The following is a 54,680-nucleotide window of genomic DNA, read 5'->3' on the forward strand; positions in this document are numbered from 1 at the left end:
CTTTTCTTCCGCCGTCATCTCGCCGAATGTGGTGTCGTAACCTTCCGGCTGAAAGATCGGGTCGTAACCAAAACCATCGGCGCCGCGCGGCGGCCAGGCGATCGTACCCTCGACTTCGCCTCTGAACATTTCGGTGTGGCCATCCGGCCATGCCAGGCACAGTACGCTGACGAAACGCGCGGTACGTTTGTCGGCCGTGGTCGCGCCTTTGTCCTGCAATGCGGTTTCCACCTTCTGCACGGCCCAGGGAAAATCGCGGCTGCCATCCTCGCGCTCGGCCCAGTTGGCGGTATAGACGCCCGGCGCGCCATCCAGCGCGTCGATCACCAGACCGCTATCGTCGGAAAGGGCAGGCATGCCGGATGCCTTGGCAGAGGCCAATGCCTTGATGGCCGCATTTTCTTCAAAGGTCGTGCCCGTCTCATCCGGTTCCGCGAATTTCAGCTCGGCCGCAGATTTCGCCGAAAAACCGAACGGGCCGATCAGGTCGGCGATCTCGCGGATTTTTCCGGCATTGTGGCTGGCAACGACAATGGTGCGGGTCTCGAGCTTGCGCATGGGCGGTCCTTCAAAGATTCCAGAGTTTGGGTTCGGCGCATTCCAGGCTGTTGCCGTCCGGATCGCGCAAATAGATCGATCGCGCGCCGTTCGGCCAGCGAAAGTCGCTTTCGATGGAAACGCCTGCCTTGTTGAGCTTTTCGGCGATCAAGTCAATCGCTTCGGCATCGACACGGAAACAGGCGTGGCCCGCGCCGGTCGTGCCATGGCCCGGAACCGGCAGGGCATCGGGGGAGGGCGGCTTGATGGTTTCGTGGCGATTGAAGATCAGGAGGATGCTGGGGCCGCAGCGAAAGAAGACATGGCGGTCGCCGGCGCGTGAGATTCTTTCGAGGCCGAGGAGACTGCCGTAGAAGGCCTCGGCGGCATCGAGGTCATCGACGTAAAGAGCCGTTTCGAGAATGCCGTCGATCATGACTTTGTCTCATGTTATGAATGACTGTATTGATAGGCGGGGAAGCAATCTATGGCAGTTTGGCTGTCAGTGACCATCGGCCTTGTAACAGGCATGCTTCTGATCGCCGCCAGCATCTGGTGGGCGATTCATCCTGTTGGCTTCGGCGGGAAAAAGTTTCTGCCGGAAGCCCGTGACACCAGTCATGAGCCGAATTACGGGACAAATATCTACGGGTCGGGCAGCGACGATTCCTGATCGCCGCCCGCGCCCTTCACGATCACTGACCCGCAAGCACAGCCTTCTGCATGGCCACCAGCTCGGCAGTGCCGGCCGTCGCCAGATCCAGCAGCGTCAAAAATTCCTCGCGGCTGAACGGTTTGCCTTCCGCGGTACCCTGAACCTCGACAATGCCGCCCGAGCCGGTCATCACGAAATTGGCGTCGGTTTCGGCAGCCGAATCCTCGAGGTAATCGAGGTCGATCACCGCCTGGCCGGCAAAGATGCCGCAGGAAATGGCGGCGACATGGTCTTTGAGAACCTTGTCGACCTTGGCCATGTTGCGGGCTTCCATCCACTTCAGGCAGTCATGCAGGGCAATGAAGCCGCCGGTGATGGCCGCCGTGCGTGTACCGCCATCCGCCTGAATGACGTCGCAGTCGATGGTGATCTGCTTTTCGCCGAGGGCTTCGAGGTCCACGACGGCGCGCAGGGAGCGGCCGATCAGGCGCTGGATTTCCTGCGTGCGACCGCCCTGCTTGCCGGTGGCAGCTTCGCGCCGCATGCGGTCACCGGTGGCGCGTGGCAGCATGCCGTATTCGGCGGTCACCCAGCCCTTGCCGGAATTGCGCAGCCACGGCGGCGTCTTTTCCTCAAGGCTTGCCGTGCACAGCACATGCGTCTCGCCGAATTTCACGAGGCACGACCCTTCCGCGTGCTTGGAAAAATTGCGCTCGAAAGAGATCTTGCGCATCTGGTCGGTTTTTCTGCCTGAAGGCCGCATGCTTTGCTCCATAATTGGTGATCGCGTTTCTAGAGCCCCAAGGGCGCTTTTGCAAAGGAAAAGCCGGAGGCCGCTTCGTCGCTTTTCCCTTTTGCCAAGGGCAGAGCGGCATTATATCTGATGAGAGACGGCACCGAAGGCGTGCGGCAACGATAGGGATAGAGATGGTATTTTCGGCATCGACGGGCAGGGATGGCACGTCCATCCTCGACGACCGTTCGCGCGAAATCTTTCGCCGCATCGTTGAAAGCTATCTGGAAAACGGAGAACCGCTCGGTTCACGCAACCTGTCGCGTCTTCTACCCATGTCGCTGTCACCGGCGTCGGTGCGCAATGTCATGAGCGATCTCGAAGAACTTGGCCTGGTCTATTCACCGCATATCAGCGCCGGCCGCCTGCCCACCCAGACAGGCCTGCGTTTCTTCGTCGATGCCTTCATGCAGGTGGGGGCCCTGTCACCGGAAGAACGCGCCAATATCGATCGCGAAGTGCGGGCGTCGGATCGCGGCCAGCCGATCGAGAGCATGCTGACAGAGGCGAGCCGCATGCTGTCCGGCGTCTCGCGCGGCGCCGGCATCGTCATCACCTCGAAAAGTGATCCGGTTCTCAAACATGTCGAATTCATCCGGCTGGAGCCCACCAAGGCACTCGCCATCCTGGTCGGCGAGCACAATCAGGTGGAAAACCGCGTCATTGAGCTGCCTTCGGGCATCACCTCGTCGCAGCTCACCGAAGCTGCCAATTTCGTCAACGCCCACCTGACCGGCCAGACGCTGCCCAATTTCCGCAGCCAGATCTCGAAGCTCAAGGATGAGGTGAAGGGGGAACTTGATGCCCTTTCACAGGATCTCGTTGCCCGTGGCCTTGCCGTCTGGTCAGGCGACAATGGCGAGGGCAAGCCGGCACAGCTGATCGTGCGTGGCCGCGCCAACCTTCTTCAGGGGCTGGAAGGGGCGGACGACATGGATCGTCTGCGTCTCCTGTTCGATGATCTGGAAAAGAAGGACAGTCTGATCGAGATCCTTGACCTCGCCGAAAGCGGGCCGGGCGTGCGCATCTTCATCGGCTCGGAAAACAAGCTGTTTTCGCTGTCCGGTTCGTCGCTCATCGTTGCGCCCTATCGTGACGGAGACGATCGCATCGTCGGCGCTGTCGGCGTCATCGGCCCGACACGGCTCAACTATTCGCGCATCGTGCCGATGGTGGATTACACCGCCCAGCTTCTCGCCCGCATGTCGCGCAACCCTCTTTGAGGGCCTTGATTGCCCGGATGTCGCTTGATTGCCGCAAAGCCTTGATTTTTTCGCCTCAAACCCTGATATCGGGGCCACTTCACACGAACACCATCCGGAGACCGTCATGACCGACGAAACCAAGAACAACGGCACTGACGCGGCAGCGGACGAAAACGCTGCCGAAGCCGTGGCATCCGCGCTGGAGGATACTGCTGCGACCGAAGCCGACGTCGCCGAGTTTGATCCGATTGCGGAGCTTCAGGCCGAAAATGCCGACCTGCGCGACCGTTTCGTGCGCCTCGCTGCCGATATGGACAACCTGCGCCGCCGCACCGAACGCGAACTGAAGGATGCCAAGGTTTATGGCGTCACCAGCTTTGCCCGCGACATGCTCGGCGTGTCCGACAATCTTCGCCGTGCGCTCGATGCCGTTCCGGCAGAAATGCGTGCAGCAGCGGATGCCGGCCTCACCACGCTTCTCGAAGGCGTGGAAATGACCGAACGCTCCATGCTCTCGACGCTGGAGCGCCACGGCGTGAAAAAGATCGAGCCGGAAGGCGAAAAGTTCGACCCGAACTTCCATCAGGCGATGTTCGAAGTGCCGAACCCGGCCGTTCCCAACAACACCGTCGTACAGGTCGTCCAGGACGGCTACAAAATCGGCGACCGCGTGCTGCGTCCGGCTATGGTCGGCGTTGCCAAGGGTGGCCCGAAGATTGAAGTGGCCGACGAAAAGGCCTGATAGGCCTGACGCCATTCCAGCGGGACAGCATTCCAGCAAAAAGCCCCGGGTATCGACAGATACCCGGGGCTTTTCGTTTGTGAAACCTTGAGATTACCTCAGGCGGCGTTGGAAGCCTGTTCCTCGTTAAGGAAGGCGTAGATCGCCGAGGCGGAATCGGTGGCGCGCAGCTTGGTTACCAGGTCCTGGTCACGCAGCACGCGGGCAATGCGCGAAAGCGCCTTCAGGTGGTCGGCGCCGGCACCTTCAGGTGCCAGAAGCAGGAAGACGAGATCGACCGGTTCGTCATCCAGCGCTTCGAAATCGACAGGCGTGTCGAGACGGGCAAACAGGCCGACGATCTGCGAAATGGCTGTCAGCTTGCCGTGCGGAATGGCAATGCCATGGCCGACGCCGGTCGAGCCGAGGCGTTCGCGCTGCACGATCACGTCAAAAATCTCGCGTTCAGGCACGCCGGTCAGTTTGGCAGCCTTGGCAGCCAGTTCCTGCAGCAGTTGCTTTTTGGAATTCACCTTCAAGCTGGGGATAATTGCATCTTGCTGCAGCAGATCTGCCAAAGCCATTCTTCTCATCCTTTTGCCACCAACCGGGGCGAGGGGAGCGGCGTTAACCGCTCCCGACAAGTCTCTTATCCTTTGATATTGGCGGCGTCGACCCAGCCAATATTGCCGTCGTTGCGGCGGTAAACGATGTTCAATTCCTTGTCCGGGCTGCGGAACAGAAGAACCGGTTCATCGGTCATGTCGAGCGCCATGACAGCCGTTGCCACCGTCATGGTGCGCAGCTGCTTTGAGCTCTCGGCGACGATGGTCGGAGCGTAATCCTCCGCCACTTCCTGGTCGTCGTCAGGAATGGAATCCATGATCGCGTAGGCAACGTCCTCGTGACCATTGCCATTGGTGGCATGATGGTCCTTGAGACGACGCTTGTAGCGGCGCAGACGCTTTTCGATCCGTTCAGCAGCAGCATCGAAGCTCAGCTGCGGATCGTTCGCCTCACCGGCTGCGTGGAACACCACGCCCGAATCGAGGTGGATCTTGCAGTCTGCCGAGAAGCGCGAAGAACCCGCCTTCTCGACGATCACCTGGCTGGAATATCCCCCGTCGAAGTATTTGGTAACCGCATCGCCGATATGGCTTTCGATCTTCTGACGGAACGAGTCGCCAATCTCCATATGCTTTCCAGATACACGCACACTCATGGATTGTTTCCTTCTTGTCGTGACTTGCACGAACCAGTTTACGCCAAGCCGCGGATGCATCCAAGCTCTTCACGCGGTGATGAGGCAAATTGCGTTGTCAGGTCATGTTTGAGGGATCAAGGGTGCGGCGCATATCTCCAAGCCGATGCGGCGGGCTTCTAGACGCAGAGGTCCGGAAAGTCAACGGCAACGAAAATTAGCATATTGCGCAACGTCCTGTGCCTGTGGGTAACTCGGGCTTTTGTGGGGTCCGAAAAGGCCTCAGCCGGCGGCGGAAATCTTTGCCATTGCGCGCTTTTCACGGCGCCTCTGCACCGAGGAGGGGATGTTCATCGCTTCGCGATATTTTGCAACCGTGCGGCGAGCCAGATCCACGCCACCCTTCTTCAGGCTGATAACAATGTCGTCATCCGAGAGCACCGACTCGGGCAATTCCTGCGCGATCATTTGGCGAATCCGATGGCGGACGGCTTCCGCCGAATGATTGTCTCCACCCTCGGCCGAACCGATTGATACGGTGAAGAAATATTTGAGCTCAAACAGGCCGCGCGGCGTCAGCATGTATTTGTTGGAGGTGACGCGGCTCACGGTCGATTCGTGCATCTTGATGGCGTCGGCCACGGTTTTCAGGTTCAGCGGTCGCAGATGACTGACGCCGTGCACGAGAAAAGCGTCCTGCTGGCGGACGATCTCGGTGGCAACCTTCATGATCGTACGGGCGCGCTGATCGAGGCTGCGGGTCAGCCAGCTGGCATTCTGCATGCATTCCGACAGGAATGCCTGATCCTCGCTCTTTTTCGCCACCGTCTTCGAGACAGTCTGGAAATAGGTCTGGTTGACCAGCACTTTCGGCAACGTGTCCGGATTGAGCTCGATCGCCCAGCCGCCATCGGCGCCCGATCGCACCACCACATCGGGCACGATCGCCTCGGAAATGCCGGTTTCGAAGCCGCTGCCGGGCTTTGGGTTGAGCTGGCGAATTTCCGCCAGCATGTCGACAAGATCCTCGTCGTCGACGCCGCACAGCTTGCGAAGTGTCGCGAAATCGCGCTTTGCCAGAAGCTCCAGATGTTCGATCAGCGTCCGCATGGCCGGGTCGAAGCGATCTTTCTGTTTCAGCTGAATGCCCAGGCATTCCGCTAGGGATCGCGCAAAAATACCGGGCGGATCGAGCGTCTGCAGCCGCTGCAGAACCGCTTCCACCTCGGCGCGTCCCGTACCCAGGCGCGTGGCTATCTCGTCCGTATCTGCCTGCAGATAACCGGCATCATCCAGCTGGTCGACAAGGTGCTGGGCAATGAGCCGTTCTGCCAGCGAAGAGACCAGCAGCGGAACCTGCTGGTTGACGTGATCGCGCAGGCTCAGGTGTCCGGCAACAAATTCCTCGAGATTATAGGCTTCGCCGCTGTCGCCGCCGGGCATGGACTTCCACTGGCCCATCAACTCCGGCGCATCGGGGCGGGCCTGCGGCATGTCGTCGGGAAAGACGTTTTCGAAATTGACGTCCAGCTGTTCGGAAAGATGTTTGCCGCCATCGTCGCGGTCGGCGTCATACCAGTCGGGCTGGCTGTCGCCATCGCCGCGGACTTCATCGGAGGAGGGGGCGTCCCGCTCGTCGCCGGAAGCTTCGAGGCCGGCATTGTTGCCTGAACCGTGGGCATCGTTTGGTGAAAAATCGAGCAGCGGGTTCTTTTCCACCTCCTGCGCGATGAACTGGTTCAACTCGAAATGCGTCATCTGAAGCAGTTGGATCGACTGCATCAGCTGTGGCGTCATGACGAGCGACTGGCTCTGTCGCAGAAAAAGGCTGGCGGCTAGGGCCATGATGGACGCGAAACTCCCCTGACGATCTCCCAGTCGTGGGTTTTTTCCCGCGTGGAAGCGCGGGAAATCTCACTTGGCCCAAAAATTGCTTTTTAAATTGGTTTGGTCAAGCGCCGACATGCCGTCGGCGCCATTTTCATGACGTTTGTTCGTCAGAGGCTGAACTTGTCGCCCAGATAAAGGCGGCGCACATCGGCATTGTTGACGATGTCGTCTGCGCGACCGTGGGTCAGAACCTCGCCGGCATGGATGATATAGGCGCGGTCAATGAGGCCCAGCGTCTCACGCACGTTATGGTCCGTAATCAGAACGCCGATGCCGCGTGCCGTCAAGTGGCGCACGAGATTCTGGATGTCCGATACCGAAATTGGATCGACGCCGGCAAACGGTTCGTCAAGCAGCATGAAGGCCGGGTCGGTGGCGAGAGCGCGCGCAATTTCCAGGCGGCGACGTTCACCACCCGAAAGCGCCACGGCCGGTGACTTGCGCAGCCGCTCGATGTGGAATTCTTCCAGCAGCTCATCGAGCTTGCGGGCACGCAGCTTCTTGTCCTTCTGGTGGACTTCCAGAACGGCAAGGATGTTTTCCTCCACCGTCAGTCCACGAAAGATCGACGCTTCCTGTGGCAGGTAGCCGACGCCAAGGCGTGCGCGGCGGTACATCGGCATCCGCGTCACGTCATTGCCGTTGATGGCGATCATGCCGAGATCGACGCCGACCAGGCCGGTGATCATGTAGAAACAGGTGGTCTTGCCGGCACCGTTCGGTCCCAGCAGTCCGACAGCCTCGCCGCGGCGCACGACCAGCGACACGCCATTGACGACGCGTCGCGAGTCATAGGTCTTGGTCAGGCCATGTGCGATGAGCGTGCCTTCGTAACGCGCTTTGTCACGCGGGTCGAAAGGTTCCGGCTGGCCTGGCTTCGGCTGTTTGGCGAAAATTTTCTTCACTGGGCGCGATTACTGCTGTGGCTTCGATTTCGGGTCGAGCAGGATCTGAACGCGCGTGCCGCTGCATGGCGTCAGTTTGGCCTCGCCCGTCTTCATCAGCACGGTCAGCTTGCAGCCGCGGAAAACATTCGGCCCGTCGGACAGAACGACCTGCTTGCCGGTCAACTCGAATGTCTGCGAGGCCATGGTGAATATGCCCTGATCGGCGGTGGCATTCTGCTCGCCAGAGGTCAGGTGAACGGTGTCGTTCAGAAAAATCTTGTCGATCTGGGTGTTGCCCGAGGTCACGGAAGAGCCTTCACCCAGATAAAGCACGGTCATCTTGCCGGCGCGCATCGTCGTCGTACCCTGCACAACGCGCACATTCCCGGTGAAATAAGCCTTCTTTTCGGTGTCCTGAATTTCCAGCTGGTCGCTTTCGATCTGGATCGGCTTGTCGTTGGAAAGCGTCATGCCCTCCATGCGGGTGGACGATTGCGCCAGCGCGGAGCTGGCCATGCAACAGGCAGCCAGCGCAGCCGGGACGGTCATCGAGGTCAGGAAACGGCGAAGGGTCATGGCCGGGCTCTATTTATCTTGGTTGTTGAGCGAGGCGGCTTCGAGATCGACCCGGACCCCGCCTGTGAAGGTAATGGTTTTTCCCTTATCCGTTATCTTCATCGAGTCTGCAACAATAGACGCTTCCGGAGTGGAGATTGTTATTGTGTCGGCTGTCTCGAGTGTTCCCGCCTTCACATCCATATTGGCCGACTGGAACTTTGCCGTCAGGCCATTGCTGAGGTTGACGTCGAACGGCGCGGTCAGCTTCATGCGGTCGGTGGCGCGATCGAACAGACCGCTGGTGGCCACGACGCGAGCGATCACGTCCTTGCTCATCGGCATCGCCGCCTTGACGTTTTCCAGCGAGATCATGTTGGGATCGGCAAGATCCTGCAGCGCCCGCGACGCCGTCATCGAATAGCTGACGCCATCGTCGTTGCGCCCTGCAATCGCCGGGCTTTCCATGACGATCTTGCCGTCCTCGATCTTGGCGCTCTGGATCGTCAGGTTTTCCGGCAGAAACGTGCGGATGAACGACACGCCGATAAAAAGCATTGAAATGATCAGTGCGGCGACCGGCAGTAGCACCTTCAGCTTCTTCACACGCGACGAATGCGTCAGCGCCAGCTTGTAGGCTCTGGTCTGTCGAAGCGCTGCATCATCAGTGGGGCCGGATTGAGCGAGGGTCTGCAGTGGGTATCTCCAGGCAGTCGGTTATGCGTCCGCATTGTCTAATGTGAATGGCCGCGGCGCTTGGCAGCCTGCGTCCTGAGCCTTGAATATGGCGATTAATCATCAACAAACAATAATGGACGACACAAATACGTGTACCCGCAATCGTCTGATCTGCCAAGCACCTGCGGTTGCCCGGCTTTTTTCGGCTGTTACAACACCGCTTCCCTTGATTTTTACCGGCCCGGTTCCTTTTTTCCGTGAAAGGTTCTAGGACCGATAGAGATTGACGAGGAATAAAGACCATCATGGATCAAATGGCCTATGCCGACCGCAGGCGTCTGCGCCGCAAGCTGACCTTCTGGCGCATCGCCGCCTTTGTTCTGGTCGTTGCCATCGGCTTTTCCCTTTATCGTTTTGCAGCCGGCGATCAGCAGGGCACAGTGCGCCCGCATGTGGCGCGTGTCGAAATCTCCGGCATGATCACTGACAATACCGAGCTGCTCGAAAGGCTCGACAGGATCGCCAACAACGATCAGGTCAAGGCCGTGATCGTCTCGATCTCCTCGCCGGGCGGCACCACTTATGGCGGCGAGCGCATCTTCAAGGCCATCCGCGCCATCTCAGAAAAGAAGCCGGTCGTCTCCGATGTGCGCACGCTTGCTGCTTCCGCCGGCTACATGATCGCCTCTGCCGGTGACATGATCATCGCCGGCGAAAGCTCGATCACCGGCTCGATCGGCGTCATCTTCCAGTATCCGCAGGTCGATGAGCTGATGAAGAAGCTCGGCGTCTCGCTGCAGGAAATCAAGTCGTCACCGCTTAAGGCCGAACCTTCGCCATTCCATCCGGCCAGCGAAGAGGCCAAGGCGATGATCCGCTCGATGATCACGGACAGCTATGACTGGTTCGTCGATCTTGTGGCAGAACGTCGCGGCCTGTCGCGTGAGGAAACCTTGAAGCTTGCCGATGGCTCGATCTTCACCGGCCGTCAGGCGCTGAAGCTTAAGCTGGTCGATCAGCTCGGCGGCGAGAAGGAAATCCGTGACTGGCTCGATACCAAGGGTGTTGCAAAAAGCCTGCCGGTGCTGGATTGGAAGAAGAAGGACGATAGCTCGTTTTTCTCGCTGCCGACAGCCGTCGTCTACTTCGCCCGGCTGATGGGCATCGAAACCGGTCTTTCACCGGAAGCGATGCGGCAGTGGGGCGGCGATAAGTTGTTCCTTGACGGTCTTGTTTCCGTTTGGCAGGTTGGTAGTGACAGATAATTCAATGATTTCTGGGGGAAGATCGTGATCAAGTCGGAACTGGTGCAGATCGTCGCGGCCCGCAACCCGCATCTTTATCACCGTGACGTGGAAAATATCGTCAACGCCGTTCTCGACGAGATCACCGACGCGCTTGCCGGTGGCAACCGCGTGGAGCTGCGCGGTTTTGGCGCGTTCTCGGTGAAAAACCGCCCGTCGCGCTCTGGCCGCAACCCGCGCACCGGTGAAACCGTGTTCGTCGAGGAAAAATGGGTGCCCTTCTTCAAGACCGGCAAGGAGCTGCGCGAGCGGCTGAACCCCGATCTTGCCGATGAAGAAGATGCCGACTGAGCCGTTGGCAGTGCATCGCCTCGCTTGAAAAGCGGATTTCAAGAACTAGGTGATGGAGGTGGCCGGTATCACGGTCGCCGGCCCATACCGCAGTTCGACAATTGCAGGAATTATGAGAGGGACCATGACAAAGGTCAGGAAAATCGCCAATCTCGTGATTTTTGTACCGCTCGGCATCCTGCTGATCGTGCTCTGCGTTGCCAATCGCCAGAGCGTCACGCTTGCGCTCAACCCGTTCCAACCGCAGGACAGCGTGCTGTCGGTTTCTGCTCCGCTCTTTGCCGTGCTGTTCCTCTCGGTGATTTTCGGCATGGCGGTCGGCTCGACGGTTACCTGGTGGAACCAGGGCCGTTATCGCAAACAGGCCCGCACGGAAGCGCGCGAAGCGCTGAAATGGCAGCAGAACGGCAAACCGTCGATCTCGCCGGTCGAGGCGAAGCAGCTGCGGATCAAGTAACCTCGCGGAATTTGCCTGTTCGCTTCAGGCTTCCGTCCGTTCTTCACTCACCGCATCATTGAAATCCGAAAAGAACCGCGCCGCCAGCCTTTGCGTCGCAGCGCCGATCAGCTTGGTGCCCATCTGCGCCAGCCGCCCGCCGAGTTCGGCCGCGGCCCTGTAGCGCAGAATGGTTTGCCCGCCGTCTTCAACCAGTTCCACGTCGGCCGCCCCTTGCGCGAAACCCAGAATGCCGCCCTTGCCGGCTGCCGAAAGGCGGTAGCTGGCAGGCGCATTGACGTTCGACAGCGTGATCGTGCCGGAAAAATTGCTGGAAAAAGGCCCGAGCTTGATGCGGATGACAGCCGCCAGTTCGCTGTCCGATTGCCATTCCAGGCTCTGGCAGTGCGGGATGCAGCGCTTCAATATGTCTGCATCATTGAGGCCGGCCCAGACTTTGTCGCGCGGCGCTGCAATGCGTTCCTCGCCGGTCACATCCATGGGCCTGCTCCTTCTTTTCCGCGGTCATGCCGCTTATCCTGTCTTTTGTCATCTATCTGCGAAAGGGAAAGCCCTTTGCCAAGGGGCGCAGCAATGCTATTTGCACGCCAGATAAAGGAAGGCCCGACCGGATCGGCCTGATCGTGCTCGGGAAAATGACCATGAAGAACAAGGAACGGCGACCGGGATCGCGCCCCGCCGGCAAACCGGCAAAGCCGACTGGCAAGGCCGGCGGAAAACCCGCTGCTGCCCGCAGCGAGCGTCACGCATCGCCCAAGGTCGCTGCAAAACCTCAAAAGCCCGCCCGCCCGCCGGAACAGCGCGTTGAAGCAAAGCCGCGCGCCGTCCGCAGCGAGCATGCGCAATTCGGCAATCTGCGTGAAGCAGAAGCGCGACAGGCAGCGGCAGCTGAACAGCGGCCGATGATCGAGCGCAAGGGAGAGCGTCCGCCCGAACGCATCCCGGTCATCCTCGAATCCACCGGTGCCGGCGATTTCCACCTGATCGATACCGGCAACGGGTTGAAGCTCGAGCAATACGGCCCTTACCGTATCGTTCGCCCGGAAGCGCAGGCTTTGTGGAAGCCGGCTCTGCCCGACCATGTCTGGGAAAACGCCGATGCGGTCTTTACCGGCGATACGGATGAGGATGGCATGGGTCGCTGGCGTTTTCCAAAAGAGGCGCTGGGCGAAACCTGGCCACTGTCGCTGCTCGGCATCGATTTTCTCGGCCGTTTCACTTCCTTCCGCCATGTCGGCGTGTTCCCGGAACAGATCGTCCATTGGGCCTGGGTCAAGGAACAACAGGAAAAGGCCGATCGTCCGTTGAAAGTGCTGAACCTGTTTGGTTATACCGGCGTCGCCTCGCTGGTGGCTGCCGGTGCCGGCGCCGAGGTCACCCATGTCGATGCCTCGAAAAAGGCGATCGGCTGGGCGCGCGAAAACCAGTCGTTGGCCCGTCTCGACAAGGCGCCGATCCGCTGGATCTGCGAGGATGCCATGAAGTTCATCCAGCGCGAGGAACGCCGCGGCAGCAAATACGACATCATCCTTACCGACCCGCCGAAGTTCGGGCGCGGGCCGAATGGCGAAGTCTGGCATCTGTTCGAGCACCTGCCGAACATGCTTGATATCTGCCGCGAGCTTTTGTCGCCCAAGGCTGTCGGGCTTGTGTTGACCGCCTATTCTATCCGCGCCAGCTTCTATTCCATCCATGAACTGATGCGCGAAACCATGCGTGGCGCAGGCGGCGTCGTCGAATCTGGCGAACTCGTCATCCGCGAGGCCGGTCTTGACGGCAAGGGTCACGAGCGCGCGCTCTCCACTTCCCTCTTTTCCCGCTGGGTGCCGAAATGACCGAAGAATATCGTTCCGATTTCAGGCGGGAAGGCCCGCGCCGCGTCGGCCAGGTGAAGGAAGTCACCAGCCTCGCCAATCCGATCGTCAAGGACATCAAGGCGCTGTCCGACAAGAAGACCCGCGAAGAGACCGGCACGTTCATGGCCGAAGGCCTGAAGCTGGTCATCGATGCGCTGGAACTCGGTTGGAAAATCCGCACGTTGGTTTATGCCAAGGCCGCCAAGGGCAAGCCACTGGTCGAACAGGTGGCGACAAAGACGGTCGCCAATGGCGGCCTTGTGCTGGAAGTCAGCGAAAAGGTGCTGTCGTCGATCACCCGTCGCGACAATCCGCAAATGGTTGTCGGCATTTTCGAAAGCCGCTGGACCCGCCTGTCGGACATCCGCCCGGAAAACGGCCAGACCTTTGTCGCGCTCGACCGTGTGCGGGATCCCGGTAATCTCGGCACGATCATCCGCACTGCCGATGCCGCCGGTGCTTCGGGCGTCATTCTGGTCGGCGAATGTACCGATCCGTTTTCGCTGGAAACCGTGCGCGCCACCATGGGCTCGATCTTTGCGACGCCTTTGATCCGCACCTCGGTCGACGAATTCCTGTCCTGGCAGAAACATGCCGGTTCGGAGCTGGTCGCCACGCATCTTGCCGGTGCCGTCGATTACCGCACGGTCGATTACTCGAAAAAGCCGGTCACGATCCTGATGGGCAACGAGCAATCCGGCCTGCCGGAAAACCTCGCCAAGGCAGCCACGCGTCTGGTGCGCATTCCGCAGCAGGGCCTCGCAGACAGTCTCAATCTCGCGGTGGCAACGGCGGTCATGCTGTTCGAAGCCCGCCGCCATCTCCTGAAAATCTGAAAAGGACCGGCATGACGACCGAACCCGCCAGCCACGGCCCGACTGCACGACCGGCGCTCCTTTCGCAGCCGCTGCCGATCGCGATTTTTATCGTCATCGCCCTGATCCTCGACCAGATCATCAAGATCGCTGTCGATCATTATCTGCCGCTGGAAGAGGCGGTGCATGTCGTGCCCATGCTGGCGCTGTATCGCACCTATAATACCGGCGTTGCCTTCTCCATGCTGGATCACATGGATGGCTGGTTCATCGTCACCATGCGGCTTGCCATCTGCGCCTTCGTCATCTGGCTGTGGCGCCGCACGCCGGCAGACCGCACCTTTGCCCATGCCGGTTTCGCTTTCATCATTGCCGGCGCGCTTGGCAACCTGTTCGACCGTTTCCTGTATGGCCACGTGATCGATTACATCCTGTTTTACACGTCGACCTGGTCGTTTGCCGTCTTCAATCTCGCCGACAGCTTTATCACCATCGGTGCGGGCTGCGTCATTCTAGACGAAATTCTGGGCTCGATGCGCAAAAAGACCGAAGAGCCAAAAATCTAAAACGTTAACCTTTGCCCGAAAGCATTCGGAAGGAAGCGCATGTTAGTTTTGAAACATGCGCAAGATAGCCGACATGCAAAATCGACTGATCGCTGCCTTCGGTGCCCCGGTACCGTCCGAGGCGGATCGCGGCCGTGACGATGCTTCTGCTCCGATTGCTTTTCCAAAACAGGCGTCTCCGCAACCATCGCCAAGCCCTGCTTGGCTGAACTTCTTCACCCGCCTCGGCAGCCATCGCGAAACGCCGCCGATGTCGGCCGGTGGCGCGGTCGATCCCGCCAATCTGGCCGATGCCCTTGGCGAAGTCGCCGTTACCCGCACGGCGGATGGGCGTATCGTCAGCGCCAATGGTGTTTTCCGCAAGCTGACCGGCTGCCTTGCCCCGGAAGGCCGCACGCTCGAAGGTCTCGGTTTTCGCGCACGTGCTGAATCCAGCCAGCCGATCGATCTCGCCGAGCCGACAATTTCCGGTCGCGATCTCGAAATCACCGGGGCGGCCGAACTGCGCATCTTCTGGTGGCGTGACGTTCCCGTCGCCGATGCTGATGGCAAAATTCTCCTCCACGGTTTCGCCCGCGATGTCACCGAGGAACGGCTGGCACGCGAGGAGCAGGAAGCCGCCCGCCTGAAGGCAGAGGCGCTCAACCTCACCAAATCCCGCCAGCTTGCCACCGTCGTGCACGAGTTGCGCACGCCGCTCAACGGCATTCTCGGAATGGGCCAGCTTCTCGGCCGCACGCATCTGTCGCCGGAACAACAGAACTATATCGGCGGCATCGGCCAGGCAGGGCAGGCGCTTGCGCAGTTGGTCGATGACCTTCTCGATTATTCCACCATGGAAGCCGGTCGCTTCAAGCTCAACACGCGTGCGGAAAACCTGCGCCAACTGATCGAAAGCGTCGTGGAAATGCTGGCCCCGCGTGCCCACGCAAAAAACGTCGAGATCGGCGCCGCGGTCATGTCCGAACTGCCGGACCTGCATGATTTCGATCCGGCGCGCCTGCGTCAGGTCCTGTTCAATGTCATCGGCAATGCGGTGAAATTCACCCAGACCGGCGGCGTGCTCATCCGCGCCTGGCCGGAAACCGATAACGTCGTGATTGCGGTGTCCGACACCGGACCCGGCATGACGGCGGAAGAACAGGCCCGTATTTTTGGCGAGTTCGAACAGGCAGGCAGTGCCGAAGCCCGCAGCGGCGGCACCGGCCTCGGCATGGCGATTTCACACCTTCTCGTACAGGAATTCGGCGGTTCATTGTCTGTCGAGAGTGAGAAGGGCGTCGGCTCCACCTTCACCATCCGTCTGCCACTGGCGCCGACCGAGACTGCAGCAGCCGCCATCGAGGGAATTCGTGCATTGCCATCCGGCCGCGCCGAGGCGCTGCGTCCGTCGCGTGTATTGCTGCTGGCCCCGGAAGGTCCGTCGTCTTCCGCCATTGTCGGAATGATCGAAACGCTTGGTGGCACTTGCGTGCAGGCAGGCAGCAATGCGCAAGCCGAGAAACTGATTGAAACTGCGGGCAGGGGGGCGGATCGCTTCACCGATGTCATCGTCGATCACCGCCTTGCCGGCGGCCCGGCAGGTGGGCTCGTTCACGATGGCCTGCGCCGTATCCTGCTGGTCAACCCGGAAGATCGTGGCAGTCAGCCGCAGGAATTGTATGACGCCTGGCTCATCCGCCCGCTTCGTGAGCGCACCCTGATCGATGTGCTGCGCGGCCGTCTCGGCAACCGTGAACCGTTGGTTCCGGCCGTTCCAGAGCTGCCCGCCGCCACGCAGCAAGTGGCCGAACCATCGCCAGCGTCGAAGTCCGGCCTGTCCATCGTGCTGGCGGAAGACGATGCCGTCAGCGCCATGCTTTATGCGACGATCCTCAAACGGTCCGGCCATACCGTCACGCGCGTTGCCGATTTTCCCTCTCTGCTGGCGGCTGCCTGTGGGGACAATCCGCCCGACCTCGTCATCTCCGACATGCATATGCCGGGCGGCGAAATCGCCCATGCGCTTGCCGCAATCACGGCCTCGGCAAACGGGCGTGGCGAAAGTCTGCCTGTCATAATTTTGACGGGCGAAGGGCGCCTGAGTCAGCATGTGCAGATGCTTTCAGCCGGTGCCGTACAGGTCATGGAAAAGCCCGTCTCGCCCGACAGGCTCAATGAAGTGGTGCGTCAATTCGGAACGGCAGCCATGCGACAGGCATCTTGACGCCGTCAGCCGTTGTGGCAAACACTGTCACGGCAATGTCGCATGGAAATGATTTATGACAGTCAGTGAAGCGCTATTACGGGCGAAAGATCATGACTGTCGAACTGCTTACTCGGGGCGTCACCATCGAAACTAACCAGGTTGTCCCGCCGCAACTTGCGGGCACGGACGTATTCGGCCGGATAGGCACTCTCGAAACCCGCCTTGCCAGATCTTCCCGTGAGATCGACGCTGCGCAGGCTGTCCGTTTTCGTGTTTTCGTTCAGGAAATGGGTGCGCAGCTGCCGGCGGAAGCGATGCGTCGCGAGCGCGATTTCGATGCATTCGATGATATCTGCGACCACCTTCTCGTCATCGACCACGCCATCGAAGGTGATATCGAAGACCAGATCGTCGGCACCTACCGCCTGCTGCGGCAGGAAGTGGCGATGGCGCATGGCGGCTTTTATTCCTCCAGCGAGTTCGATCTCGCACCGCTTCTCGCTCGTCATCCCGGAAAACAGTTCATGGAGCTTGGCCGCTCCTGCGTGCTGCCCGACTACCGCACCAAACGTACTGTCGAACTCCTCTGGCTCGGCAACTGGGCTTATGCGCTGAAACACGGCATGGATGCCATGTTCGGTTGCGCCTCCTTCCCCGGCGTCGATCCGCAGGACCATGCGCTGGCGCTCTCTTTCCTGCACCACAATTCGCAGGTGAAGGACGAGTGGATGGTGTCGGCGTTGCCCGAACTCTACAAGAACATGAACATGGTCCCGGCCGAAGAAATCAACCCGCGTCAGGCTTTGTCGGCCATGCCGCCGCTGGTGAAGGGTTACCTGCGCCTCGGTGCGATGATCGGTGACGGCGCCGTGGTCGATCAGGCCTTCAACACCACGGACGTGTTGATCGTGCTTCCCATCGCCGTAATCTCCGGCCGCTACATCAACCATTTCGGCGCCGATGCTGGGCGGTTCGCGAGCTGATAGCTTGTGCCGGTTAGCCACCAAGGCTCCCCGCGTTATCCCGTCACAGGGTCGCGGGGAATATTGCGGGCGGACGCTGCCCGCATTGCCTGTGCGGCTGTAACGGCAATCTTCGACATGAACATTTTGCTGAAGTGGCCAAGTGGCGATTGTTTCTCGACTGCGAAAGATGCGACGAGATCATCGGTGTTGAACTCGTCCACAATCACCCAGGCCGGCATGCGCAGGTTTGCGGTGCGTGCCTCGGCGGGTGGAATTTCAATCGCCCATCGGTTCAATCGTGGCGGTTGACTGGTGATTGGAAACAACAGCGATTTTTTGCGACCATCCTGGCTGATCACGATCAGCATGACGCAGGTTGGACGGGCTTTGCGACCGCTTTCCTCGCCGCGGTCATATTCGCGAGCCCAGAGGTACGAATAGAGAATGACATCGCCATGGGCGAACCTGCTCATTCTATAAGTTGCCTTTCACCCCCATGCTTTCCAGCGCCGTGATCAACTCCTCACGTTCACGCGGTTCGATATCATCGACGTGGTGGGCTTTTTGGTCGCCGCCTCTCCGCATGTGGTCAAATTGCTCGACTGTCATCAGCACGAATTTGCGCCTGCCCTGCGCAGTGATCTCCACGGGTCCGTAAAAGGTGGCTTCGGCCACCTCATTTGACTTATGGCCCAGCTCGGCGAGTGTGAAACTTGCCATGATAAGCAATCTCCTAATTAGTCTGCGTGCGCTGTATCGACCGGCTTGTCTTGCAGCAGGATCTCATCGATCACCTCCACCGTCACCTTCAGCGAAGGTTTCCCCTCCCGGGTAACGACAAACGGCTGTCCCTTCGCGGCCTCTTCCAAAAGCCGCGCCAGATCTTCCCGAGCTTCCTGAATACTGACGGTCTTCATGAGCGACATTCCGCGAGTGGACCTTGTTCTTTTAAGGTAATCCACTCGCGGTTGCCATTCAAGCTTGGGCTATCGCGTCACATGCCGGCGTTATAGGCGGCGATCGCCGCCGTGTTGACGATGTCGCTATCCTTTGCCCCCATCGGTGCGATCTGCACCGACTTGTCGAGACCGACCAGCAACGGGCCGATCACCGTAGAACCGCCGAGTTCCTGCAGCATGCGTGTGGAAATCGCCGCCGAATGGATGGCTGGCATGACCAGCACGTTGGCCGTTCCGGAAAGACGGCAGAACGGGTATTGCTGCTGCATGCGCTCCAGATTGAGCGCCACATCGGCCCCCATCTCTCCGTCATATTCGAAATCGACCCGCTGGCCGTCGAGGATCTTGACCGCTTCGCGGACCCGCTCGGAGCGCTCGCCGATCGGCTGGCCGAAGGTGGAATAGGCCAGCATCGCCACGCGCGGCTCATGCCCCATGCGCTTGGCCAGACGCGCCGCTTCAATGGCGATCTCTGCCAGATCATCGGCTGTCGGCATGTCGTGCACGGCGGTGTCGGCCACAAAAACGGTGCGTCCGCGTGCCAGGATCATCGATACGCCGATCACCTTGTGGCCCGGCTTGGCATCGATGCAACGGCGCACGTCGGAAAGCGCTGTCGCGTAGTTTCGCGTTGTGCCCGTCACCATCGCGTCGGCATCACCCAGCGCCACCATGCAGGCGGCAAAGTGGTTGCGGTCGTTGTGGATCAGACGCTGCACATCGCGCAGCAGATAACCTTCGCGCTGCAGGCGCTCGTAGAGGTAATCGATATAGACCTCGACGCGGTTGGAAATACGCGCATTGACGATCTCGATACCGGGGCGGTCGAGCTCGATCCCGGCCTTTTCCGCCGTTGCACGGATCACGTCGTCGCGACCCAGCAGGATGGCGGTGCCCAGCCCCTGCGCCATATAGGCGACGGCTGCACGCATGACCTGTTCTTCCTCGGCCTCGGCAAACACCACCCGCTTGGGATATTGCCGCACGCGCTCATAGATGTCCTGCGTGTTGGCGGCGATCGGGTCGATACGTGCCGAAAGCTGGCGAGCATAGGCGGCGAGATCGGTGATGTCGCGACGGGCGACGCCGCTGTCCATTGCAGCCTTGGCAACGGCAACCGGAATGGCCGAGATCAACCGAGGATCGAACGGCACGGGGATAATGTACTGCGGCCCAAAGCGTGGGCGAACGCCCTGATAGGCGGCGGCCACGTCGTCCGGTACATCTTCGCGGGCAAGGTCTGCCAGCGCTTGTGCGGCAGCAATCTTCATCGCATCGTTGATCTGGCTGGCACGCACATCCAGCGCTCCGCGGAAAATGTAGGGGAAGCCCAGCACGTTGTTGACCTGGTTCGGATAGTCCGAGCGGCCGGTCGCCATGATCGCGTCATCACGAATGCGCGCCACTTCTTCCGGGGTGATTTCCGGGTCCGGGTTGGCCATCGCAAAAATGATCGGCTTGTCCGCCATCGAGCGGATCATCTCTTCGGTGAATGCGCCCTGCTGCGACAGGCCGAACACGACATCGGCGCCCTTCATGGCTTCCACCAGCGTGCGGCGGTCAGTTTTTACCGCGTGAGCCGATTTCCACTGGTTCATGCCCTCGGTGCGGCCCTGATAGATCACGCCCTTGGTGTCGCACAAAATGATGTTTTCGGGCGCAAAACCCATCGCCTTGATGAGTTCGATACAGGCGATCGCGGCTGCACCCGCGCCGTTGCAGACCAGTTTGGTGGTCTTCACGTCACGGCCGGTCAATTCCAGCGCGTTGATCAGGCCCGCGGCGGCAATGATTGCCGTGCCATGCTGGTCGTCGTGGAAAACCGGGATATCCATCAGCTCGCGCAGGCGGCTTTCGATGATGAAACATTCCGGTGCCTTGATATCCTCGAGATTGATGCCGCCGAAGGAGGGGCCGAGGTAGCGCACGCAGTTGATGAACTCGTCGACATTTTCCGTATCGACTTCAAGGTCGATGCTGTCGACATCGGCAAAACGCTTGAAGAGAACCGACTTGCCTTCCATGACAGGCTTGGATGCCAGTGCGCCAAGATTTCCGAGGCCCAGAATGGCGGTGCCGTTGGAAATCACGGCCACCATGTTGCCGCGCGTCGTGTAATCGTAGGCGGTGGCAGGGTCGGCGGCGATCGCCTTCACCGGCACGGCAACGCCGGGAGAATAGGCCAGAGACAGGTCGCGCTGCGTCGCCATCGGCTTGGTGGGGGTGATTTCCAGCTTGCCGGGGCGGCCGTTGGCGTGGAAGTCGAGCGCCTCGCGATCGGTCACCGATGTGCGGGTTTTGGCGCCGGGCGCCTTCTTGTCTGCTGCCATTGTGTTTCCGTTCCCTGTGTCTCTGTCAGTATCATGTGGGCAAAGGCCGGATCGCCTCCGCCATTGTTGTCTTTCCGGGGCCATCATCGATAAGGTCGCCTTTTCCCGGACGCAACACAAAACGGACCATCGATTTGCAACGCCTGCCGACCGACACGCTCGACACTGCCCGCCTGATCACCGAGGAAAGCCGCGCTTCGGCCACCCCGATGATGGAACAATTCATCGAGATCAAGGCCAACAACCCCGGCTCGCTGCTGTTCTATCGCATGGGCGATTTTTACGAGCTGTTCTTCGACGATGCCGCCGAAGCCTCGAGGGCGCTGGGCATCACGCTCACCAAGCGCGGCCAGCATATGGGCTACGACATCCCCATGTGCGGTGTGCCCGTCCATGCGGCAGACGATTACCTGCAGAAGCTGATTTCGCTGGGCTATCGCGTTGCCGTCTGCGAACAGATCGAGGATCCCGCCGAAGCCAAGAAACGCGGCTCGAAATCGGTGGTGAAACGCGATGTCGTGCGCCTCGTCACGCCCGGCACGCTGACCGAAGAAAAACTCCTCGTCGCCTCCGAATCCAATTACCTGATGACGCTCGCCCGTATTCGCGGCAATAGCGAAGAGCAGATGGCGATCGCCTGGATCGATATTTCGACGGGCGTTTTCCGCGTTGCCGAAACAGAACAGACACGTCTTCTCGCCGATATCCTGCGCATCGAACCGCGCGAACTCATTCTTGCCGATGCCATTTTTCACGATCCGGAACTGAAACCCGTCTTCGACGTTCTCGGCCGCGTCGCTGTGCCCCAGCCGGCCGTGCTGTTCGACAGCGCCATGGCAGAAAGCCGTATCACCCGCTATTTCGGCGTCGAAACCCTCGACGGCTTTGGTACGTTTTCGCGTGCCGAATTGACGTCAGCCGCAGCAGCAGTGGCTTATGTCGAAAAAACCCAGATTGCCGAACGTCCGCCGCTTGGCCGACCGGAGCGTGAAAGCGGCAACTCCACCCTGTTTATCGATCCCGCCACGCGCGGAAATCTTGAACTGACGAAAACGCTTTCCGGCAGCCGCGATGGCTCACTGTTGAAAGCCATCGACCGCACGGTCACCGGCGGTGGCGGCCGTCTGCTTGCCGAGCGGCTGATGTCGCCGCTCACTGATCCGGCTGTCATCAACAACCGCCTCGATTCCATCTCTTTCCTGATCGAGGAACCATCGCTCTGCGGCGATCTGCGCACAGGCCTCAAACACGTGCCCGACATGCCGCGCGCGCTGTCGCGTCTGGCGCTCGACCGTGGTGGTCCGCGCGATCTCGGTGCCATCCTCATCGGCCTGCAGGCCGCCCGCACCGTCGGCCAGAACCTCTCGAAGGTCATGCTGCCGCCGGAGCTGGAAGAGGCGATGGCCGCACTCGCCGCCCTACCGGATGATGTCGAAAACCTGCTCTCCGGCCTGCTGGCGGAAGAACTGCCACTGTTGAAGCGCGATGGCGGCTTTGTTGCCGATGGCGCCTATGCCGAGCTCGACGAAGTCCGGGCGCTTCGCGACCAGTCACGTCGCGTCATTGCCGGGCTGCAGCTGCAATATGCCGACGAGACCGGCATCAAGTCGCTGAAAATCAAGCATAACAATGTGCTTGGTTATTTCATCGAAGTCACCGCCGGCAATGCCGGGCCGATGACCGATACGCCGGAAGCCAAGGCCCGCTTCATCCATCGCCAGACCATGGCCAATGCCATGCGTTTCACCACGACGGAACTGGCCGATCTCGAAAGCCGCATCGCCAATGCCGCCGGGCAGGCACTGGTCATCGAGCTCGAAGCCTTCACTCACATGACCAACGCGGTCACTGCCGCCGCCGAAGCCATCAAGGCCGGTGCGCGTGCTCTTGGCATCATCGATGTCGCCGCAGGCCTTGCCATGCTGGCGGAAGAGTGGGGTTATCGTCGCCCGATCGTCGATGACAGCCGCATGTTTGCAATCGAAGGCGGCCGTCACCCGGTGGTCGAACAGGCGCTGCGCCGCCAGTCGGCCGGTGCGTTCATCGCCAACGAATGTGATCTGTCGCCACGGGATGGTGGCGAATTCGGTGCACTCTGGCTGCTCACCGGTCCCAACATGGGCGGTAAATCGACGTTTCTGCGCCAGAACGCGCTGATTTCCATTCTGGCCCAGATGGGCTCCTTCGTGCCGGCAACTGCTGCCCATATCGGTGTTGTCGACCGCCTGTTCTCGCGCGTCGGAGCGTCCGACGATCTGGCGCGTGGCCGCTCCACCTTCATGGTGGAAATGGTCGAAACCGCCGCCATCCTCAATCAGGCGACCGACCGCTCGCTGGTCATCCTCGACGAGATCGGCCGCGGCACGGCGACCTTCGACGGTCTGTCGATCGCCTGGGCCGCTGTCGAACACCTTCACGAAGCCAATCGTTGCCGCGGCTTGTTCGCCACCCATTTCCACGAGTTGACCGTCCTGTCGGAAAAATTGGGCCGCCTCTCCAACGCCACCATGAAGGTGAAGGAATGGGACGGCGAGGTCATCTTCCTGCACGAAGTCGGCCCTGGCGCCGCCGACCGGTCTTACGGCATTCAGGTCGCCCGTTTGGCCGGCCTGCCGGATGCGGTGGTGGCACGCGCGCGTGATGTGCTGACCAAACTGGAAGACAGTGACCGCAAGAACCCGGCCAGCCAGTTGATCGATGATCTGCCGCTGTTCCAGGTGGCGGTGCGCAAGGAAGAAACGCGCCGCGGCCCGTCCAAGGTCGAGGAAGCGCTGAAGGCTCTCAACCCGGATGACATGACCCCGCGCGAGGCGATGGATGCGCTTTACGCGCTGCGCAAGCAGCTTGCGGAGAAGTAGGGATGCATTGGCAGTTTATGCCATTATGGTATGATGGCCCTCGCACAACAGCCGCGAGGTCCAGCCATGCCCACCTGCAATGTCGTTTTGACTGACCATCACGCCGAAGTTATTGATCGTCTGGTGAAATCCGGCCGTTACCAGAATGCCAGCGAAGTTTTGGGTGAGGGGCTGCGGCTGGTGGAGCAGGAGGCCAAAGCTGATGCTCTGGAACTCGAATTCCTACGCCGTGAATATGCATTGGGCAAAGCGAGTGGGGAGGCGGAGGAGTTCGACCCCGAACTGTTTTTGCAGGAGTTGAAGGCCGAGCGGCGCTCTCGCAATGGCTAGATACAGGCTGTCACCGCATGCAAGAAAACAGCTGCGTGACATCTGGCATGACATTGCAGTTCATAACGAAGTGGCGGCCGATCGTTTTCTGAGCCATCTTGTCGCAAAATTCAAACGTGCTGCCTCCCATCCGGAAATCGGCGTGGCTCGGCCAGACATTGGCGATGTGGCGCGTATGCTGGTCGAAGGACGCTACGTCGCGATCTACGAGCCGACGAAATACGGTGTCGAGGTCGTACCATCGTGCATGGGATGCGCGATCCATCAAGCTGGATCGCCTGAGAAAGCGCGCTCCGCTTACCCCTCATCCTCAAAACTGAACCGTCCGAAATCGAACGCGCCGCCATGCGCCATCGGCTTCTGCGCCATGCTTTCCGTGGCCGCGCCCGGCTCCGTCTCCAGCGAACGTTTCACCAGAAGCGGCGGTTTCATGGTCACGCGCTGGCCCGGTGACAGCAGCGCCCAGTGGGTCAGCGACTGGATCGCGACAGGCTCGGCCGATGCCGTCCCGCTTGCCGGTGCAGCATCTTTCAGCACGCGGATTTTTGCGAGGTCCTGTAGAATGGCCGGATCACCGAACGGTTTTGATACGGGTGCGGGCAAGGTCGGCCGCTGCGCCGGGATTGGTCCGATCGAGGCCACGACGATATTGTCCGGCGGCAGGTCGGTGGTTTCGACGGTCTTCGGCCGCGGCGAGGGCACCGGAATGGCAGCGGTTAGCAGTTCAACCTGCTTTTCCTCGCGCTTCGCAACAATCTCGGCCTTTTCCTTCGGGCTGCCGCCGAATTTTCCCTGCATGTCGAGCGCTGCCTGCGCCCGGCTCTTGGGCGTTGGCAGCATCGCCGTCACAAGGCCGCTGTCATCGGCGCTGCGGGCACGGCCGCGCGCAATCACCGGTGCCGCATCGTCGTCATGCTCGGCGGTGGCGGCAATCTCGATCGAGCGCGCGCCGATGCGGCGCTTGTAGTCGGCCAGGGCCTGCTGATAGCCCGGCAGCGGTTTGCCGTTGGTGGGCAGATGCAAGGTCTTGCCGTTCGGAAAAATTCTCGCCAGCTCGGTTTGAGACATGCGCGGCCATGCGCGCACGCTGCCGACATCGAGATGCACGAAGGGCGAACCGGAGGTCGGGTAATACCCGACGCCGCCCACCTGCATCTGCATGGCGGTGGCGCGCAGCGTCGAAATCTTGACCCCCGGAATGAAAAAATCCATCGCCTTGCCCAGCATGTGCTGGCTTTTCTTGGCAACGCCCGTGGAGCGCGAGCGCCCACGCAGCATGCCGTTGGTGGCCGGCGAACGATAAGCGGAAACGACGTGGATATAGTCCCTTGCACCGACGCGGTCATAGACCTCCCAGACGAGATCCAGCAGGCGGGGATCCATCTTGGTCGGTTCGTTGCGGCGCCAGTCGCGCAGGATGCGGTTGATCTGGTTGAGACCTTTCGGGTCGAAACGACCATTGCGCTTGTAGGTGATTTCGGCGCGTTCGCCCGTATGGGTGAAATAGAGTTTCAGAGATCGGTTCTCGGCGGCGGCAAAACTTGTGGTGCCAACCAGCAGGGGCAGGGCCAGCAAACCTGCCGCCACACCCTTCGCGGGACGCGCCGCGAAACGGCACATCCCGGCCACCACATTCCGGCAAAAGGAATTTACGACCGATACGCCGTGCGGAAACTCGAACGCCACCATAAGAACTGCAAACCCAGATTACGCGGGACATCTGACACTCGTGCGAGCGCCGCGGATCGGGCAATTATGGTCAATAAAACCCTAATAAGAGGTTAGCCCTTTGTGCCATTGTCATATTGGCGAAATCCGAGTCTGTTTCGTTTGTGCTGGCCAATGTCGGAAGGGGTGATTATTGTGCGTTGCAACAATGCCGTACCCGCCTCTTCCCGCGACGAAGATTTTTACCGTTCACGAAAGCGTCAGGAAACCATACAATCGTCACATTGCCGGTCCCCAAAGCGAGCATTCGAGACAGGCACGGGCGCTTGAAAATGGCATCCCGCAGGACTTGAGTAACCGAAAATCCGCCTATTTCCTTCCGCGAAAACCAAAACCTCGGAGTTGCCATGAGCGTGAGTTGGACCGATGCCGCCATCCTTGGACTTGTTCAGGGATTGACCGAATTCCTGCCGGTGTCCTCCAGTGCGCACCTGCGCATTCTTGGCGAATTCCTGCCCTCGGGCACGGATCCCGGCGCGGCGTTCACGGCCATCACCCAGCTCGGGACGGAAGCCGCGGTTCTCGTCTATTTCTGGAAGGACATCATGGCGATCGCCACCGCCTGGCTGCGGCAGGTGTTTCGTCTGGGCGATTATGACAAGGACGCCGCCCGCATGGGCTGGCTGATCATCATCGGCTCGCTACCCATCATCGTGCTCGGCCTCGCCTTCAAGGATTATATCGAACACGGACTGCGCAACCTCTATATCACCGCCATCATGCTGATCGTTTTCGGCCTCATCCTTGGCTGGGCGGACAAGATCGGCAAGAAAAAGTATGCGCTGAAACAGCTGATCTGGCGCGACGGCATCATTTTCGGTTTCGCGCAGGCCATGGCGCTCATCCCCGGCGTTTCCCGCTCCGGCGGCACCATCACCGCTGGCCTGCTGATGGGCTACACGCGGGAAGCCGCCGCCCGTTATTCCTTCCTTCTCGCCGTCCCCGCCGTGTTCGGCTCCGGTTTCTACCAGCTCATCAAGACGATGGGCGAGGAAACCGCCGTCGCTGCCGGCCCGACGGCACTAGCGACCGTGATCGCCTTCGTGGTCGGTTACGCCGTCATCGTCTGGTTCCTGAAACTGGTCTCGACCAAGAGTTACATGCCGTTCGTCTGGTACCGTCTGGTCATCGGCGTGGTGCTGCTGGGCCTGCTGGTTTCGGGTGTGGTCAACCCGATCTGATGAGGCGAGAGCCCGGTTTCGACCGGGCTGTATCAGGGCAAGCTGTTTGGCGAGGGTTATAGCAACAGGGCCGCCATGCCCTGTTGTTCGATCAGCTTTGTCGCTTTTCTGTCGAACGACACGAATGTATCGGCACCGAGCCACTGGCCGTCGAATGCGATAACGCCATCGGCAAAGTCCCCGCCTGCATCGAGCACAGCCAGACCGGCTTCGATGACTGGCCGGTTGGTGGCCACGTTGCGCATATCGAGGATACCGCGGACGGCAGTTGCAATATCGGCTTTTCCAACACGATAACTTCGGTCCAACACCCAGACGAATTCGCAGAGTGCATGAACGCTGATGGCAACCAGTTCGGCCTCTTCCAGCGCCTTCACCGCAATCTGCTGCTGCGCCTCGTCATCGCCCACGATCAGCCGCAAAAGCACGTTGGTGTCGAGGCTGATTTTCATTTGTTTTTGATGCCTGCCTCGCCGGCTGCCGCACCAGCCTCGGCAATGGCGTCATTGATCTCGTCGATGGAAAGTTTTGCGCCGTTTGTCTTGCCCTTCAGTATGCCGCTAAGGTCCCGCCAGGAGCCGTTGCCCGTATCAGCGGTCAGTTCCGCCCGCCCATCCGGCAAAAGATCGATCCTTATCTTGCCACCCGGCTGGATGCCGAGATGTTTGAGGACATCTTTCCTGATGGTGATCTGGCCGCGCGCCGTAACCGTCAATGTCGTCATGAACTGACCTCCGAGGTGAAGGAAAGAATAATGTGGAATTGCATTATCTTCAATCATGGTGCCTGGCTCGTCGACTGTCAGGTTCCAGAATGCCTCCCTTCAGTGTCGGCAAACCGAGGTCGCTTTTCCGGGTATGTGGACGATTGACCAGCCGCCCGGCGGGTGATGATTGATCCGCTATGCCGATGGGGATCTGTATGCCTTTACACGGCACATTTGCGCTTTCTTCAAGGATGGCAACATGCATTCCCGGATGCACCACCCCGCCGCCAATGATATAACCCATCCCATCTGACCGACATCCGCTGTCATCATCGGGGCGCCACCTTGCTCACCATTCCGCTGCCGTTTTTCGCCGGCCTTGTTTTCGTTCTCACGCTGCACCTCAGTCTCAAAGGCGTCGCGCTGCCGGGCACGCGAAAAATCTTCAATGTCTTTCTGGCGCTCTATGCGGCGCAGGGCATCGGCATAGGCCTGCGCTTCGGTTATGGCGTCGAAAGCCTCATGCCGCTTCTGCCGGTCACTGCCTCGGCCATGCCGCCGCTCGCCTATCTCGCCTTTCGCAGTTTGACCGCCATGCCTGTCAAAAGCCCGTGGCTGCATGTCCTGCCACCGCTTGGTCTGGCCTTGGCCGTCGCCTTTGCCCGGCAGTTCGTCGATCTGCTGCTGTTCCTCACCTTCATCGGCTACAGCATCGCGCTCTGGCGCATCACGCGCGCGGGCGGTGATGAAGTGATGGCCGAAGCCGCCTTGCAACGCATGCGTCCGGCTCTGCGTGCGGCAAAACTCACCGCCGCCCTCATGCTGTTTTTCGCGCTGAGCGACGGCGCACTTGCCATCTATGCGGAATTTTACGGCAATGCCGAAGTGCCGTTTGCCGTTTCGGTGATGAACCTTGCCGCGATCGTTGCGGTCATTGCCTATTACCTCTGGCCGCAATTGCCGGAAACTTCACCGAAAATGCAAGGGGCGGCAGCACCTGCTGCATCACCGGAGGACGATGCGATCATCACCCGCGTGTCGGCCGCGCTTGAAACGCTCTATGCCGACGAAAATCTCAGCCTGGCGCGGCTTGCCCGCAAGGCCGGCCTGCCGGCCCGCGATGTATCTGCCGCCATCAACCGTTCCACCGGGGTCAATGTTTCGCAATTCGTCAACAACCGCCGTGTGGCGGAGGCATGCCGGCTGCTGGATGAAACACAAAAATCTGCAACCACGATCCTGTTCGACGTCGGCTTTTCGACAAAATCCAACTTCAATCGGGAGTTTCGCCGCGTCACCGGCAAAAATCCGCGCCAGTGGAAGGCACGCGACAGAAGCACGGCTGCCGTGTCTGGTAACGGGGTTGATCTTGTTGCCGCAAAGCAACAAGTTGGAAACATCCAGCAAGCATAATGATGCGCAAGAAGGTGTGTGACACAGGTCGAAGCCCAGTCGATTGGACGAGTGGCGGCCTGGGCACCGGTAGGAAGACATGGCCAGACCCGATACCGATTATCCAGAACTGCTCGACGTCGCCAAGCTGAAGGCCGATATCGCAGCAATTGCCACCACCCATGCCGGCAAGTCCGCCGATATGCGCGCAGCGCTTCTGCCGCTTTTGCGCACCATCAACAATGACGGCCGCAACAAGGCGCGCGAACTGCTGGAGGCCAACAAGGGTGGCGGCATTCTGTGCGCGGAGCGGATTTCCTGGCTGCAGGACCAGTTGATCGTCGCCATTCATGATCTCGTTGATGCGCATGTTTACCCGCAGGCGGCCGGCTCCACGGCAATCACCGCCGTCGGCGGTTATGGACGCGGCACGCTGGCGCCGGGCTCGGATATCGATCTTCTCTTCCTGCTGCCGGCCTCCAGCACCGATGCCATGCGCAAATCGGTGGAATTCCTGCTCTATGTTCTGTGGGATCTCGGCTTCAAGGTTGGTCATGCCACCCGCACGGTGGAAGAATGTATCCGCCTGTCGCGCGAGGACATGACCATCCGCACCGCAATTCTGGAAACCCGCTTCATCTGCGGCAAACAGTCTCTGGCGGAAGAGCTCGATAACCGTTTCGATCGCGAGATCATCCACAATTCCGGCCCGGATTTTATCGCCGCCAAACTGGCAGAGCGCGACATGCGTCACCAGAAGGCCGGTGATACGCGGTATCTGGTCGAACCGAACGTCAAGGAAGGCAAGGGCGGGCTTCGCGATATCCAGACGCTGTTCTGGATTGCCAAATATCATTATGGCGTGCGCGATGCAGCGGCTCTCGTCAAACGTGGTGTCTTGTCACGCACAGAGCTGCGCCTGTTCGAAAAGGCCGAGGATTTTCTCTGGGCGGTGCGCTGCCACATGCATTTTTTGACCGGCAAAGCCGAAGAACGCCTGTCCTTCGATATCCAGCGCGAAGTCGCGGCCGCCATCGGATATAATGCGCGTCCGGGCCTTTCGGCCGTCGAGCGCTTCATGAAGCATTATTTTCTCGTCACCAAGGATGTCGGCGATCTCACCCGCATTCTGTGTGCCGCTCTGGAAGAGGAACAGGCCAAACCTGCCCCCGGCCTCACCGGCGTCATTTCCCGTTTCCGCTATCGCACCCGCAAAATTCCCGGCAGCAGCGAATTCGTGGAGGATCGCGGCCGTATCGCGCTTGCCGATCCCGATGTATTTCGCCGTGATCCGATAAGCCTCATCCGCTTTTTCCATGTTGCGGATCTGGCCGGGCTGGAATATCACCCGGATGCGCTAAAGCAGGTCAATCGCGGCCTGCGGCTGATCGACAATGACCTGCGTGAGAACGAGGAGGCCAACCGCCTTTTCCTCTCCATCCTCACCTCGCCGCGCACGCCGGCCATGACATTGCGGCGCATGAACGAGGCCGGTGTGCTCGGCCGCTTCATTCCCGAATTCGGCAAGATCGTCGCGCTGATGCAGTTCAGCATGTACCACCATTATACGGTGGACGAGCACCTGATCCGCGCCGTCGAGGCCCTGTCGGATATCGACAAAGGCAAGTTCGGCGATGAACATCCGCTGATCAACAAGCTGATGCCGACCATCGAGGACCGCACCGCGCTTTACGTGGCCGTGCTGCTGCACGATATCGCCAAGGGCCGCCAGGAGGATCACTCCATCGCCGGTGCCCGCGTGGCGCGAAAGCTCTGCCCGCGTTTCGGCCTCAACCCGAAACAGACGGAACTGGTCGTCTGGCTGATCGACCAGCATCTGCTGATGTCGATGACCGCTCAGACCCGTGATCTCAACGACCGCAAGACGATCAGCGATTTTGCCGAACACGTGCAGTCGATGGAGCGCCTCAAGGCGCTGCTCATCCTCACCGTCTGCGATATCCGCGCCGTCGGGCCGGGTGTGTGGAACGGCTGGAAGGGCCAGCTTTTGCGCACGCTTTATTACGAGACCGAACTGCTGCTATCCGGCGGTTTTTCGGACAGTTCCCGCAAGCAGCGCACCATCGCCGCCGAAGAAGCGCTGGTGCAGGCGCTGGATGAGGGCTGGACCGCCAAGGACCGCAAGACCTACGGCAAGCTGCATTACCAGCCCTACCTGTTGTCCGTGCCACTGAACGACCAGATCCGTCATGCGGCCTTCATCCGCGATACAGACAAGGCCGGCAAGGTGCTGGCCACCATGGTACGCACCGACAGTTTTCGCGCCATCACCGAGATCACCGTTCTGGCGCCCGACCATCCGCGCCTGCTCTCCATCATCGCCGGTGCATGCGCCGCAGCCGGCGCCAATATCGCCGACGCCCAGATCTTTACCACCACCGATGGCCGCGCCCTCGACACCATCCTCGTCAGCCGTGAATTCACCGACGATGCCGATGAACTGCGCCGTGCCGGCACGATTGGCCGCATGATCGAGGATGTGCTTTCGGGCAAGAAACGCTTACCCGAAGTCATCGCCTCGCGCGCCAAGTCGAAGAAGCGCAACAAGACGTTTTCCGTGCATCCGTCGGTCACGATCTCCAACACGCTGTCCAACAAGTTTACGGTCATCGAAGTGGAATGCCTCGACCGCGTCGGCATCCTTGCGGAAATCACCGCCGTGCTGTCGGACTTGTCACTGGATATCCAGTCGGCCCACATCACCACGTTTGGCGAAAAGGTGATCGATACGTTCTACGTGACGGATATCGTCGGCATGAAGATCACCAACGAAAACCGCCAGGCAAGCATTACCGCAAGGCTGAAACCGGTGATGACCGATCAGGACGACGAGTTGCGCTCCCGCATGCCATCGGGGATTATTGCACCCGAGCCGGCACCTTCGGAAGGATCGACGCCGGATCTGGGGCCGGGGAGTGCGCCGAAGGTGAAGGTGTGAGGGTGGATGATCATCATCCATAATATCGAAAGATCCGACGGGAAGGCGCGTGTCGAATTCGTTCAGCACGGGAATGGCCTTTACTCGTTTAATGAAGAGCAAGAGCTTGAAGACGAGGTGCCTGGCCTCGGCCCCCACACCTACTGGGCGCCAACTCACGTTTCCGGAATTTACGACGAGATGGCTGCCGCTGTGCGAGATGCGAAAGCTGCTCTCCGTTGGCTGAGGGATGCCGGGGCGCTGTGATTGTCAGGTGATCGGGCATGTTTCGCATACGCTCCATCTCTCAGTCTTTCGAGAGATGGCCGTCCGCTTCACCTCCCGCTATAACACCCCCACGAATCGAACCTTCCGGTGAGCCCCCGCATGAGCCTTGTGAAAAAATTCGCGACCGTCGGCGGTGCCACGCTCGGCAGCCGCATTTTTGGTTTTGCCCGCGAAACCCTGATGGCGGCTGCACTCGGCACCGGGCCGATGGCCGACGTGTTTTACGCGGCCTTCCGCTTTCCCAATCTTTTTCGCCGGCTGTTTGCCGAAGGCGCGTTTAATGCCGCCTTCGTGCCGCTGTTCTCCAAGGAGATCGAGGCCAACGGCATCGATGGTGCCAAGCGGTTTTCCGAGGAAGTGTTTGGCGTCCTGTTTTCGGCGCTGCTGATCATCACCATCGCCATGGAACTGGCGATGCCGTGGCTGGTCACCTGGATCATCGCCCCCGGTTTTGCCGATGACCCGGAAAAGACGTCGATCACCATTCGCTTGGCCGTGGTGATGTTCCCTTACCTGATGTGCATGTCGCTGACGGCGATGATGAGCGGCATGCTCAATTCGCTGCATCATTTTTTTGCCGCCGCCATCGCGCCGGTCTTTCTGAACGTGGTGATGATCGCCGCGCTGTTTTATGCGCTGTGGACCGGTGCCGATCCGCTCTCCACCGCCTGGTATCTGTCGTGGAGCGTGCTGGTCGCCGGTGTGTTGCAGCTTGCCGTGGTTTATGTCGGCGTGCGCCATGCCGGCATAAAGATCGGTTTCCGCCGTCCGCGCATGACGCCCAATGTCAAGCGTCTGCTGGTGCTTGCCGTGCCTGCCGCCATCACCGGCGGCGTCACCCAGATCAACCAGATCATCGGCCAGGCAATCGCGTCCAGCAAGGAAGGCGCGATTGCCGCCCTGCAATATGCCGACCGTATCTATCAGCTGCCTCTGGGCGTCGTTGGTGTCGCCGTCGGTGTCGTGCTTCTGCCGGAACTGGCGCGCGCACTGAAGGGCGGCAATCTCAAGGAAGCCGCCAATATCCAGAACCGCTCGATCGAATTCGTGCTGTTCCTGACCTTGCCTGCTGCTGCAGGGCTGTGGGTCCTGTCGGATTCCATCATTCGCGTGCTCTATGAGCGCGGTGCGTTTTCTGCCGAAAACACCGCCGTTGTCGGTTCCATTCTCGCGATCTACGGTCTGGGTCTTCCCGGTTTTGTGCTGATCAAGGCGCTGCAGCCCGGTTTTTATGCCCGCGAAGATACCAAAACCCCGATGCGGTTCACCATGATGGCCGTTGTGGTCAATTCGGGCCTCGCCATCTCGCTTTTCCCACTGATCGAGGAACGCGGTATCGCCACGGCGGAGGCTGCGGCCGGCTGGATCAACACGATCTTTCTGTTTTCCACGCTGGTCTGGCGCGGCCATCTGAAATGGGAATGGGCCTTTGCCCGTCGCACGGCCATGCTGCTTGTCTCTGCCGGCATCATGGCGGTGGCTTTGACCTATGCGCTGCGTTACGCCAGCCCGTGGCTCGCGTCCGGTTCGCATTTTCTGCAGCAGGTCCTGGCACTTGGCGTGCTGATTGCCATTTCGATGCTGGTTTACTTCTCAGTCGCCTTTTTGATCGGCGGTGCCGATCTCGGCATGATCCGCCGCAATCTCAAGCGCAAGCCAAAACAGGCGGCAGCAACGGTCGATCCGGAAGGCTGATCAACTGCGGCGGTGGTGACGCTTCAGATTGGCCAAACCACCCTTGCCCTTGGATTTTCCGCCGCAATGCGCCCAGCGGCGTTTCGGGCCGATGTCCACATGCACGATGCCGTTGCAATAACGGCCGATGCCGCCAATGCCCGGCGCGCCGGCGGCTGCCGCCAGGATCGCCTTTTCCGAAACACCCGGCACGCGGATGTCTGCGGCATAACAGCGGCTGTGCTGCGAGGTGCCCGAACGCGGGCGGTGACCTGACGTCACCATCGGTTTCTTGCCGGTCTCAGCGCGGATATGGGCGAGGATCGCTTCCAGCTTTTCCGGAAAACAGGCGGTGCGCACGCTGACGCGCTGCACGGTATAGGCCGCCGAATAGTCATGCTTGAAGGTGGTGCCACGGCGTTTGCCGCTTTTATCCGCCGCGTCTGCGGAAATGGCTGAAAGGACGACGCTGGCTGTCATAAAGCAGGCAAGCGCGACGCGGGAAAGAATGCGCATTCTGGACTCCGAAACCGTATCCGTCACTCATGGCGAACGGAAAGCTAATTTCGGAGTATTTCTTTTCTAAAAGTGACGGCAATAAGGGCGAAAATGCTCTAAATTAGGAGTCTGTCTGCCATAATAATGAATATCCGTTAAGAATTTCGCATTTTTGTACTCATTGTGCGGTATTGAAGGACCGCTTCCCGAGGCCTCTTTTTGTGCAGTGAAGGCCGGAAACCGGGCCGGATGCCACCTGTCACATTTTTGGTAAAAATCCTTCACAATCCAACGGTTGACACCGCGCGACCCTGCTCCAGTTTCCCCTCATACGCCGTGCATTTCACCGATGGATATGGCACCGACGAAAAAGTGCCTGCTCCTCCTTCTGCATCGACCGTGAAAATCATTCGGATTTTCGTAAAAAAACGTCGATGCGCCGATAGCAAAAGGCCGATTTCGATGTTTGGTTTTTCAAAAGACGCGTCTTCCCTCAATCCTTTCAAGCGCAATCCGCCTTCGGTGAACACGCCGATCAGCAAGAATGTCATCCCGACATTGGCCGATAAGGTGAAGGCCGAGGCCGACAAGAAAGGCACATACGACAAGAAGGATGCGCCGCTTTCCATCACCGATGTGGTCAACACCTGTCTCGATGTTGCCTTTGGTTCTGCCGCTGGCGGCGCCAGTTCCGGTTATGCGGGCTTGGCCCAGACGGTCGCCGATAGCGCCCAGAAAAGCTACAAGGCGACCAAAAGCGTGTCGGCGCCACCCAATCCGTTGTTTGTCGGCCACGGTCACAGCCGGGGCGATCTCAACACCGAAAGCCCGGCGACGTTAAAGTATCTGGAGCGTCGCCGGGTCAAGGAAATGGGCGGCAACGGTTTCAGCATTGCCGGCACGGTGGCGGTTGCCGCTTCCATGGGTGCGCTGCCGGTCAATGCGCTGTCGATTGCCAGACAGGCAAACACGACCGGCTCGACAGCTGCCCATCTTACCAAGCTGAAAATTCTCGCGCGTGAGATCGATGCGCTCGGCGCGGGCGCGGAACGTGGTGTCACGCTCTCCGAGCTGGTGCGCGATGTCATCAAGGTCAAGGCGCATAAATCCGGCATCGAGGGCGCCAAGCTGGTTACCGGCTCCATTCCGGTGCTTGGCGAGATCGTCACGGCCAGCGTCAATGCCGGCATCAATGGCGTGGCATCTGCGGCCAAGACGTTCGACAAGGCCTATCACGCCAAGAACTGCGCAAAGCTGGCGCTGGAAATCCACTGGCGCGCCTATCAGGAACAGTTTTCCGCCTTCTGTCGCATGCACAAGCTCGATCCTGCCGATTTCTTTGCTCGTGAGGATTATCTTGCCCGCAAGCGTCCACCACGGCTGACCGGCATGGGTTTGAAAAAGGCCAATGAAAAACTGCGCGAGGCCGATCGCCCGCCGCGCCTGACCGGCATGGGCCTTTCCGCTGCCCGTGAGGCACTGGAAGCGCACGATCCGCCACAATCCCGCCTGCCGTCACGCGATTTCGACCGGGTGGTTCATGACGCCCGTCAGAGCTTTTATTTCCACCGCGACGCCGGCCCGGCCACCAGTCTGGTGACGGAACTTTATACCCGTCGTTCGGCACTTGCCGTGCTTGGCAAATACGATATCGCAGCACTCATCATGGAACCCGGCGGCTGGGTGGCGCTGACGGACAAGATCGCGTCCTTGTGAGGGGAGGGGGACGCAGGGCCTGTTCATCCTGCGTCAGCCCATTCCCACCTCCGTCGTCGAATTGGGATATGAGTCTTAGAGCGCGTCAGAATATGCATCTGACGCCGGGTGCATCCTCTTGATCCCGCCCCATCCGCCGTGCATAAGCCCGGCCGTTAGCAACATGGGCGACATGAGCGCCAAAGGCCGGGTTATCCGTCCTGCTCACCATGCCCTGGGGCCTTCCACAAGCCTGATGAGGACGACATGAACACGTTTAAGCCGCTCGTATTTTCCGGCGTACAGCCAACGGGCAATCTCCATCTCGGAAACTATCTCGGCGCCATCCGCAAATTCGTGGCGCTGCAGGAAAACAACGACTGCATCTATTGCGTCGTCGATCTCCATGCCATTACCGCCCAGCTCGTCCATGACGATCTGAAGGGCCAGATCCGCTCCATCGCCGCCGCCTTCATCGCGTCGGGCATCGATCCGGTCAAACATATCGTTTTCAATCAGTCAGCCGTGCCGCAGCATGCGGAACTCGCCTGGATCTTCAACTGTGTCGCGCGCATCGGCTGGATGAACCGCATGACACAGTTCAAGGACAAGGCCGGCAAGGATCGCGAAAACGCCTCGCTCGGTCTGCTCGCCTATCCGAGCCTGATGGCTGCCGACATCCTCGTCTACCGCGCCACCCATGTGCCGGTCGGTGACGACCAGAAGCAGCATCTGGAACTTGCCCGCGATATCGCCCAGCGTTTCAATATCGATTTCGGTCCCAAAATCCGCGAGGCCGGCACGGGTGTGGACATGGTCGTCGGTGAGGAGCCGATCCACGGTTATTTCCCGCTGGTCGAGCCGCTGATCGGTGGCCCGGCACCCCGCGTCATGTCCTTGAAGGATGGCACCAAGAAGATGTCGAAGTCGGATCCGTCGGATCTGTCACGCATCAACCTGATGGACGATGCCGACACGATTTTGAAAAAGATCCGCAAGGCCAAGACCGATCCGGATGCTTTGCCGAGCGAAGTCGATGGTCTCGAAGGTCGCCCGGAAGCCGGCAATCTCGTCGGCATCTATGCGGCCCTGTCCGATCGCACCAAGGCGGACGTGCTTGCCGAATTCGGCGGCCAGCAGTTTTCGGTGTTCAAGCCGGCGCTCGCCGATCTGGCGGTGGAGGTGCTTGCCCCCATCACCACGGAAATGCGCCGCCTGATGGACGACACGACGCATATCGACGCGATCCTCAAGGATGGCGGCGAACGCGCTCGCGCCCGCGCCGAAAAGACCATGAACGAGGTTTCCGACATTATCGGATTCCTGCGCTGATTTCGGTTGCCGGTCTGCAAGGACCGGCGGTTTTCCCGAGGGTTGCCAAACCCGCCTCGTCATCCTCGGCCTTGTGCCGAGGATCTAATCACGCCAGCAATGGGCCTCAGCAGATCCTCGGGACAGGCCCGAGGATGACGACCGAGGGCAGGCGGCCCCGCCCTCAACCACCCCCGCTTTTACATCCCCGCTCTTTTGTATAATGTCCATCACGACCAAACGGGTCGTGTCAGCGCATCAGGGGGATCGGCATGGTTTCAACTCGGCTATCGCGTCTCGAAGGCCATCGTCGCAAGTTCATGGCGGTCATCGATGGCACGCCGGAATGCGAAAAGGCCGTGCATTATGCCGGACGCCGCGCCAAAAATTCCAATGGCGCACTCTTGCTGCTCTATCTCATCCCCGAAGGCGATTTCCAGCAATGGCTGGGTGTCGAGGCGATCATGCGTGCCGAAGCGCGTGAAGAGGCCGAAGCCGTGATGGCCAAGGCCGCGCAGAGCGTGCGGGAAAGTATCGGCATTGATCCCGAAGTGGTGATCCGCGAGGGCAATGCTGCCGACGAGATCAATTCCCTGATCGAGGAAGACCAGGATATCGCCATCCTCGTGCTTGCCGCCGGTTCCGCCAAGGAAGGTCCGGGGCCGCTCGTCACCTCGATCGCCGGCCGCACCGCAGCCTTTCCGATCCCCGTCACCGTGCTGCCCAGCACGCTGACCGACGAGGAAATCGACGCGCTGGCCTAAAGGTCTTTTGTCCCCGCGCATAAACCTTCACCCTTGACCTTGTTTCCGCAAAGGCGCACTTGAACCGAAACCTGAACGGTCTTATCTTCTTTGGAAGAATTCTAAACGGGCGAGCGCGCTTCGCCAGGAGACATAAAGATGTTCATTCAGACGGAAGCCACGCCGAACCCGGCCACCCTGAAATTCCTGCCGGGCAAGGTCGTGCTGGAAAGCGGCACCGCCGAATTCCGTTCCGCTGCCGAGGCTGAAAAGTCTCCGCTCGCTGCCCGTCTGTTCGACGTGCCGGGCGTCACCGGCGTCTATTTCGGTTATGACTTCATCACCGTCAGCAAGTCCGATGCCGAATGGCAGCATCTGAAGCCGGCAATTCTCGGCTCGATCATGGAACACTTCATGTCCGGCCAGCCGGTCATGGGCGGCGGTTCCGCCATGGCGGAAGCCACCGATGAGGAAGGTGAGTTCTTCGATGAAGGCGACGAAACCGTCGTTGCCACCATCAAGGAACTCCTGGAAACCCGCGTCCGTCCGGCCGTTGCCCAGGATGGCGGCGATATCACCTTCAAGGGTTACAAGGACGGTACCGTCTACCTCAACATGAAGGGCGCCTGCGCCGGTTGCCCATCATCGACCGCCACGCTCAAGCATGGTGTCCAGAACCTGCTCAAGCACTTTGTGCCGGAAGTCCAGGCCGTCGAATCCCTCTGATAAAATCTTGGCGCCGGCCTAAGGTCGGCGCACCAAACTGCCGGTAACTTGTCATGATCGTTCTCGCCCTCGACACCGCCGGCATCGATTGTTCCGTCGCTTTGTATGATGCGACAGCTGACAAAATTCTCTCCATCCAGACCGAGATGATCGGCAAGGGCCACGCTGAAAAGCTGATGGCGCAGGTCGAGGCCGCGTTGACTGAGGCAGGCATCACGCTCCAGCAGGTCAACCGCGTTGCCGTCACCATCGGCCCCGGCTCGTTCACCGGCATCCGCGTCGGTGTCGCTGCCGCCCGTGGTTTTGCGCTGTCGCTCGGCATCGAGGCGGTCGGCATCACCACGCTGGAAGCCATGGCCGCCCACCAGCTGGCCGGCGCTGCCGGTCACCCGGTTATCGCCGCCATGGATGCCAAGCGCGGCGAAATTTACGCTCAAGCCTTTGCAGCCGATGGTGCTTCTCTCGAAGAAGCGCAGGCGCTGCCGCCGGAAGCCGTCACGGCTCTTGCCACGCATCACAGTGCAACCATTTTTGGTACAGGTGCTGTCGCCATCACTGCTGCGGCAGCCGGTGAAATCAGCGAACCCGGCATCAAAACCGTGCCGGATCGCTTCGATATCGCCACTGTCGCGAAGCTGGGCGCTGCAAAACCCTTCGGCAGTGCAAAACCGAAACCGCTTTACCTTCGCGGCCCGGATGCTAAACCTCAGATCGGATTCGCACTGGCCCGCTCCTGAGACGCGCATGATCGACGATTACCTGAGTTTGAAGCCCACTTTCGAAATCGTCGCCATGAAGGCCGAAGACTGCCAGGCGGTGTCCGAGCTGCATGGTTTTCGTTTCGCCCGTCGCTGGAACGATGGCGAAATCCACAGCCTTCTGAGCCAGGAAAACACCTTTGGCTTTGTCGCCTACCAGACCAATGCGTTTTTCCGCAGGCCGCTGGGCGGTTTCGTTCTCGCCCGTGAAGTGGCGGGTGAAGCCGAGATCCTGACCATCGCCGTTTCGGAAAAAGTCGGCCGAACCGGCCTTGGCTGGCGGCTGATGCAATCGGCCATCCGCGAAGCGGCGGAGCGCGGTGCCGAGACGATGTTTCTCGAGGTGGAAGACAGTAATGTCGCCGCAATCGGCCTCTATCGCAGGCTCGGTTTTACCACGGTCGCGACACGCCCCGCCTACTACGAAACAGCCGATGGCAAGAAGGCGGCGGCGCTTGTCATGCGTCGCGATCTTGGCTAGACCGAACCTTTACAACTCGCATGATTCAGGGCCGAACGACGTGACAGATCTTACCAAATCGCTGGAGGAACTGTGTGCCGAGCGGGGCATGCGGATGACCGACCAGCGTCGCGTCATTGCCCGGACGCTGCAGGAATCGGACGATCATCCCGATGTCGAGGAGCTCTATCGCCGCTCTTCCAAGGTCGATCCGCGCATCTCCATTTCCACCGTTTACCGAACCGTCAAACTGTTCGAGGACGAGGGCATTATCGAGCGCCACGATTTTCGCGATGGCCGCTCGCGGTATGAAACCGTGCCGGAAGAACACCACGACCACATGATCGATGTGCAGTCGGGCACGGTCATCGAGTTCCATTCGGCAGAGATCGAGGCTTTGCAGGAACGGATCGCCCGCGAGCACGGCTTTCGCCTTGTTGGCCACAGGCTGGAGCTATACGGCATCCCGCTCGACAAGGATGATCCTTGATCACCTGGATACGGATCACCGTCATCATCACCGGCCTTGTGCTGACGACGCTGGTCCTCTTGCCCTTCCAGCTGGTCGGGCTTGCCTTCGATCTTAAAATCCGCCGTTACGTCCCACGCATCTGGCACCGCATCGCCTGTTACCTGCTTGGCATCCGCATTCGTGTGCATGGCACGGTCGAGCGTCGCCGGCCGGTCATGCTGGCCGCCAACCACGCTTCGTGGAAGGATATTCTCGTTCTTGGCGCGGTGGCAGATGTCGCCTATATCGCCAAGATTGAGGTGGCCGAATGGCCAGTTTTCGGCATTCTCGCCAAATTGCAGAAGACGATTTTCGTGGTGCGCGAACAGAAACGCCGCACCGGTGAACAGGTCAACGAGATCGCTGCCCGGATGACCGGTGGCGAAATCGTCGTACTCTTCCCGGAAGGCACGACGTCGGACGGAAACCGTCTGCTCGATGTCAAATCCTCGCTGTTCGGCGCCGCCACCGCTGCCGTGCCGCACACGCCGGAAAAGGTCGTCTACGTCCAGCCGGTCACCATCGCCTATACCGGCATCTACGGCATGCCGATGGGCCGTTACCATCGCCCGATCGCCGCCTGGCCGGGCGATATCCAGCTTCTGCCGCATCTGATGGGCATTTTCCGTGCCGAAGCGATCGATGTCGATGTCGATTTCGGCGAGGCCATTGCGTTTCGCGAAGGCGATAACCGCAAACATCTGAGTGCAGCCGTGATCGCTTCCATGAAGCAAATGCTGCAGGATCGGCTTTACGGCGTACGGAAGAAGACGCCGGATGCGGAAATGGCCGAGACCGGTCTCGAGCCCGTCAAGGCGGACACGCCGCAACCTCCGACCGACACGCCGTAACACGGCCCTTCAAATCCGGCCTTTCTTGCGGTAAAGAGCGGCCATGAACCAGATCACCGTCATTTCCCCGGACACGGCCGAAAAGGCTGACGTCGCCAGCAACACCCGCAAGGTCTTCATCAAGACCTACGGCTGTCAGATGAACGTTTACGACAGCAATCGCATGAGCGATGCGCTGGCGAGCGAAGGGTATGTTCCGACCGAGGAAATGGGTGAAGCGGATCTGATCCTGCTCAACACCTGTCACATCCGCGAAAAGGCGGCCGACAAGGTCTATTCCGCACTCGGCCGTCTGCGCGACATGAAGCGCACGCGCGCCGAACATGGTCGCGAACTGATGATCGGTGTTACCGGCTGTGTGGCTCAGGCCGAGGGCGAGGAAATTCTGCGTCGTGCACCGGCGGTCGACGTGGTTGTCGGTCCGCAGACCTATCACCGCCTGCCGCAGGCTCTGACGCGTGCCCGTCAGGGCGAACGGGTGGTCGAAACGGATTATGCGGTCGAAGACAAGTTCGACCACCTGCCGAAGGTCGACAAGGCAAGAGCGCGCGCGCGTGGCGTTACCTCGTTCCTGACGGTTCAGGAAGGCTGCGACAAGTTCTGCACCTTCTGCGTCGTGCCATACACACGTGGTTCGGAAGTCTCTCGTTCTGTCTCGCAGATCGTCGACGAGGCCCTGCGTCTGGTCGATAGCGGCGTGCGCGAAATCACCCTGCTTGGCCAGAACGTCAATGCCTGGCGTGGCGAAAGCCCGAAGGGCGGCGAATGGGTTCTTGGCGAACTGCTGTATCGTCTGGCGGAAATTCCCGGCCTTGCCCGCCTGCGTTACACGACCAGCCATCCGCGCGATATGGACGACTGTCTTATCGAGGCGCATCGCGACCTGCGGGTCCTGATGCCCTATCTGCATCTGCCGGTTCAGGCCGGTTCCGACCGCATTCTCAAAGCCATGAACCGCCGTCATACGGGTGCCGAATACCTGCGTCTGATCGAGCGCATCCGCAGCGCCCGTCCCGATATCGCCATGTCGGGCGATTTCATCGTCGGTTTTCCGGGTGAGACGGATCAGGATTTCGAGGACACGCTGAAGATCGTCGAGGACGTGAAATACGCTTCGGCCTATTCGTTCAAATATTCCACCCGCCCGGGAACACCCGGCGCAGAACTTGGTTCTCAGGTGGATGAAGCGGTGAAGACCGAACGGCTGGAACGGCTTCAGGCTCTGCTACTGCGTCAGCAGAAGGAATTTGCCGAAGCTTGCGTCGGAAAAACCATCGATTTGCTGCTGGAAAAGCCGGGTCGCATGCCGGGACAGTTGATAGGTCGCTCGCCATGGCTTCAATCCGTGAATGTTGATGCAAAAGAATCGCAAATCGGTGACATTATTCAGGTGCGAATCATCGCAACGGGGCCGAACAGCTTGTTTGCCGAGCGGGCAGGGAGTTAAATAGGTCACCAACAGAAACGGGAGCCTGCCTATTGATCGAACGTGAATTGGTTTCTTCATCAGCGCGCCAGCCACGCCCAGCCGCGACCGACGCAAATCACTTCATTCTGACGTTCGAGAACAACAGGCTCGCCAGCGAACTGTTTGGGCAGTTCGACCAGAACCTAAAACTTCTGGAACAGCGTCTCAACGTCGATGCGCGGGCGCGCGGCAATTCCGTGACCATCTCGGGCGAAGTAACGGCTACCAATCAGGCGCGCCGTGCTCTGGATTTCCTCTATGAGCGCCTGCAAAAGGGCGGTTCCGTGGAAATCTCCGATGTCGAGGGCGCCATCCGCATGGCGCAGGCCGCGGACGACCAGCTGCAACTGCCGACGCTGGAAAAGAAGGCCCGGCTGTCGATGAGCCAGATTTCAACCAAGAAGAAAACCATTCAGGCCCGCACACCGACCCAGGACGCTTATATGCGCGCACTGGAGCGCACCGAGCTGGTTTTTGGTGTCGGCCCGGCCGGTACCGGTAAGACCTATCTCGCCTGCGCTCACGCCGCCCAGCTTCTGGAGCGCGGCGCTGTCGACAAGATCATCCTCACCCGTCCGGCCGTCGAAGCCGGTGAGCGCCTTGGCTTTCTGCCCGGTGACATGAAGGAAAAGGTCGATCCGTATCTGCGTCCGCTTTACGACGCGCTTTACGACATGATCCCGGCCGATAAGGTCGACCGCGCCATCACGGCCGGCGTCATCGAAATCGCGCCGCTCGCCTTCATGCGTGGACGCACATTGTCCAATGCCGCGATCATCCTCGACGAGGCACAGAACACCACATCGATGCAGATGAAGATGTTCCTGACGCGTCTGGGTGAAAACGGCCGGATGATCATCACTGGCGACCCGAGCCAGGTCGACTTGCCGCGTGGCGTCAAGTCTGGTCTGGTCGAAGCCCTGCATATCCTCAAGGGTGTCGAAGGCCTCTCCGTCATCCGCTTTCAGGATACGGACGTCGTGCGTCACCCGCTGGTTGGCCGCATCGTGCGTGCCTATGACGCGCAATATGCCGTCCATGAGGAAAGCGAGGATCTCGACCGCAGATAAGCGGTCGGGAATTTTTTGATGCCTGAACTCGATATACAGATCAGCGTGGAAGAAGGCGGTTGGCCGGACGAGGAAACCCTGTTCGCGCTCAGCGAAAAGGTGCTCAATGCCGCCGCCACCTTCCTTGCGGAGACAGAAAAACAGCCTTTTCCGCCGCTGCCGGTGGAAATTTCGCTCGTCTTCACGGACGATGAATCCATCCGGCAGATCAATGCCGAATGGCGGCAAAAGGATAAGCCGACCAATGTCTTGTCCTTCCCGGCCTACCCGCTGGAACCGGGCGGAAAACCCGGCCCCATGCTGGGTGATATCGTGATTGCACACGAAACAGTGGCACGCGAGGCGGTTGATCTCGACAAGAATTTCGACGATCATCTGACGCATCTGATGGTGCATGGTTTCCTGCATCTCTTCGGTTACGACCACCTCGAAACGGAGGAGGCGGAAGAGATGGAAGGATTGGAGACTCGCATTTTGGCCACGCTTGGCTTATCTGACCCCTATGCGGGGCAGGACCCGATAGTATAGTCTGGAACAATGAACGATCATTCGAGCAATGCTGCCGCCCGTGACGGCAATGCGGAATCGTCCTCCTCAGAAGAGGGCGGAAGTCCGTTACGTCACGAAAATAACAACCGGACCCAGTCGTCTTTCTGGTCGCGCGCCGTCCGGCTGCTGCGGCCCTCGCAGGGCGAAAGACTGCGTGAGGATCTGGCCGACGCGCTGATGACCGATGCGGCCGTCAGCAATGCGTTCTCGCCAGAAGAGCGGGCAATGCTCCACAATATCCTCCGCTTCCGCGAAGTCCGTGTTGAAGACGTGATGATCCCCCGCGCCGATATCGAAGCCGTCGACATGACGATGACGCTCGGCGACCTTCTGATCCATTTCGAGGAAACCGGCCGTTCGCGCATGCCGGTCTATGCCGACACGCTGGATGATCCGCGCGGCATGGTGCATATCCGCGATCTTCTGTCCTATCTGGCCAAGCAGGCTCGCAACAAACGCCGCGGCGCCACTGCGCGCACGGTTCAGGTGGATATCGCCGCCGAAGGGGCAGTGGCTGAAAAGCCGGCCCGCACCGCCAAGGCCGCCTTCGATCTCGGCCGCGTCGATCTCACCAAGACTGTCGCCGAAGCCGGTCTGGTCCGTAAAATCCTGTTCGTGCCGCCGTCCATGCTCGCATCCGAGCTTTTGAGCAGCATGCAGGCCGCCCGCACCCAGATGGCGCTCGTCATCGACGAATACGGCGGCACTGACGGTCTCGTCAGCCACGAAGACATCGTCGAGATGGTGATCGGTGATGTCGAGGACGAGCACGACGACGACGAAGTGATGTTCTCGCAGGTCAGCGAAGACGTCTTTGTTGCCGATGCCCGTGTCGAGCTGGAGGATATCGCCAAGGCGGTTGGCGCGGATTTCGACGTGCGTGTGCAGCTCGAAGACGTCGACACGCTTGGCGGCCTGATCTTCTCCGCGCTTGGCCGTATCCCGGTGCGGGGCGAAGTCGTGCAGGCGGTTCCCGGTTTCGAATTCCAGATTCTGGAGGCCGATCCGCGCCGCATCAAGCGCGTCCGCATTCTGCGCAAGCGCGCCGCCGTCCGTCGCCGTATCAAGACCGATCTTGAATATAGCCCGGAAGCGGAAGCCGGCTCCGGCGTGGACGTGACGTCGATCAACGGCATGGCCCCGCCACAGGCTGCCCGTAGCGAGCAGCCGCGCACCTGAATAAATCCGGCGTGACAATCTCAAACGGCATGCGAGAGCGTGCCGTTTTGCCGTTTGCGCTCTCGCCAAAACTGCACGGACAAGCTGCACGACAAAAGGCGGTTTTTTTGGAACACTGCCGCGGGGTTTGATTCGGGCGAAATGAGGGTGTGAATGGAGCGGCTTGCAGGCAAGGTCATGCTTCTATGGGGCTGGCAGCGGGCGCTTCTGGCGATCGCTGCCGGTGCGATCGGTGCTCTGGCGCTGCCACCGGTCGGCTTCTTTGCCGCGCTCTTTGTCTCCTTCACGCTTCTGGTCTGGCTGATGGATGGTTCCACTGCCGGTTCCGAAGGTGGTTTCCTCAGGCGGTTCCGCGCCACCTTCATTCTCGGCTGGCTGTTCGGCTTCGGTTATTTCGTGGCTGGCCTGTGGTGGCTGGGCAATGCGCTTCTGGTCGATTCCGACGAGTTTGCCTGGGCCTTGCCGCTCGCCATTTTTGGCCTGCCCGCCTTCCTTGCCCTCTATTATGGTCTTGCGACTGCGATCGCCGGTATTTTATGGTCGGACGGTTTCGGCCGGCTTGCAGCGCTGGCGCTTGGCTTCGGCCTGGGCGAATGGCTGCGCAGCTTCGTGATGACCGGTTTTCCATGGAACACGATTGCCTATGGCATCATGCCCATTCCGATGATGATGCAGTCTGCCGGCGTTGTCGGCATTTTCGGGCTTTCCATACTTGCCGTCTTCATCTTTGCCGCACCGGCTCTCATCGGTACGCGCAAGGGTATGGTGACAGGGCTCTCGATCGCTTCCGCGCTTTTTGCCGCCCATCTTGGTTATGGAGCTTGGCGTCTGCACGGTGCTGATGCGCTCATGGCCGCTCGTCCCCCGCAGGAGATTTCCGTGCGTCTCGTGCAGCCTGTCATCGATCAGGCGCGCAAGATGGACAACAGCGACCGTATCGCCATTTTCGAGGAGCATCTGGCACTGAGCGCCATGCCGCCCTCCGAGGGTGCCACCAGACCGAATGTGATCGTCTGGCCGGAAACGTCATTGCCGTTCATCCTCACCCAGAACCAGGACGCATTGGTGCGCATTTCAGACGTCCTTCAGGATGGTCAGGTTCTGATTGTCGGCGCCGTTCGAGCCGAGGATGCCGGCCCCGGACGTCCGCCGCGCTACTACAATTCCATCTACGCGATCGATAGCCAGGGCCAGATTATCGGCGCCAGCGACAAGGTGCATCTTACACCCTTTGGCGAGTACCTGCCCTATGAAGACTTTTTTAACTCTATCGGCATCGGCAATGTCGTCGATATGCCGGGCGGTTACACGGCCGGTAGCCGGCGCAGTCTCATTACGCTTCCTTCCGGAACCAGCTTCTATCCGCTGATCTGCTACGAGGCGATTTTTCCGGATGAAATCACCTCGGATATAGAAAAGGCGAGCGTTATCCTCAACATAACCAATGACGCCTGGTTCGGTATCAGCCCAGGTCCATACCAGCATTTTCAGCAGGCGCGAATACGTGCAATCGAGACGGGTCTTCCTTTGATTCGCGATGCCAACAACGGCATATCGGCGGTGGTAGACCCCTTCGGACGTATATCCACAGGTTTAGAACTTGATCACAAAGGCGTGATCGATTCTACCGTGGGTGGCGGGGCTGTCTCTCATTGGAACAATTCTAGTCGGGAAGGGCACCTATGGTTGATTGTGGCCGCAATGTTTCTGATTGCACTGATTTCCCGTCTGGGTTTTAAATCTCGCGTCAATTGACCAAAAACCCCCAAAATTGCATAGTGCTGTCAGCCTATCGTGTTGCCATATGCTTTCTCGTTTATGTTGCGTGCAGCTAAATTAGCAATGAGTGTATTTACACACGGGATACGGGTCATGGGGATTTGATAGCAACTTAACTAGGACTGTGAGATGATTGAGAATAAGAAGAAGCCGAATCCGATTGACATTCACGTCGGTAGTCGCATTCGTCTTCGTCGTACCATGCTGGGTATGAGCCAGGAAAAGCTGGGCGAAAGCCTCGGCATTACTTTCCAGCAGATCCAGAAATACGAGAAGGGCACCAACCGCGTTGGCGCCAGTCGTCTTCAGAATATTTCGAGCATACTGAACGTACCGGTTTCTTTCTTCTTCGAAGATGCTCCCGGCGATCAGGCAAATGGCCAGTCCGGCATGGCCGAAGCCTCCAGCTCGAACTACGTTGTCGACTTCCTGTCTTCTTCGGAAGGCCTGCAACTCAACCGCGCGTTCGTGAAGATTTCCGACCCGAAGGTTCGCCGCCGTCTGGTTGATCTGGTCAAGGCACTCGCTGCAGAAGCAGATACCGAATAACGCTTTCCTCCCAAGACTGCTTATTCGAAAGCGGCCTCACGGCCGCTTTTTTTTATGTTTTTTCGCCGCCTTGGGCGCGATCTGGTGTCGCATGCATGCCGTATCAAAGCGAAATCACCGCATAAAGATATATTTATGTCGTTGTGTTATTGTTTTCCGGAGGCGAAGACATTACACATTCGCCGAGTTGTTCTTGAGGGGAATCCCAACATGCGTGCCAACTACCTCTTCACCAGCGAATCCGTTGCTGAGGGTCATCCCGACAAGGTTTGCGATCGTATCTCCGATGAGATCGTCGATCTGGTCTACCGCGAAGCCGTGAAGACCGGGGTCAATCCCTGGACGGTGCGCATCGCCTGCGAAACACTGGCCACCACCAATCGTGTCGTGATTGCCGGTGAAGTTCGTCTGCCGCCGAGCCTGATGAAGAAGGACAAGAACGGCAACGACGTCATCAATCCGGCGAAGTTCAAGTCGGCCGCCCGCAAGGCAATCCGCGATATCGGTTACGAGCAGGACGGTTTCCACTGGAAAACGGCCAAGATCGACGTGCTGCTGCATTCGCAGTCTGCGGACATCGCGCAGGGTGTCGATAGCGCCGCCGATCAGCAGGGTGATGAAGGTGCCGGCGACCAGGGCATCATGTTCGGTTATGCCTGCAAGGAAACGCCGGACCTCATGCCAGCGCCGATCTACTATTCGCACAAGATCCTTCAGCTGCTCGCAACGGCCCGTAAAAAAGGCGAGGGCGATGCCGGCAAGCTTGGTCCTGATGCCAAGAGCCAGGTGACCGTGCGTTACGAAAACGGCAAGCCTGCTGGTGTTGCCTCGATCGTTCTGTCCACTCAGCATCTCGATGAGAGCTGGGATTCGAAAAAGGTTCGCCAAGTTGTCGAGCCCTATATCCGCGAAGCCATCGGCGACCTGCCGATCGACGCCGATTGCAAGTGGTACATCAACCCGACCGGCAAGTTCGTCATCGGCGGTCCAGATGGTGACGCAGGCCTGACCGGCCGCAAAATCATCGTCGACACCTATGGTGGTGCTGCTCCGCATGGCGGCGGTGCGTTCTCCGGCAAGGACACGACCAAGGTCGACCGCTCTGCCGCCTATGCCGCCCGTTACCTTGCCAAGAACGTCGTGGCTGCCGGTCTTGCAGAACGTTGCACGATCCAGCTTTCCTACGCGATCGGTATCGCTCAGCCGCTTTCGGTCTATGTCGATTTGCACGAGACCGGCAACGACGTCACCGAAGATCAGATCGAAGCGGCTATCCGCAAGACCATGGACCTTTCGCCGGGCGGCATCCGTCGTCACCTGGATCTCAACAAGCCGATCTATGCCAAGACTGCGTCCTACGGTCACTTCGGCCGCAAGAACGGCCGCGACGGTTCGTTCTCCTGGGAGAAGACCGATCTGGTAAAGCCGCTCAAGGATGCCATCAAGGCAGCTTGATCGGTCTTTACGGACCAGTGAATAAAACTGTAAAGCGGATGTCTCCTAACCGAGACGTCCGCTTTTTGATTTCGAAAGACCGACCATGACCGAACCATCGCATCCGACACGCGCCACCGAAGCCTTTTTCGGTAGACGCAAGGGAAAACCCCTGCGCGAACGCCAGGCGGAAACGATGGATACGGTTCTGCCGGCTCTCGCCGTAGATCTGAACACCGAAGCGCCGAAGGATCTGGGCGAACTGTTTCCCTTCACGCCGGAGCGTATCCGGCTGGAAATCGGTTTCGGCGGTGGCGAGCATCTGGTGCACCGGGCGCAGGAAGAGCCGACCACCGGCTTCATCGGCGTCGAACCCTTCGTCAATTCCATGGCAAAGCTTCTGGGCCGCGCCGGCGAGCTGGATCTGAACAATATCCGCGTTTACGCCGATGACGCCACGCAATTGCTGGACTGGATGCCGGAGGCCTGCGTCGATCGGATCGATCTTCTCTATCCCGATCCGTGGCCGAAGAAGAAACACTGGAAACGCCGCTTCGTGTCGCAGGTAAACCTGACGCGTTTTCACCGCGTGCTGAAGCCGGGCGGGCTGTTCTGCTTCGCCTCCGACATCGATACCTATGTGAACTGGACGCTGACCCATTGCCACGACCATGGTGGCTTTGCCTGGACGGCTGAAGAGCCTGCGGACTGGCTGACACCCTTCGCCGGCTGGCCGGGCACGCGCTACGAGGCCAAGGCCAAGCGCGAAGGCCGTTCCTCGGCCTATCTGACGTTCCGCCGCGTCTGACGCGCTGAACGCAGTTCTGTGGAGACGATAAAGGCGCGGTTGCCCAAGGCACCGCGCCGTTTTTTTCTCAGTGAAGGCTGACGGTGCGCAACTCGTCTTCCGCTGCCTTGAAAAAGGTGCTGGAACGGTTGTCGGTCAAGAGAATCGGCGTGCCGTCGGCGCCGAACAGGGCCCAGAGGTCAAGGGTCGGATCGATGTCTGGAGCTTCCGGAAAGCAGCGCGAAACTTCTTCTGAGCGCATCCTGCGGATATAGCCGACTTCACCGGCGCCGAGATCCACAAGTTCATTCTGCGTCAGGCGCGCAGTGGCTTCTTTAAGCAGCATTCCAGCCTCCGTCTTGAGGGCATTCCGGCATCGTCGCCGTTGACCTACTCTGAGACGGAAATATTAATTTTTCGCACCATACGCTCCGGTTCCGGGCGAATGAGATCCACCGACAGAAGCCCGTTGCGCAATCCGGCGCCGCCCACCTGCATGCCGTCAGCCAGCACGAACACACGCTGGAACTGCCGCGCAGCAATGCCGCGATAGAGGTAATCGCGTTCCGGCATGTCGATCTGGCGGCCGCGGATCACAAGCTGGTTTTCCTCGACAGTGACGTCGAGTTCCTCTTCTGAAAACCCCGCAACCGCGATGGTGATGCGCAAGCGCTCATCACATCCTGTGGTGCTCGCGGCAATGCGCTCGATATTGTAGGGCGGATAGCCGTCATTCGCCTTTGCCAGGCGCTCAAGGGTCTTTTCCATCGCGTCAAAACCCAGAAACAGCGGGCTTGCGAAGGTCGTGCTTCGGCTCATGTCGTGTCAGTCCTTGAATTCAAGCGACCATGTCCGCACCCGAAAGTGGCATGCGGCTCCGACATTCATATGGGAAATCTGCAGCCTTGCTGCAAGCACCGAAAGCGCCCGCAGCAAGGGGAAAGCGCATCAAAGATGCGCGGCAACCTCTTGCGCCGTCGGTATCGACGGTTGTGCGCCGGCCTTCAGGCAGGCAAGCGAGCCGGCAATGGCGGCGCGGCGCAGCGCGTCGGGGAAATCAAGCCCCTGCTCAAGCCCGGACACGAGATAACCGCAGAACGTGTCGCCGGCACCGACCGTATCCACGGGCACAATATCAAGCCCCTTGGCCTTGTGCACCATGCCGTTGCGGACAGCGATCACGCCATCACCACCAAGCGTGACGACCAGCGCCTGGCCGCGTATGGAGTGCCATTCCAGCATCGCCGCTTCACGTTCGTCAGCGCGTGTGATGGTCCTGCCGATCAGCAGTGAAAATTCCGTCTCGTTGGCAACGACTATATCGGCAAGCGTTGCCAGCTCTGCAGCCTCCGGTGTCAGCGGCGCAGTGTTGAGAATGCTGACGATATGCTGGGCGCGGGCAGACAGAAGGGCGCGTTCGACGCTCGCCGCCGGAATTTCCAGCTGCAGCATGAGCAGGCTGCCGGCCCGCATCGTGCCGACGGCAATGTGAGCCTGATCGTCATCGATCGTGCCATTGGCACCCGGCACGACGACGATCATGTTCTCGCCATCGCCGCCCACCAGGATCTGCGCAGTGCCTGTCGGCTCGCTGCTGCGGGCCACTGCCGAAAGATCGACGCCGGCTTCATCCAGCAATTCCAGCGCGGGCCCGGCAAACTCGTCCTCGCCCACAGAGCCTGCCATGTGTACGCTGCTGCCTGCCCTTCTGGCCGCCAGCGCCTGATTGGCGCCCTTGCCGCCGGCAGCCGTCGAGAAGCCGGTGCCGGCAACGGTTTCGCCGGGCTCCGGCAGGCGGGGCGTGGTGGCGATGAGGTCCATGTTGATGGAGCCGAGGACAGTGATCATGAAAAGCCTGTGCGTGCGTTCGAAGCAGATATTTTGCGGGCGACACTGCCCGACTGTATCAGTCCTCGTCAACCACCCGCAGTTTCAGCAGGCCGGTGCGGCTTTCGACGCCGTGCGAAACTGTGGGGGGATGGGCCTCGATGCCTGGGCTGTGAGGAGCGGGAGCCTCAAGCTCCAGCGCGCCGATTTTCGCGCCGCGACGGTTCAGCTTGTCTGATGAGGTCAGGATCTGTTCGACATCCTTCTGCGCTGCCATGAAATGGCTCTGCAGTTTGCGCGTGCGGTCGTCCAGCCTGCCGAGATCGTCCATCAAAAGCGCCACTTCGCCCTGGATCAGATGCGCCTGCTCGCGCATGCGCTGATCCTTCAGCACAGCCTGTATCACCTGAATGGAAAGCATCAGCAGGGAAGGGGAGACGATGACGATGCGGGCGCGCTGTGCCTTCTGCACCACGCCTTCGAAATGCTCGTGGATCTCTGCAAAGATCGATTCCGATGGCACGAACAGGAAAGCGGTCTCCTGCGTCTCGCCATGGATCAGGTATTTTTCGGAAATATCCTTGATGTGGACTTCCAGGTCGCGGCGAAACTGCTGGCCGGCATTGCGGCGAATATCCGCATCCGTGGCTTCGCGAAAAATATTCCAGGCTTCCAGTGGGAATTTTGCGTCGATCACCAGCGGCGGCGCGCCGTTTGGCATGGCAATCGTGCAATCCGGCCGCGTGCCGTTGGACAGCATGGTCTGAAAACCGTAGGCGCCGAGCGGTAGCGCGTCGGCAACGATCGTTTCCATCCGCCCCTGACCGAAGGCGCCGCGTGTCTGCTTGTTAGAGAGAATAGCCTGCAGGCCAACCACGTCCTTCGCCAGCGTCTGGATATTGTTCTGCGCTGCATCGATGACCGCAAGCCGCTCCTGCAGCGCCCGCAGACTGTCATGGGTGGATTTGGTCTGTTCGGTGATGGTGGTACCGAGCCTGTGGCTCATGCCGTCCAGTCGCTGGCTGACGGCGCGGTTGAGTTCCGACTGGCGCGTGCTCAGCGCTTCGCCCATCGCCGCCATGCGCCCCTGCATTTCCGCCTGCGCCCGCAGCAGTTCGGCAAGCCGCGCATCCGCCTCCGTGGCGCGGCGCGCCGCCTCTTCCTGCGCATCGGCAGCAGCGCGTCTGCCGGACAATGCCATCAGCAACGCGAAGATCAGCAGCAGGGCAACGACGCCGGCAAGGGCCGCAAGCATTGGGTTGCCGGTCAGCACGGCCAGAAGGGTTTGTTGGGTTTCCATGGCGCAAGCCTAGCAGATTTCCTGTTGTGCGAAAGATCAAAACAGGAACAAAATGCGATGATGCGCGCGATGGCAATGAAGATTGTTCGTTGGCCGATAGTCGCATGAACCGGCTTTGCAATTTTTGTTTTCCCGCCGAAAAAGATGAGATATGGGGAGGGCATGACGATCAAGCCGCTTATTATTCTGCCCGATCCAGTGCTGCGCACGGTTTCCGCCCCCATCGAACGTGTCGACGACGAGGTATTGAAGCTCGCCGACGACATGCTGGAAACGATGTATGACGCGCCCGGCATCGGCCTTGCCGCCATCCAGATCGGCGTAGCGCGCCGCCTGCTGGTGATCGATGTCGCCAAGGAAGGCGATCCCGCACAGCCGATGGTGTTTATCAACCCGGAGATCGTTAAGTCCTCCGACGAGCGCTCGGTTTACGAAGAAGGCTGCCTGTCGATCCCGGAATATTATGCCGAGGTCGAACGCCCGGCGACGGTGACGGTGAAACACATCGGTCGTGACGGCAAGGAACATATGCTGGAGGCCGACGGCCTGCTGGCCACCTGCTTCCAGCACGAGCTCGACCACCTCAACGGCATCCTCTTCATCGACCATATTTCGCGCCTGAAACGCGAGATGGTGATCAAGCGGTTCACCAAGGCTGCCAAGGCGAAGGTGGTCTGACGGCTGCGTTGAAAAAACGTCGCGCCGCACCTATGATATTGCCGATATCACAGGAGGTGGCCATGGGTGATCTGCTGGTGCGCGATGTTTCCGAGGAATTGAAAGAAAGCCTTGTGGCCCGAGCCGACAGGGCAGGCCACAGCGTGTCCGATGAAGTGAAGGCCATCCTGCGGCAGGAAGTGGGAGAGGTTCCGCAGGCGCCTGACCTTGATGGGATGTCGGCGCTCGAAGCTTTGCGTTCCATCATGAAGGCGGATAACGCAGAAGAAGAAGCCATATATATCGAGATCATGGAGGAGATCGAGGCGGAGCGCAAACGCGACTTCGGTCGTCCGTTCGAGGATTTCGAGTGATCGTTCTCGATACGAACATCATTTCCGAACTCACCCATGCCAACCTTCACCGGTCGGTCGCGCGTTGGTACGGCGCCAATCTGCATTCGGATATCTATCTCTGTGATATCGTGGTGATGGAGCAGGCTTATGGTGCTGAAAGGTTCTTGCGACGCACCGGTTCCTCTCGGCATGAAACCAAGCTCTCCGAGACGCTGAAAAGGTTC

The 54,680-nt window shown here is 59.8% G+C and carries 60 protein-coding genes and 1 pseudogene (2 of these 61 cut by a window edge); 38 read left to right on the plus strand and 23 right to left on the minus strand.

Features of this window, described 5'->3' with window-relative positions; translation table 11 throughout:
- Positions 1–558: the 5' portion of an RdgB/HAM1 family non-canonical purine NTP pyrophosphatase gene (rdgB, locus tag AAIH70_RS18075; protein WP_132276426.1), read on the minus strand. Its footprint begins 87 nt before the window's first position; 558 of the gene's 645 nt are visible here — the first part of the coding sequence; it begins with the start codon at positions 556–558; its stop codon lies off the left edge, out of view.
- 10 nt (positions 559–568) lie between these two features.
- Complete coding sequence (locus AAIH70_RS18080) at positions 569–973, minus strand: VOC family protein (RefSeq protein ID WP_132276428.1); 405 nt, start codon at positions 971–973, stop codon at positions 569–571.
- A gap of 51 nt (positions 974–1,024) precedes the next feature.
- On the opposite strand from AAIH70_RS18080, the gene AAIH70_RS18085 reads away from it, so the two are divergent.
- Complete coding sequence (locus AAIH70_RS18085) at positions 1,025–1,210, plus strand: hypothetical protein (RefSeq protein ID WP_132276430.1); 186 nt, start codon at positions 1,025–1,027, stop codon at positions 1,208–1,210.
- Between the two features lie 22 nt (positions 1,211–1,232).
- Here the strand turns inward: AAIH70_RS18085 and rph are convergent, their stop codons facing one another.
- Positions 1,233–1,955 (minus strand): ribonuclease PH, encoded by a 723-nt coding sequence (gene rph, locus AAIH70_RS18090; protein ID WP_132276432.1) that lies wholly within the window; start codon positions 1,953–1,955, stop codon positions 1,233–1,235.
- 164 nt (positions 1,956–2,119) lie between these two features.
- Between rph and hrcA the strand changes: the two genes are divergently transcribed.
- Positions 2,120–3,208, plus strand: coding sequence for a heat-inducible transcriptional repressor HrcA (hrcA, locus tag AAIH70_RS18095; RefSeq protein WP_430035051.1), 1,089 nt, complete (start codon positions 2,120–2,122; stop codon positions 3,206–3,208).
- A 106-nt stretch (positions 3,209–3,314) separates the two neighbouring features.
- The gene (gene grpE, locus AAIH70_RS18100; RefSeq protein ID WP_132276436.1) at positions 3,315–3,932 is read left to right on the plus strand and encodes a nucleotide exchange factor GrpE; all 618 of its coding nucleotides are present in this window, start codon (positions 3,315–3,317) and stop codon (positions 3,930–3,932) included.
- A gap of 98 nt (positions 3,933–4,030) precedes the next feature.
- On the opposite strand, the gene ptsN is transcribed toward grpE, so the two are convergent.
- From ptsN to lptC, 6 genes are all read right to left on the minus strand, one after another.
- Positions 4,031–4,495: a PTS IIA-like nitrogen regulatory protein PtsN gene (ptsN, locus tag AAIH70_RS18105; protein WP_132276438.1), complete on the minus strand. Its 465-nt coding sequence runs from the start codon at positions 4,493–4,495 to the stop codon at positions 4,031–4,033.
- Positions 4,496–4,560: 65 nt separating this feature from the next.
- A complete protein-coding gene (gene hpf, locus AAIH70_RS18110) occupies positions 4,561–5,133 on the minus strand; it encodes a ribosome hibernation-promoting factor, HPF/YfiA family (protein WP_132276440.1) in 573 nt (190 codons plus the stop codon).
- Between the two features lie 261 nt (positions 5,134–5,394).
- The gene (gene rpoN / locus AAIH70_RS18115; protein ID WP_132276442.1) at positions 5,395–6,957 is read right to left on the minus strand and encodes an RNA polymerase factor sigma-54; all 1,563 of its coding nucleotides are present in this window, start codon (positions 6,955–6,957) and stop codon (positions 5,395–5,397) included.
- A gap of 152 nt (positions 6,958–7,109) precedes the next feature.
- A complete protein-coding gene (gene lptB / locus AAIH70_RS18120) occupies positions 7,110–7,907 on the minus strand; it encodes an LPS export ABC transporter ATP-binding protein (protein WP_430035054.1) in 798 nt (265 codons plus the stop codon).
- Between the two features lie 9 nt (positions 7,908–7,916).
- Positions 7,917–8,465 (minus strand): LptA/OstA family protein, encoded by a 549-nt coding sequence (locus AAIH70_RS18125; protein WP_132276444.1) that lies wholly within the window; start codon positions 8,463–8,465, stop codon positions 7,917–7,919.
- Positions 8,466–8,474: 9 nt separating this feature from the next.
- The gene (lptC, locus tag AAIH70_RS18130) at positions 8,475–9,050 is read right to left on the minus strand and encodes an LPS export ABC transporter periplasmic protein LptC (RefSeq protein ID WP_348639725.1); all 576 of its coding nucleotides are present in this window, start codon (positions 9,048–9,050) and stop codon (positions 8,475–8,477) included.
- 377 nt (positions 9,051–9,427) lie between these two features.
- On the opposite strand from lptC, the gene sppA reads away from it, so the two are divergent.
- The 3 genes from sppA to AAIH70_RS18145 all read left to right on the plus strand — a co-directional run bounded on the left by sppA (position 9,428) and on the right by AAIH70_RS18145 (position 11,174).
- Positions 9,428–10,387 (plus strand): signal peptide peptidase SppA, encoded by a 960-nt coding sequence (gene sppA, locus AAIH70_RS18135; RefSeq protein ID WP_132276446.1) that lies wholly within the window; start codon positions 9,428–9,430, stop codon positions 10,385–10,387.
- A gap of 24 nt (positions 10,388–10,411) precedes the next feature.
- Entirely contained in the window at positions 10,412–10,717 is a 306-nt protein-coding gene (locus AAIH70_RS18140) for an integration host factor subunit beta (RefSeq protein ID WP_112729732.1), read from the plus strand.
- 124 nt (positions 10,718–10,841) lie between these two features.
- A complete protein-coding gene (locus AAIH70_RS18145; protein WP_132276448.1) occupies positions 10,842–11,174 on the plus strand; it encodes a LapA family protein in 333 nt (110 codons plus the stop codon).
- Between the two features lie 24 nt (positions 11,175–11,198).
- Here AAIH70_RS18145 and AAIH70_RS18150 read toward each other — a convergent pair whose 3' ends face one another.
- Positions 11,199–11,654 (minus strand): CoxG family protein, encoded by a 456-nt coding sequence (locus AAIH70_RS18150; protein WP_132276450.1) that lies wholly within the window; start codon positions 11,652–11,654, stop codon positions 11,199–11,201.
- Positions 11,655–11,815: 161 nt separating this feature from the next.
- Here AAIH70_RS18150 and AAIH70_RS18155 point away from each other — a divergent pair, with 161 nt between their 5' ends.
- From AAIH70_RS18155 to AAIH70_RS18175, 5 genes are all read left to right on the plus strand, one after another.
- Complete coding sequence (locus tag AAIH70_RS18155) at positions 11,816–13,009, plus strand: class I SAM-dependent rRNA methyltransferase (RefSeq protein WP_132276452.1); 1,194 nt, start codon at positions 11,816–11,818, stop codon at positions 13,007–13,009.
- Positions 13,006–13,866 (plus strand): TrmH family RNA methyltransferase, encoded by an 861-nt coding sequence (locus AAIH70_RS18160; RefSeq protein WP_132276454.1) that lies wholly within the window; start codon positions 13,006–13,008, stop codon positions 13,864–13,866. The genes AAIH70_RS18155 and AAIH70_RS18160 overlap by 4 nt, the downstream gene beginning before the upstream one ends.
- Positions 13,867–13,877: 11 nt before the next feature.
- Entirely contained in the window at positions 13,878–14,411 is a 534-nt protein-coding gene (gene lspA / locus AAIH70_RS18165; RefSeq protein WP_132276456.1) for a signal peptidase II, read from the plus strand.
- Positions 14,412–14,484: 73 nt separating this feature from the next.
- Positions 14,485–16,617: a hybrid sensor histidine kinase/response regulator gene (locus tag AAIH70_RS18170; protein ID WP_165932061.1), complete on the plus strand. Its 2,133-nt coding sequence runs from the start codon at positions 14,485–14,487 to the stop codon at positions 16,615–16,617.
- A gap of 92 nt (positions 16,618–16,709) precedes the next feature.
- Positions 16,710–17,582 (plus strand): GNAT family N-acetyltransferase, encoded by an 873-nt coding sequence (locus AAIH70_RS18175; RefSeq protein ID WP_132276460.1) that lies wholly within the window; start codon positions 16,710–16,712, stop codon positions 17,580–17,582.
- 35 nt (positions 17,583–17,617) lie between these two features.
- Here the strand turns inward: AAIH70_RS18175 and AAIH70_RS18180 are convergent, their stop codons facing one another.
- The 4 genes from AAIH70_RS18180 to AAIH70_RS18195 all read right to left on the minus strand — a co-directional run bounded on the left by AAIH70_RS18180 (position 17,618) and on the right by AAIH70_RS18195 (position 20,853).
- Complete coding sequence (locus AAIH70_RS18180) at positions 17,618–18,037, minus strand: hypothetical protein (RefSeq protein ID WP_132276462.1); 420 nt, start codon at positions 18,035–18,037, stop codon at positions 17,618–17,620.
- A gap of 1 nt (position 18,038) precedes the next feature.
- A complete protein-coding gene (locus AAIH70_RS18185; protein WP_132276464.1) occupies positions 18,039–18,284 on the minus strand; it encodes a type II toxin-antitoxin system prevent-host-death family antitoxin in 246 nt (81 codons plus the stop codon).
- A 17-nt stretch (positions 18,285–18,301) separates the two neighbouring features.
- The gene (locus AAIH70_RS18190; RefSeq protein WP_165932062.1) at positions 18,302–18,481 is read right to left on the minus strand and encodes a type II toxin-antitoxin system Phd/YefM family antitoxin; all 180 of its coding nucleotides are present in this window, start codon (positions 18,479–18,481) and stop codon (positions 18,302–18,304) included.
- Between the two features lie 77 nt (positions 18,482–18,558).
- Positions 18,559–20,853, minus strand: coding sequence for an NADP-dependent malic enzyme (locus AAIH70_RS18195; protein WP_132276468.1), 2,295 nt, complete (start codon positions 20,851–20,853; stop codon positions 18,559–18,561).
- A 209-nt stretch (positions 20,854–21,062) separates the two neighbouring features.
- Here AAIH70_RS18195 and mutS point away from each other — a divergent pair, with 209 nt between their 5' ends.
- The 3 genes and pseudogenes from mutS to AAIH70_RS18210 form a co-directional block, all read left to right on the plus strand.
- Positions 21,063–23,711: a DNA mismatch repair protein MutS gene (gene mutS, locus AAIH70_RS18200; protein ID WP_132276845.1), complete on the plus strand. Its 2,649-nt coding sequence runs from the start codon at positions 21,063–21,065 to the stop codon at positions 23,709–23,711.
- Positions 23,712–23,777: 66 nt separating this feature from the next.
- Positions 23,778–24,041 carry a type II toxin-antitoxin system ParD family antitoxin gene (locus AAIH70_RS18205; RefSeq protein ID WP_132276470.1) on the plus strand — a complete coding sequence of 88 codons (264 nt, stop codon included), beginning with the start codon at positions 23,778–23,780 and terminating at the stop codon, positions 24,039–24,041.
- Positions 24,034–24,198: pseudogene (locus AAIH70_RS18210) on the plus strand (type II toxin-antitoxin system RelE/ParE family toxin); the annotation flags it as partial. The gene AAIH70_RS18205 and the pseudogene AAIH70_RS18210, both read left to right, overlap by 8 nt.
- Before the next feature lie 140 nt (positions 24,199–24,338).
- Here AAIH70_RS18210 and AAIH70_RS18215 read toward each other — a convergent pair.
- The gene (locus AAIH70_RS18215) at positions 24,339–25,661 is read right to left on the minus strand and encodes a DUF882 domain-containing protein (RefSeq protein WP_430035061.1); all 1,323 of its coding nucleotides are present in this window, start codon (positions 25,659–25,661) and stop codon (positions 24,339–24,341) included.
- A gap of 455 nt (positions 25,662–26,116) precedes the next feature.
- Between AAIH70_RS18215 and AAIH70_RS18220 the strand changes: the two genes are divergently transcribed.
- The gene (locus AAIH70_RS18220; protein ID WP_132276474.1) at positions 26,117–26,950 is read left to right on the plus strand and encodes an undecaprenyl-diphosphate phosphatase; all 834 of its coding nucleotides are present in this window, start codon (positions 26,117–26,119) and stop codon (positions 26,948–26,950) included.
- Between the two features lie 56 nt (positions 26,951–27,006).
- Here AAIH70_RS18220 and AAIH70_RS18225 read toward each other — a convergent pair whose 3' ends face one another.
- Positions 27,007–27,402, minus strand: a complete 396-nt coding sequence (locus AAIH70_RS18225; protein ID WP_132276476.1) for a type II toxin-antitoxin system VapC family toxin — start codon at positions 27,400–27,402, stop codon at positions 27,007–27,009.
- Positions 27,399–27,674, minus strand: coding sequence for an AbrB/MazE/SpoVT family DNA-binding domain-containing protein (locus tag AAIH70_RS18230; protein WP_132276478.1), 276 nt, complete (start codon positions 27,672–27,674; stop codon positions 27,399–27,401). The genes AAIH70_RS18225 and AAIH70_RS18230 overlap by 4 nt, the downstream gene beginning before the upstream one ends.
- 327 nt (positions 27,675–28,001) lie before the next feature.
- On the opposite strand from AAIH70_RS18230, the gene AAIH70_RS18235 reads away from it, so the two are divergent.
- The 4 genes from AAIH70_RS18235 to murJ all read left to right on the plus strand — a co-directional run bounded on the left by AAIH70_RS18235 (position 28,002) and on the right by murJ (position 33,969).
- Positions 28,002–29,069, plus strand: a complete 1,068-nt coding sequence (locus AAIH70_RS18235) for a helix-turn-helix domain-containing protein (RefSeq protein WP_132276480.1) — start codon at positions 28,002–28,004, stop codon at positions 29,067–29,069.
- 79 nt (positions 29,070–29,148) lie between these two features.
- On the plus strand, positions 29,149–32,007 hold the full coding sequence (locus AAIH70_RS18240; RefSeq protein ID WP_132276482.1) for a [protein-PII] uridylyltransferase: 2,859 nt from the start codon (positions 29,149–29,151) through the stop codon (positions 32,005–32,007).
- A 6-nt stretch (positions 32,008–32,013) separates the two neighbouring features.
- Positions 32,014–32,253, plus strand: a complete 240-nt coding sequence (locus AAIH70_RS18245; protein ID WP_132276484.1) for a hypothetical protein — start codon at positions 32,014–32,016, stop codon at positions 32,251–32,253.
- A 120-nt stretch (positions 32,254–32,373) separates the two neighbouring features.
- Positions 32,374–33,969 (plus strand): murein biosynthesis integral membrane protein MurJ, encoded by a 1,596-nt coding sequence (gene murJ, locus AAIH70_RS18250; RefSeq protein ID WP_132276486.1) that lies wholly within the window; start codon positions 32,374–32,376, stop codon positions 33,967–33,969.
- Here the strand turns inward: murJ and AAIH70_RS18255 are convergent, their stop codons facing one another.
- Both AAIH70_RS18255 and AAIH70_RS18260 read right to left on the minus strand, forming a co-directional pair.
- Positions 33,970–34,464 carry a D-Ala-D-Ala carboxypeptidase family metallohydrolase gene (locus AAIH70_RS18255; RefSeq protein WP_132276488.1) on the minus strand — a complete coding sequence of 165 codons (495 nt, stop codon included), beginning with the start codon at positions 34,462–34,464 and terminating at the stop codon, positions 33,970–33,972. It abuts the gene before it with no gap.
- A 263-nt stretch (positions 34,465–34,727) separates the two neighbouring features.
- Entirely contained in the window at positions 34,728–34,988 is a 261-nt protein-coding gene (locus AAIH70_RS18260) for a hypothetical protein (RefSeq protein WP_132276490.1), read from the minus strand.
- On the opposite strand from AAIH70_RS18260, the gene AAIH70_RS18265 reads away from it, so the two are divergent.
- The 16 genes from AAIH70_RS18265 (at position 34,969) to trmB (ending at position 50,337) form a co-directional block, all read left to right on the plus strand.
- Positions 34,969–36,162 carry a hypothetical protein gene (locus AAIH70_RS18265; protein ID WP_430035066.1) on the plus strand — a complete coding sequence of 398 codons (1,194 nt, stop codon included), beginning with the start codon at positions 34,969–34,971 and terminating at the stop codon, positions 36,160–36,162. The two genes, AAIH70_RS18260 and AAIH70_RS18265, sit on opposite strands and share 20 nt — an antisense overlap.
- Before the next feature lie 246 nt (positions 36,163–36,408).
- The gene (gene trpS / locus AAIH70_RS18270) at positions 36,409–37,473 is read left to right on the plus strand and encodes a tryptophan--tRNA ligase (RefSeq protein ID WP_132276494.1); all 1,065 of its coding nucleotides are present in this window, start codon (positions 36,409–36,411) and stop codon (positions 37,471–37,473) included.
- A gap of 251 nt (positions 37,474–37,724) precedes the next feature.
- On the plus strand, positions 37,725–38,216 hold the full coding sequence (locus tag AAIH70_RS18275; RefSeq protein ID WP_132276496.1) for a universal stress protein: 492 nt from the start codon (positions 37,725–37,727) through the stop codon (positions 38,214–38,216).
- Between the two features lie 138 nt (positions 38,217–38,354).
- Positions 38,355–38,921, plus strand: a complete 567-nt coding sequence (locus AAIH70_RS18280) for a NifU family protein (RefSeq protein ID WP_132276498.1) — start codon at positions 38,355–38,357, stop codon at positions 38,919–38,921.
- Positions 38,922–38,974: 53 nt separating this feature from the next.
- The gene (gene tsaB / locus AAIH70_RS18285; RefSeq protein WP_132276500.1) at positions 38,975–39,658 is read left to right on the plus strand and encodes a tRNA (adenosine(37)-N6)-threonylcarbamoyltransferase complex dimerization subunit type 1 TsaB; all 684 of its coding nucleotides are present in this window, start codon (positions 38,975–38,977) and stop codon (positions 39,656–39,658) included.
- Between the two features lie 7 nt (positions 39,659–39,665).
- Positions 39,666–40,160, plus strand: coding sequence for a GNAT family N-acetyltransferase (locus tag AAIH70_RS18290; RefSeq protein ID WP_430035069.1), 495 nt, complete (start codon positions 39,666–39,668; stop codon positions 40,158–40,160).
- Between the two features lie 40 nt (positions 40,161–40,200).
- Positions 40,201–40,629, plus strand: coding sequence for a Fur family transcriptional regulator (locus AAIH70_RS18295; protein WP_112733765.1), 429 nt, complete (start codon positions 40,201–40,203; stop codon positions 40,627–40,629).
- The gene (locus AAIH70_RS18300; RefSeq protein ID WP_132276504.1) at positions 40,626–41,501 is read left to right on the plus strand and encodes a lysophospholipid acyltransferase family protein; all 876 of its coding nucleotides are present in this window, start codon (positions 40,626–40,628) and stop codon (positions 41,499–41,501) included. The genes AAIH70_RS18295 and AAIH70_RS18300 overlap by 4 nt, the downstream gene beginning before the upstream one ends.
- A 43-nt stretch (positions 41,502–41,544) precedes the next feature.
- Positions 41,545–42,948, plus strand: coding sequence for a tRNA (N6-isopentenyl adenosine(37)-C2)-methylthiotransferase MiaB (miaB, locus tag AAIH70_RS18305; RefSeq protein ID WP_430035072.1), 1,404 nt, complete (start codon positions 41,545–41,547; stop codon positions 42,946–42,948).
- Positions 42,949–42,980: 32 nt separating this feature from the next.
- The gene (locus tag AAIH70_RS18310; protein ID WP_132276508.1) at positions 42,981–44,039 is read left to right on the plus strand and encodes a PhoH family protein; all 1,059 of its coding nucleotides are present in this window, start codon (positions 42,981–42,983) and stop codon (positions 44,037–44,039) included.
- A gap of 18 nt (positions 44,040–44,057) precedes the next feature.
- Complete coding sequence (gene ybeY / locus AAIH70_RS18315) at positions 44,058–44,567, plus strand: rRNA maturation RNase YbeY (protein ID WP_132276510.1); 510 nt, start codon at positions 44,058–44,060, stop codon at positions 44,565–44,567.
- A 9-nt stretch (positions 44,568–44,576) separates the two neighbouring features.
- Positions 44,577–45,767, plus strand: a complete 1,191-nt coding sequence (locus AAIH70_RS18320) for a hemolysin family protein (protein ID WP_132276512.1) — start codon at positions 44,577–44,579, stop codon at positions 45,765–45,767.
- Positions 45,768–45,920: 153 nt separating this feature from the next.
- Positions 45,921–47,522 carry an apolipoprotein N-acyltransferase gene (gene lnt / locus AAIH70_RS18325; RefSeq protein ID WP_132276514.1) on the plus strand — a complete coding sequence of 534 codons (1,602 nt, stop codon included), beginning with the start codon at positions 45,921–45,923 and terminating at the stop codon, positions 47,520–47,522.
- Between the two features lie 153 nt (positions 47,523–47,675).
- Positions 47,676–48,095: a helix-turn-helix domain-containing protein gene (locus AAIH70_RS18330; RefSeq protein WP_132276516.1), complete on the plus strand. Its 420-nt coding sequence runs from the start codon at positions 47,676–47,678 to the stop codon at positions 48,093–48,095.
- Between the two features lie 210 nt (positions 48,096–48,305).
- The gene (gene metK / locus AAIH70_RS18335; protein ID WP_132276518.1) at positions 48,306–49,550 is read left to right on the plus strand and encodes a methionine adenosyltransferase; all 1,245 of its coding nucleotides are present in this window, start codon (positions 48,306–48,308) and stop codon (positions 49,548–49,550) included.
- Between the two features lie 85 nt (positions 49,551–49,635).
- Positions 49,636–50,337, plus strand: coding sequence for a tRNA (guanosine(46)-N7)-methyltransferase TrmB (gene trmB / locus AAIH70_RS18340; protein ID WP_132276520.1), 702 nt, complete (start codon positions 49,636–49,638; stop codon positions 50,335–50,337).
- A gap of 67 nt (positions 50,338–50,404) precedes the next feature.
- Here trmB and AAIH70_RS18345 read toward each other — a convergent pair whose 3' ends face one another.
- The 4 genes from AAIH70_RS18345 to AAIH70_RS18360 form a co-directional block, all read right to left on the minus strand.
- Complete coding sequence (locus tag AAIH70_RS18345) at positions 50,405–50,662, minus strand: DUF1150 family protein (protein WP_132276522.1); 258 nt, start codon at positions 50,660–50,662, stop codon at positions 50,405–50,407.
- Between the two features lie 44 nt (positions 50,663–50,706).
- Positions 50,707–51,135, minus strand: coding sequence for an Hsp20 family protein (locus tag AAIH70_RS18350; protein ID WP_132276524.1), 429 nt, complete (start codon positions 51,133–51,135; stop codon positions 50,707–50,709).
- A 129-nt stretch (positions 51,136–51,264) separates the two neighbouring features.
- On the minus strand, positions 51,265–52,164 hold the full coding sequence (locus AAIH70_RS18355) for a ribokinase (protein WP_132276526.1): 900 nt from the start codon (positions 52,162–52,164) through the stop codon (positions 51,265–51,267).
- Positions 52,165–52,222: 58 nt separating this feature from the next.
- Positions 52,223–53,443: a DNA recombination protein RmuC gene (locus AAIH70_RS18360; protein ID WP_132276528.1), complete on the minus strand. Its 1,221-nt coding sequence runs from the start codon at positions 53,441–53,443 to the stop codon at positions 52,223–52,225.
- A 162-nt stretch (positions 53,444–53,605) separates the two neighbouring features.
- Here AAIH70_RS18360 and def point away from each other — a divergent pair, with 162 nt between their 5' ends.
- The 3 genes from def to AAIH70_RS18375 form a co-directional block, all read left to right on the plus strand.
- Positions 53,606–54,121, plus strand: a complete 516-nt coding sequence (gene def, locus AAIH70_RS18365) for a peptide deformylase (protein WP_245519230.1) — start codon at positions 53,606–53,608, stop codon at positions 54,119–54,121.
- Between the two features lie 62 nt (positions 54,122–54,183).
- Positions 54,184–54,474: a FitA-like ribbon-helix-helix domain-containing protein gene (locus tag AAIH70_RS18370; protein WP_132276532.1), complete on the plus strand. Its 291-nt coding sequence runs from the start codon at positions 54,184–54,186 to the stop codon at positions 54,472–54,474.
- Positions 54,471–54,680, plus strand: partial view of a PIN domain-containing protein gene (locus tag AAIH70_RS18375; protein ID WP_132276534.1) — the 5' end (the start) only. Its footprint extends 210 nt past the window's final position; the window shows 210 of its 420 coding nt (coding positions 1–210); its start codon is at positions 54,471–54,473; its stop codon lies beyond the right edge, outside the window. The genes AAIH70_RS18370 and AAIH70_RS18375 overlap by 4 nt, the downstream gene beginning before the upstream one ends.

This window comes from Neorhizobium sp. BT27B (genome assembly GCF_050455485.1).
Classification (GTDB): Bacteria; Pseudomonadota; Alphaproteobacteria; order Rhizobiales; family Rhizobiaceae; genus Neorhizobium.

Bases quoted from the DNA above. Each gene is read 5' to 3' on its own strand.
- AAIH70_RS18080 (WP_132276428.1), bottom strand. From the start codon at position 973: ATGATCGACGGCATTCTCGAAACGGCTCTTTACGTCGATGACCTCGAT.
- AAIH70_RS18085 (WP_132276430.1), top strand. From the start codon at position 1,025: ATGGCAGTTTGGCTGTCAGTGACCATCGGCCTTGTAACAGGCATGCTT.
- rph (WP_132276432.1), bottom strand. From the start codon at position 1,955: ATGCGGCCTTCAGGCAGAAAAACCGACCAGATGCGCAAGATCTCTTTC.
- hrcA (WP_430035051.1), top strand. From the start codon at position 2,120: ATGGTATTTTCGGCATCGACGGGCAGGGATGGCACGTCCATCCTCGAC.
- grpE (WP_132276436.1), top strand. From the start codon at position 3,315: ATGACCGACGAAACCAAGAACAACGGCACTGACGCGGCAGCGGACGAA.
- ptsN (WP_132276438.1), bottom strand. From the start codon at position 4,495: ATGGCTTTGGCAGATCTGCTGCAGCAAGATGCAATTATCCCCAGCTTG.
- hpf (WP_132276440.1), bottom strand. From the start codon at position 5,133: ATGAGTGTGCGTGTATCTGGAAAGCATATGGAGATTGGCGACTCGTTC.
- rpoN (WP_132276442.1), bottom strand. From the start codon at position 6,957: ATGGCCCTAGCCGCCAGCCTTTTTCTGCGACAGAGCCAGTCGCTCGTC.
- AAIH70_RS18125 (WP_132276444.1), bottom strand. From the start codon at position 8,465: ATGACCCTTCGCCGTTTCCTGACCTCGATGACCGTCCCGGCTGCGCTG.
- sppA (WP_132276446.1), top strand. From the start codon at position 9,428: ATGGATCAAATGGCCTATGCCGACCGCAGGCGTCTGCGCCGCAAGCTG.
- AAIH70_RS18145 (WP_132276448.1), top strand. From the start codon at position 10,842: ATGACAAAGGTCAGGAAAATCGCCAATCTCGTGATTTTTGTACCGCTC.
- AAIH70_RS18150 (WP_132276450.1), bottom strand. From the start codon at position 11,654: ATGGATGTGACCGGCGAGGAACGCATTGCAGCGCCGCGCGACAAAGTC.
- AAIH70_RS18155 (WP_132276452.1), top strand. From the start codon at position 11,816: ATGAAGAACAAGGAACGGCGACCGGGATCGCGCCCCGCCGGCAAACCG.
- AAIH70_RS18160 (WP_132276454.1), top strand. From the start codon at position 13,006: ATGACCGAAGAATATCGTTCCGATTTCAGGCGGGAAGGCCCGCGCCGC.
- lspA (WP_132276456.1), top strand. From the start codon at position 13,878: ATGACGACCGAACCCGCCAGCCACGGCCCGACTGCACGACCGGCGCTC.
- AAIH70_RS18170 (WP_165932061.1), top strand. From the start codon at position 14,485: ATGCAAAATCGACTGATCGCTGCCTTCGGTGCCCCGGTACCGTCCGAG.
- AAIH70_RS18175 (WP_132276460.1), top strand. From the start codon at position 16,710: ATGACTGTCGAACTGCTTACTCGGGGCGTCACCATCGAAACTAACCAG.
- AAIH70_RS18180 (WP_132276462.1), bottom strand. From the start codon at position 18,037: ATGAGCAGGTTCGCCCATGGCGATGTCATTCTCTATTCGTACCTCTGG.
- AAIH70_RS18185 (WP_132276464.1), bottom strand. From the start codon at position 18,284: ATGGCAAGTTTCACACTCGCCGAGCTGGGCCATAAGTCAAATGAGGTG.
- AAIH70_RS18190 (WP_165932062.1), bottom strand. From the start codon at position 18,481: ATGAAGACCGTCAGTATTCAGGAAGCTCGGGAAGATCTGGCGCGGCTT.
- AAIH70_RS18195 (WP_132276468.1), bottom strand. From the start codon at position 20,853: ATGGCAGCAGACAAGAAGGCGCCCGGCGCCAAAACCCGCACATCGGTG.
- mutS (WP_132276845.1), top strand. From the start codon at position 21,063: ATGATGGAACAATTCATCGAGATCAAGGCCAACAACCCCGGCTCGCTG.
- AAIH70_RS18205 (WP_132276470.1), top strand. From the start codon at position 23,778: ATGCCCACCTGCAATGTCGTTTTGACTGACCATCACGCCGAAGTTATT.
- AAIH70_RS18215 (WP_430035061.1), bottom strand. From the start codon at position 25,661: ATGTGCCGTTTCGCGGCGCGTCCCGCGAAGGGTGTGGCGGCAGGTTTG.
- AAIH70_RS18220 (WP_132276474.1), top strand. From the start codon at position 26,117: ATGAGCGTGAGTTGGACCGATGCCGCCATCCTTGGACTTGTTCAGGGA.
- AAIH70_RS18225 (WP_132276476.1), bottom strand. From the start codon at position 27,402: ATGAAAATCAGCCTCGACACCAACGTGCTTTTGCGGCTGATCGTGGGC.
- AAIH70_RS18230 (WP_132276478.1), bottom strand. From the start codon at position 27,674: ATGACGACATTGACGGTTACGGCGCGCGGCCAGATCACCATCAGGAAA.
- AAIH70_RS18240 (WP_132276482.1), top strand. From the start codon at position 29,149: ATGGCCAGACCCGATACCGATTATCCAGAACTGCTCGACGTCGCCAAG.
- AAIH70_RS18245 (WP_132276484.1), top strand. From the start codon at position 32,014: ATGATCATCATCCATAATATCGAAAGATCCGACGGGAAGGCGCGTGTC.
- murJ (WP_132276486.1), top strand. From the start codon at position 32,374: ATGAGCCTTGTGAAAAAATTCGCGACCGTCGGCGGTGCCACGCTCGGC.
- AAIH70_RS18255 (WP_132276488.1), bottom strand. From the start codon at position 34,464: ATGCGCATTCTTTCCCGCGTCGCGCTTGCCTGCTTTATGACAGCCAGC.
- trpS (WP_132276494.1), top strand. From the start codon at position 36,409: ATGAACACGTTTAAGCCGCTCGTATTTTCCGGCGTACAGCCAACGGGC.
- AAIH70_RS18275 (WP_132276496.1), top strand. From the start codon at position 37,725: ATGGTTTCAACTCGGCTATCGCGTCTCGAAGGCCATCGTCGCAAGTTC.
- AAIH70_RS18280 (WP_132276498.1), top strand. From the start codon at position 38,355: ATGTTCATTCAGACGGAAGCCACGCCGAACCCGGCCACCCTGAAATTC.
- tsaB (WP_132276500.1), top strand. From the start codon at position 38,975: ATGATCGTTCTCGCCCTCGACACCGCCGGCATCGATTGTTCCGTCGCT.
- AAIH70_RS18290 (WP_430035069.1), top strand. From the start codon at position 39,666: ATGATCGACGATTACCTGAGTTTGAAGCCCACTTTCGAAATCGTCGCC.
- miaB (WP_430035072.1), top strand. From the start codon at position 41,545: ATGAACCAGATCACCGTCATTTCCCCGGACACGGCCGAAAAGGCTGAC.
- ybeY (WP_132276510.1), top strand. From the start codon at position 44,058: ATGCCTGAACTCGATATACAGATCAGCGTGGAAGAAGGCGGTTGGCCG.
- AAIH70_RS18320 (WP_132276512.1), top strand. From the start codon at position 44,577: ATGAACGATCATTCGAGCAATGCTGCCGCCCGTGACGGCAATGCGGAA.
- lnt (WP_132276514.1), top strand. From the start codon at position 45,921: ATGGAGCGGCTTGCAGGCAAGGTCATGCTTCTATGGGGCTGGCAGCGG.
- AAIH70_RS18330 (WP_132276516.1), top strand. From the start codon at position 47,676: ATGATTGAGAATAAGAAGAAGCCGAATCCGATTGACATTCACGTCGGT.
- metK (WP_132276518.1), top strand. From the start codon at position 48,306: ATGCGTGCCAACTACCTCTTCACCAGCGAATCCGTTGCTGAGGGTCAT.
- trmB (WP_132276520.1), top strand. From the start codon at position 49,636: ATGACCGAACCATCGCATCCGACACGCGCCACCGAAGCCTTTTTCGGT.
- AAIH70_RS18345 (WP_132276522.1), bottom strand. From the start codon at position 50,662: ATGCTGCTTAAAGAAGCCACTGCGCGCCTGACGCAGAATGAACTTGTG.
- AAIH70_RS18350 (WP_132276524.1), bottom strand. From the start codon at position 51,135: ATGAGCCGAAGCACGACCTTCGCAAGCCCGCTGTTTCTGGGTTTTGAC.
- AAIH70_RS18355 (WP_132276526.1), bottom strand. From the start codon at position 52,164: ATGATCACTGTCCTCGGCTCCATCAACATGGACCTCATCGCCACCACG.
- AAIH70_RS18360 (WP_132276528.1), bottom strand. From the start codon at position 53,443: ATGGAAACCCAACAAACCCTTCTGGCCGTGCTGACCGGCAACCCAATG.
- def (WP_245519230.1), top strand. From the start codon at position 53,606: ATGACGATCAAGCCGCTTATTATTCTGCCCGATCCAGTGCTGCGCACG.
- AAIH70_RS18370 (WP_132276532.1), top strand. From the start codon at position 54,184: ATGGGTGATCTGCTGGTGCGCGATGTTTCCGAGGAATTGAAAGAAAGC.